Origin of the sequence: Halopelagius inordinatus (genome assembly GCF_900113245.1) — an archaeon.
In the GTDB taxonomy this organism is placed as follows: Archaea; Halobacteriota; Halobacteria; order Halobacteriales; family Haloferacaceae; genus Halopelagius; species Halopelagius inordinatus.
This window is the reverse complement of the sequence record NZ_FOOQ01000002.1, coordinates 880,459-935,227: the sequence shown is the minus strand read 5'-3', so window position 1 is coordinate 935,227 and position 54,769 is coordinate 880,459. Positions and strand designations below refer to the sequence as shown.

The 54,769-nt window shown below is 64.6% G+C and carries 59 protein-coding genes, 3 tRNA genes and 1 pseudogene (2 of these 63 running past the window's edge); 30 read left to right on the top strand and 33 right to left on the bottom strand.

Features of this window, described 5'->3' with window-relative positions; all coding sequences use genetic code 11:
- A protein-coding gene (locus BM167_RS12660; protein WP_092892993.1) for a winged helix-turn-helix transcriptional regulator crosses the window boundary here: on the bottom strand, positions 1 to 368 show its 5' portion. 226 nt of this gene lie to the left of the window's left edge; only the first 368 of its 594 coding nucleotides appear in the window; it begins with the start codon at positions 366 to 368; its stop codon lies off the left edge, out of view.
- A 243-nt stretch (positions 369 to 611) separates the two neighbouring features.
- On the opposite strand from BM167_RS12660, the gene BM167_RS12655 reads away from it, so the two are divergent.
- The 3 genes from BM167_RS12655 to BM167_RS12645 all read left to right on the top strand — a co-directional run bounded on the left by BM167_RS12655 (position 612) and on the right by BM167_RS12645 (position 2,690).
- Complete coding sequence (locus tag BM167_RS12655) at positions 612 to 1,895, top strand: PKD domain-containing protein (protein ID WP_092892991.1); 1,284 nt, start codon at positions 612 to 614, stop codon at positions 1,893 to 1,895.
- A 105-nt stretch (positions 1,896 to 2,000) separates the two neighbouring features.
- Entirely contained in the window at positions 2,001 to 2,198 is a 198-nt protein-coding gene (locus tag BM167_RS12650; RefSeq protein ID WP_092892989.1) for a CopZ family metallochaperone, read from the top strand.
- Between the two features lie 75 nt (positions 2,199 to 2,273).
- The gene (locus BM167_RS12645; protein WP_092892987.1) at positions 2,274 to 2,690 is read left to right on the top strand and encodes a hypothetical protein; all 417 of its coding nucleotides are present in this window, start codon (positions 2,274 to 2,276) and stop codon (positions 2,688 to 2,690) included.
- A gap of 226 nt (positions 2,691 to 2,916) precedes the next feature.
- Here BM167_RS12645 and BM167_RS12640 read toward each other — a convergent pair whose 3' ends face one another.
- The 4 genes from BM167_RS12640 to BM167_RS12625 all read right to left on the bottom strand — a co-directional run bounded on the left by BM167_RS12640 (position 2,917) and on the right by BM167_RS12625 (position 6,550).
- Positions 2,917 to 3,204: a DUF6360 family protein gene (locus BM167_RS12640; protein ID WP_092893101.1), complete on the bottom strand. Its 288-nt coding sequence runs from the start codon at positions 3,202 to 3,204 to the stop codon at positions 2,917 to 2,919.
- Positions 3,205 to 3,241: 37 nt separating this feature from the next.
- A complete protein-coding gene (locus BM167_RS12635) occupies positions 3,242 to 4,213 on the bottom strand; it encodes a phosphotransferase (protein ID WP_092892985.1) in 972 nt (323 codons plus the stop codon).
- Between the two features lie 161 nt (positions 4,214 to 4,374).
- Positions 4,375 to 6,147, bottom strand: coding sequence for a nitrite/sulfite reductase (locus tag BM167_RS12630; protein ID WP_092892983.1), 1,773 nt, complete (start codon positions 6,145 to 6,147; stop codon positions 4,375 to 4,377).
- Between the two features lie 91 nt (positions 6,148 to 6,238).
- Complete coding sequence (locus BM167_RS12625; RefSeq protein WP_092892981.1) at positions 6,239 to 6,550, bottom strand: DUF8134 family protein; 312 nt, start codon at positions 6,548 to 6,550, stop codon at positions 6,239 to 6,241.
- A gap of 313 nt (positions 6,551 to 6,863) precedes the next feature.
- Between BM167_RS12625 and BM167_RS18560 the strand changes: the two genes are divergently transcribed.
- The 4 genes from BM167_RS18560 (at position 6,864) to BM167_RS12610 (ending at position 8,763) form a co-directional block, all read left to right on the top strand.
- Entirely contained in the window at positions 6,864 to 7,031 is a 168-nt protein-coding gene (locus tag BM167_RS18560) for a hypothetical protein (RefSeq protein WP_177213354.1), read from the top strand.
- Positions 7,032 to 7,122: 91 nt separating this feature from the next.
- On the top strand, positions 7,123 to 7,815 hold the full coding sequence (locus tag BM167_RS12620) for a DUF7119 family protein (protein WP_092892979.1): 693 nt from the start codon (positions 7,123 to 7,125) through the stop codon (positions 7,813 to 7,815).
- A 212-nt stretch (positions 7,816 to 8,027) separates the two neighbouring features.
- A tRNA-Lys gene (locus tag BM167_RS12615) sits at positions 8,028 to 8,101 on the top strand.
- 383 nt (positions 8,102 to 8,484) lie between these two features.
- Positions 8,485 to 8,763: a hypothetical protein gene (locus BM167_RS12610; protein ID WP_092892977.1), complete on the top strand. Its 279-nt coding sequence runs from the start codon at positions 8,485 to 8,487 to the stop codon at positions 8,761 to 8,763.
- A 102-nt stretch (positions 8,764 to 8,865) separates the two neighbouring features.
- Here the strand turns inward: BM167_RS12610 and BM167_RS12605 are convergent, their stop codons facing one another.
- Both BM167_RS12605 and pepF read right to left on the bottom strand, forming a co-directional pair.
- Positions 8,866 to 9,441: a DoxX family protein gene (locus BM167_RS12605; RefSeq protein WP_092892975.1), complete on the bottom strand. Its 576-nt coding sequence runs from the start codon at positions 9,439 to 9,441 to the stop codon at positions 8,866 to 8,868.
- Between the two features lie 131 nt (positions 9,442 to 9,572).
- Positions 9,573 to 11,372 (bottom strand): oligoendopeptidase F, encoded by a 1,800-nt coding sequence (gene pepF, locus BM167_RS12600; RefSeq protein ID WP_092892973.1) that lies wholly within the window; start codon positions 11,370 to 11,372, stop codon positions 9,573 to 9,575.
- A 151-nt stretch (positions 11,373 to 11,523) separates the two neighbouring features.
- On the opposite strand from pepF, the gene BM167_RS18555 reads away from it, so the two are divergent.
- Positions 11,524 to 11,754: a hypothetical protein gene (locus tag BM167_RS18555; protein WP_177213353.1), complete on the top strand. Its 231-nt coding sequence runs from the start codon at positions 11,524 to 11,526 to the stop codon at positions 11,752 to 11,754.
- Positions 11,755 to 11,850: 96 nt separating this feature from the next.
- Here the strand turns inward: BM167_RS18555 and BM167_RS18550 are convergent, their stop codons facing one another.
- Positions 11,851 to 12,006 carry a DUF7563 family protein gene (locus BM167_RS18550; RefSeq protein ID WP_177213352.1) on the bottom strand — a complete coding sequence of 52 codons (156 nt, stop codon included), beginning with the start codon at positions 12,004 to 12,006 and terminating at the stop codon, positions 11,851 to 11,853.
- 112 nt (positions 12,007 to 12,118) lie between these two features.
- Here BM167_RS18550 and BM167_RS18960 point away from each other — a divergent pair.
- Positions 12,119 to 12,786, top strand: a pseudogene (locus tag BM167_RS18960) (RNA 2'-phosphotransferase).
- A 70-nt stretch (positions 12,787 to 12,856) separates the two neighbouring features.
- Positions 12,857 to 14,203, top strand: a complete 1,347-nt coding sequence (locus BM167_RS12585) for a M28 family peptidase (RefSeq protein ID WP_092892969.1) — start codon at positions 12,857 to 12,859, stop codon at positions 14,201 to 14,203.
- Here the strand turns inward: BM167_RS12585 and truA are convergent, their stop codons facing one another.
- From truA to BM167_RS12540, 8 genes are all read right to left on the bottom strand, one after another.
- Entirely contained in the window at positions 14,204 to 15,025 is an 822-nt protein-coding gene (gene truA, locus BM167_RS12580; protein WP_092892967.1) for a tRNA pseudouridine(38-40) synthase TruA, read from the bottom strand.
- Between the two features lie 8 nt (positions 15,026 to 15,033).
- A complete protein-coding gene (hisS, locus tag BM167_RS12575) occupies positions 15,034 to 16,329 on the bottom strand; it encodes a histidine--tRNA ligase (RefSeq protein ID WP_092892965.1) in 1,296 nt (431 codons plus the stop codon).
- A gap of 90 nt (positions 16,330 to 16,419) precedes the next feature.
- On the bottom strand, positions 16,420 to 17,721 hold the full coding sequence (locus BM167_RS12570; protein ID WP_245781347.1) for a DUF6498-containing protein: 1,302 nt from the start codon (positions 17,719 to 17,721) through the stop codon (positions 16,420 to 16,422).
- Positions 17,722 to 17,994: 273 nt separating this feature from the next.
- Positions 17,995 to 18,924: a DMT family transporter gene (locus tag BM167_RS12560; RefSeq protein ID WP_092892961.1), complete on the bottom strand. Its 930-nt coding sequence runs from the start codon at positions 18,922 to 18,924 to the stop codon at positions 17,995 to 17,997.
- Between the two features lie 55 nt (positions 18,925 to 18,979).
- The gene (locus BM167_RS12555) at positions 18,980 to 19,570 is read right to left on the bottom strand and encodes a DUF7411 family protein (RefSeq protein WP_092892959.1); all 591 of its coding nucleotides are present in this window, start codon (positions 19,568 to 19,570) and stop codon (positions 18,980 to 18,982) included.
- Between the two features lie 7 nt (positions 19,571 to 19,577).
- Entirely contained in the window at positions 19,578 to 19,937 is a 360-nt protein-coding gene (locus BM167_RS12550; protein ID WP_092892957.1) for a DNA-binding protein, read from the bottom strand.
- Between the two features lie 109 nt (positions 19,938 to 20,046).
- The gene (locus tag BM167_RS12545) at positions 20,047 to 20,502 is read right to left on the bottom strand and encodes a 30S ribosomal protein S19e (protein WP_092892955.1); all 456 of its coding nucleotides are present in this window, start codon (positions 20,500 to 20,502) and stop codon (positions 20,047 to 20,049) included.
- Between the two features lie 133 nt (positions 20,503 to 20,635).
- Complete coding sequence (locus BM167_RS12540; RefSeq protein ID WP_092892953.1) at positions 20,636 to 21,679, bottom strand: lysylphosphatidylglycerol synthase transmembrane domain-containing protein; 1,044 nt, start codon at positions 21,677 to 21,679, stop codon at positions 20,636 to 20,638.
- Positions 21,680 to 21,796: 117 nt separating this feature from the next.
- On the opposite strand from BM167_RS12540, the gene thiL reads away from it, so the two are divergent.
- A complete protein-coding gene (thiL, locus tag BM167_RS12535) occupies positions 21,797 to 22,678 on the top strand; it encodes a thiamine-phosphate kinase (RefSeq protein WP_092892951.1) in 882 nt (293 codons plus the stop codon).
- Positions 22,679 to 22,702: 24 nt separating this feature from the next.
- Here the strand turns inward: thiL and BM167_RS12530 are convergent, their stop codons facing one another.
- From BM167_RS12530 to BM167_RS12520, 3 genes are all read right to left on the bottom strand, one after another.
- The gene (locus tag BM167_RS12530; protein WP_092892949.1) at positions 22,703 to 23,842 is read right to left on the bottom strand and encodes a site-2 protease family protein; all 1,140 of its coding nucleotides are present in this window, start codon (positions 23,840 to 23,842) and stop codon (positions 22,703 to 22,705) included.
- Positions 23,843 to 24,016: 174 nt separating this feature from the next.
- Complete coding sequence (locus tag BM167_RS12525; RefSeq protein WP_092892947.1) at positions 24,017 to 24,280, bottom strand: DUF7123 family protein; 264 nt, start codon at positions 24,278 to 24,280, stop codon at positions 24,017 to 24,019.
- A 311-nt stretch (positions 24,281 to 24,591) separates the two neighbouring features.
- Positions 24,592 to 25,389: a molybdopterin synthase gene (locus BM167_RS12520; RefSeq protein WP_092892945.1), complete on the bottom strand. Its 798-nt coding sequence runs from the start codon at positions 25,387 to 25,389 to the stop codon at positions 24,592 to 24,594.
- 166 nt (positions 25,390 to 25,555) lie between these two features.
- Here BM167_RS12520 and pyrH point away from each other — a divergent pair, with 166 nt between their 5' ends.
- Positions 25,556 to 26,275, top strand: coding sequence for a UMP kinase (gene pyrH / locus BM167_RS12515; RefSeq protein ID WP_092892943.1), 720 nt, complete (start codon positions 25,556 to 25,558; stop codon positions 26,273 to 26,275).
- The gene (lysS, locus tag BM167_RS12510) at positions 26,276 to 27,985 is read left to right on the top strand and encodes a lysine--tRNA ligase (RefSeq protein WP_092892941.1); all 1,710 of its coding nucleotides are present in this window, start codon (positions 26,276 to 26,278) and stop codon (positions 27,983 to 27,985) included.
- Positions 27,986 to 28,013: 28 nt separating this feature from the next.
- Here the strand turns inward: lysS and BM167_RS12505 are convergent, their stop codons facing one another.
- A complete protein-coding gene (locus BM167_RS12505) occupies positions 28,014 to 28,556 on the bottom strand; it encodes an LURP-one-related family protein (RefSeq protein ID WP_092892939.1) in 543 nt (180 codons plus the stop codon).
- A gap of 123 nt (positions 28,557 to 28,679) precedes the next feature.
- Here BM167_RS12505 and BM167_RS12500 point away from each other — a divergent pair, with 123 nt between their 5' ends.
- Positions 28,680 to 30,497 (top strand): site-2 protease family protein, encoded by a 1,818-nt coding sequence (locus BM167_RS12500; RefSeq protein ID WP_092892937.1) that lies wholly within the window; start codon positions 28,680 to 28,682, stop codon positions 30,495 to 30,497.
- A 4-nt stretch (positions 30,498 to 30,501) separates the two neighbouring features.
- On the opposite strand, the gene BM167_RS12495 is transcribed toward BM167_RS12500, so the two are convergent.
- Positions 30,502 to 31,026: a PadR family transcriptional regulator gene (locus tag BM167_RS12495; protein WP_092892935.1), complete on the bottom strand. Its 525-nt coding sequence runs from the start codon at positions 31,024 to 31,026 to the stop codon at positions 30,502 to 30,504.
- A 136-nt stretch (positions 31,027 to 31,162) separates the two neighbouring features.
- Here BM167_RS12495 and BM167_RS12490 point away from each other — a divergent pair, with 136 nt between their 5' ends.
- Positions 31,163 to 32,698 (top strand): heme-binding protein, encoded by a 1,536-nt coding sequence (locus tag BM167_RS12490; RefSeq protein WP_092892933.1) that lies wholly within the window; start codon positions 31,163 to 31,165, stop codon positions 32,696 to 32,698.
- A 212-nt stretch (positions 32,699 to 32,910) separates the two neighbouring features.
- Here the strand turns inward: BM167_RS12490 and BM167_RS12485 are convergent, their stop codons facing one another.
- Complete coding sequence (locus BM167_RS12485; RefSeq protein ID WP_092892931.1) at positions 32,911 to 33,237, bottom strand: DUF7344 domain-containing protein; 327 nt, start codon at positions 33,235 to 33,237, stop codon at positions 32,911 to 32,913.
- A 226-nt stretch (positions 33,238 to 33,463) separates the two neighbouring features.
- Between BM167_RS12485 and BM167_RS12480 the strand changes: the two genes are divergently transcribed.
- Positions 33,464 to 34,981 (top strand): bacterio-opsin activator domain-containing protein, encoded by a 1,518-nt coding sequence (locus tag BM167_RS12480; RefSeq protein WP_092892929.1) that lies wholly within the window; start codon positions 33,464 to 33,466, stop codon positions 34,979 to 34,981.
- A gap of 18 nt (positions 34,982 to 34,999) precedes the next feature.
- On the opposite strand, the gene BM167_RS12475 is transcribed toward BM167_RS12480, so the two are convergent.
- The 4 genes from BM167_RS12475 to BM167_RS12465 all read right to left on the bottom strand — a co-directional run bounded on the left by BM167_RS12475 (position 35,000) and on the right by BM167_RS12465 (position 37,235).
- Positions 35,000 to 35,425: an SHOCT domain-containing protein gene (locus BM167_RS12475; RefSeq protein ID WP_092892927.1), complete on the bottom strand. Its 426-nt coding sequence runs from the start codon at positions 35,423 to 35,425 to the stop codon at positions 35,000 to 35,002.
- A gap of 97 nt (positions 35,426 to 35,522) precedes the next feature.
- A complete protein-coding gene (locus tag BM167_RS12470; protein ID WP_092892925.1) occupies positions 35,523 to 35,939 on the bottom strand; it encodes an SHOCT domain-containing protein in 417 nt (138 codons plus the stop codon).
- Between the two features lie 41 nt (positions 35,940 to 35,980).
- A complete protein-coding gene (locus tag BM167_RS18545; RefSeq protein ID WP_177213351.1) occupies positions 35,981 to 36,154 on the bottom strand; it encodes a hypothetical protein in 174 nt (57 codons plus the stop codon).
- 4 nt (positions 36,155 to 36,158) lie between these two features.
- Positions 36,159 to 37,235 carry an aldo/keto reductase gene (locus BM167_RS12465; protein ID WP_092892923.1) on the bottom strand — a complete coding sequence of 359 codons (1,077 nt, stop codon included), beginning with the start codon at positions 37,233 to 37,235 and terminating at the stop codon, positions 36,159 to 36,161.
- 256 nt (positions 37,236 to 37,491) lie between these two features.
- On the opposite strand from BM167_RS12465, the gene BM167_RS12460 reads away from it, so the two are divergent.
- Positions 37,492 to 39,693, top strand: a complete 2,202-nt coding sequence (locus tag BM167_RS12460; RefSeq protein WP_092892921.1) for a GH32 C-terminal domain-containing protein — start codon at positions 37,492 to 37,494, stop codon at positions 39,691 to 39,693.
- A gap of 17 nt (positions 39,694 to 39,710) precedes the next feature.
- On the opposite strand, the gene BM167_RS12455 is transcribed toward BM167_RS12460, so the two are convergent.
- Positions 39,711 to 41,015, bottom strand: a complete 1,305-nt coding sequence (locus tag BM167_RS12455) for a glycoside hydrolase family 68 protein (RefSeq protein WP_092892919.1) — start codon at positions 41,013 to 41,015, stop codon at positions 39,711 to 39,713.
- Between the two features lie 218 nt (positions 41,016 to 41,233).
- Here BM167_RS12455 and BM167_RS12450 point away from each other — a divergent pair, with 218 nt between their 5' ends.
- The 4 genes from BM167_RS12450 to BM167_RS12430 all read left to right on the top strand — a co-directional run bounded on the left by BM167_RS12450 (position 41,234) and on the right by BM167_RS12430 (position 44,116).
- Positions 41,234 to 42,139, top strand: coding sequence for an acyltransferase (locus BM167_RS12450; protein ID WP_092892917.1), 906 nt, complete (start codon positions 41,234 to 41,236; stop codon positions 42,137 to 42,139).
- 79 nt (positions 42,140 to 42,218) lie between these two features.
- A complete protein-coding gene (locus tag BM167_RS12445; protein ID WP_092892915.1) occupies positions 42,219 to 42,548 on the top strand; it encodes a DUF7577 domain-containing protein in 330 nt (109 codons plus the stop codon).
- Positions 42,549 to 42,612: 64 nt separating this feature from the next.
- Positions 42,613 to 43,341 (top strand): Nmad3 family putative nucleotide modification protein, encoded by a 729-nt coding sequence (locus BM167_RS12440; protein WP_092892913.1) that lies wholly within the window; start codon positions 42,613 to 42,615, stop codon positions 43,339 to 43,341.
- Between the two features lie 232 nt (positions 43,342 to 43,573).
- Positions 43,574 to 44,116, top strand: a complete 543-nt coding sequence (locus BM167_RS12430; protein ID WP_092892908.1) for a hypothetical protein — start codon at positions 43,574 to 43,576, stop codon at positions 44,114 to 44,116.
- Between the two features lie 36 nt (positions 44,117 to 44,152).
- Here BM167_RS12430 and BM167_RS12425 read toward each other — a convergent pair.
- Positions 44,153 to 44,223 (bottom strand) — tRNA-Gly (locus tag BM167_RS12425).
- Between the two features lie 401 nt (positions 44,224 to 44,624).
- On the opposite strand from BM167_RS12425, the gene BM167_RS12420 reads away from it, so the two are divergent.
- The 5 genes from BM167_RS12420 (at position 44,625) to BM167_RS12395 (ending at position 47,921) form a co-directional block, all read left to right on the top strand.
- A complete protein-coding gene (locus BM167_RS12420; RefSeq protein ID WP_092892906.1) occupies positions 44,625 to 44,858 on the top strand; it encodes a hypothetical protein in 234 nt (77 codons plus the stop codon).
- A gap of 252 nt (positions 44,859 to 45,110) precedes the next feature.
- A complete protein-coding gene (locus BM167_RS12415) occupies positions 45,111 to 45,974 on the top strand; it encodes a manganese catalase family protein (protein WP_092892904.1) in 864 nt (287 codons plus the stop codon).
- A 316-nt stretch (positions 45,975 to 46,290) separates the two neighbouring features.
- Positions 46,291 to 46,539, top strand: coding sequence for a hypothetical protein (locus tag BM167_RS12405; protein ID WP_143095503.1), 249 nt, complete (start codon positions 46,291 to 46,293; stop codon positions 46,537 to 46,539).
- 171 nt (positions 46,540 to 46,710) lie between these two features.
- Positions 46,711 to 46,911, top strand: a complete 201-nt coding sequence (locus BM167_RS12400; RefSeq protein ID WP_092892898.1) for a DUF1328 domain-containing protein — start codon at positions 46,711 to 46,713, stop codon at positions 46,909 to 46,911.
- Between the two features lie 176 nt (positions 46,912 to 47,087).
- A complete protein-coding gene (locus BM167_RS12395; RefSeq protein ID WP_092892896.1) occupies positions 47,088 to 47,921 on the top strand; it encodes an NAD+ synthase in 834 nt (277 codons plus the stop codon).
- 25 nt (positions 47,922 to 47,946) lie between these two features.
- On the opposite strand, the gene BM167_RS12390 is transcribed toward BM167_RS12395, so the two are convergent.
- Positions 47,947 to 48,651: an enoyl-CoA hydratase/isomerase family protein gene (locus BM167_RS12390; protein WP_092892894.1), complete on the bottom strand. Its 705-nt coding sequence runs from the start codon at positions 48,649 to 48,651 to the stop codon at positions 47,947 to 47,949.
- A gap of 60 nt (positions 48,652 to 48,711) precedes the next feature.
- Here BM167_RS12390 and BM167_RS12385 point away from each other — a divergent pair, with 60 nt between their 5' ends.
- The 4 genes from BM167_RS12385 (at position 48,712) to BM167_RS12370 (ending at position 52,113) form a co-directional block, all read left to right on the top strand.
- Positions 48,712 to 49,440, top strand: coding sequence for a DUF7114 family protein (locus BM167_RS12385; protein WP_092892892.1), 729 nt, complete (start codon positions 48,712 to 48,714; stop codon positions 49,438 to 49,440).
- Between the two features lie 76 nt (positions 49,441 to 49,516).
- Positions 49,517 to 49,588 (top strand) — tRNA-Thr (locus BM167_RS12380).
- Positions 49,589 to 50,055: 467 nt separating this feature from the next.
- Complete coding sequence (locus BM167_RS12375; RefSeq protein WP_092892890.1) at positions 50,056 to 50,667, top strand: hypothetical protein; 612 nt, start codon at positions 50,056 to 50,058, stop codon at positions 50,665 to 50,667.
- Positions 50,668 to 51,390: 723 nt separating this feature from the next.
- Positions 51,391 to 52,113, top strand: a complete 723-nt coding sequence (locus tag BM167_RS12370; RefSeq protein ID WP_143095502.1) for a hypothetical protein — start codon at positions 51,391 to 51,393, stop codon at positions 52,111 to 52,113.
- 139 nt (positions 52,114 to 52,252) lie between these two features.
- On the opposite strand, the gene BM167_RS18170 is transcribed toward BM167_RS12370, so the two are convergent.
- The 4 genes from BM167_RS18170 to BM167_RS12355 all read right to left on the bottom strand — a co-directional run.
- The gene (locus BM167_RS18170) at positions 52,253 to 52,804 is read right to left on the bottom strand and encodes a hypothetical protein (RefSeq protein WP_143095501.1); all 552 of its coding nucleotides are present in this window, start codon (positions 52,802 to 52,804) and stop codon (positions 52,253 to 52,255) included.
- Between the two features lie 303 nt (positions 52,805 to 53,107).
- Complete coding sequence (locus BM167_RS12365) at positions 53,108 to 54,115, bottom strand: tyrosine-type recombinase/integrase (protein WP_092892886.1); 1,008 nt, start codon at positions 54,113 to 54,115, stop codon at positions 53,108 to 53,110.
- 250 nt (positions 54,116 to 54,365) lie between these two features.
- Positions 54,366 to 54,743, bottom strand: a complete 378-nt coding sequence (locus BM167_RS12360; RefSeq protein ID WP_092892885.1) for a hypothetical protein — start codon at positions 54,741 to 54,743, stop codon at positions 54,366 to 54,368.
- On the bottom strand, positions 54,740 to 54,769 hold the 3' portion of the coding sequence (locus BM167_RS12355; RefSeq protein WP_092892883.1) for a hypothetical protein. It continues 603 nt past the right edge of the window; 30 of the gene's 633 nt are visible here — the last part of the coding sequence; the start codon falls outside the window, past its right edge; the stop codon is at positions 54,740 to 54,742. The genes BM167_RS12360 and BM167_RS12355 overlap by 4 nt, the downstream gene beginning before the upstream one ends.

Here is a 54,769-nt window from a genome sequence, read left to right as displayed (position 1 = left end):
TCCACGAGTTCGTCCAACCGCGCCCGGACGGCGTCGGGGCGGAACCGGGCGTGGAACACCACGTCCCCTTCGACGGTGGTGAAGACGTGTTCGACCGAATCCGCGCCGTGCACGGCGTCTTTCACCGACGACAGTTCTTCGGGTCTGAGTTCCAAGCGGACCAAAACCGGGACGCCGGCGCGGAGTTGCGACCGGTCCACGTCGACGGTGAACCCCCTGACGACGCCCGACTCTCGGAGGCGGTCGATTCGGTCAGAGACGGCGGGCGCAGAGAGGCCGACTCTCTCCGAGATGTCGCTGTACGATCGCCGCGCGTCTTCGGACAGGAGTTCGAGTATCCGCATGTCCGTCTCGTCGAGACTGCTCACGGGAACCCGTGGAGGCTTCGGAAACAATAACGTTTCGACCGTTGGGCTTTCGAATCTTAATCGTTCTCCCCCGAATAACGTTCGGTTGACTCTGTTTTGACGGACGTTAACTCGTTCGACGAATTACGCCCGAGACGGACGGTATTCTCGAACCGAAGTTACATCCGACCTACCAGTTTCCTCGTCGCCGCATAACGAAGGCGTCTCTCTCCAACTCGAATACGAGGTACGAGGCCCTACACTATGAAGTTTCAAACGTTCATCGCCGTCGTCGCAAGTGTCGGCGTCGTCGCCACTGCCGCCTTCGTGGGCGGAGTCGGTGCCGACGTCGGCGTCCCGACTACGGGCGACATCGTATCGTCCGCCGAGGACACGACGCCCGGCGAAACGTCCGACCAGACCGCCACGCCGACTGAAACGCCCGACCAGACAGAGACCGACGACGACTCGACGGACGCGGCGGCGTCCGAGTCGGAGACCGGTTCCGACGACGAAGCCCCGTCGGACTCCGAACCGACGGAGACTGACTCGACGACTACCGCCGAGACTGACTCCGAGGACGCCGAGCAGTCAGCCAACGAGACAGTCGAAAACGACACCGCGCCCGTCGCCGCGGCGAGTGCCGAGGAGATGGTCAACGAACGGACGCGCGTCGAACTCGACGCCACCGACTCTCGGAACCCGAACGGGGACGAACTGAACTACACGTGGACGCAAGTGTCCGGTCCCGACGCCGAACTGTCGGACACCAACACGTCCACCGCGTCGTTCGTCGCACCCGACGTCGCCGTCTGGACCGACGTGACGTTCCGCGTCACCGTCACCGACGAAACCGGTGCGAACGACACGGACACCGTCACCATCACCGTCCGTTCGACCGATTACCCGGAGGAGACCGACGACGCGTCCGGTCAGAATGAGTCGGACGCGGACGGCGACGCGGCCACCGCCGACGACGCCGACTCCACCGACGAGACGAACACGTCGGATTCGTCGGATTCGTCGGAGGCCGACGCATCTGCGAACCAGACGCGCGACGACATCGCCCGGGCCGTCTTCGACTCCGAGTTCGACGCTCTCGGCACCGAAGACGCCGTCTTCGTCGAAGAACTCTACCTTCGACAACCGTCCGGCGAGTGGGACGCCACCGAGGTTCGCTCTCGCGACGACATCGCACAGGACCGCTACAGCGAAACCTTCGGCGAACTCGGCTTCGACGCCCGCGTCGACGTCCAAGAGGCGTTCGACGCGCAGTTCGGAGACACGGGCGAGAACGCGGCGTACTCGCGCGACGAACTCACGCAGGCCGAGTGGGACCGCAACTTCTCGGTGGTCAGCGCCGATTCGGCCGGTCACATCACCGAGATGTACGACCGACAACCGTTCGCCGAAGACCAGGAACTCGAACACATCCGGACCCGCGACCAGTTCGCGTACTACCTCTACGACGAGACGGAACTCGCGAACCTCACCCGCGAGCAACGCCTCGTCGTCGAACGGAACTACCACGACCAGTTCGCCGAGTGACGCTCTCCGGTCGGCCGCGGTTTCGAGACCGACGGGCGACCCCGAGTCGAACTTTCGATTTTTAACGGAAAACGCGTTAAGTACACGGCACGTAGGTTCGGAGGCATGAGCCGAACCATCTCCGTCGAAGGGATGAGCTGTGAACACTGCGAACAGACCGTCGAAGAAGCGCTCTCGGGCGTCGGCGGCGTCGAGTCCGTCGACGTGGACCGAGACGCGGAGTCCGCCACCGTCGAAGGCGACGCCGACGAGGAGGAACTGGTCGCCGCAGTCGAGGACGCCGGATACGACGCCTCGGCGTAACTGTCGTCTCCCCTCGCGGTGCCCTCTACTCTCGCGGCCACCGAAGCTATGCTATCACGTCCCCTCTACGGGACCATGACCGACGCACCTCCCGACTCTCCGGACCCGGACATCGCGGAGGCGGAACGAGAAGCGCTCCACGACCTACAGTTGGGTCTCGAACACATCTACAAGGGGTACGGGTCGCTCCTGACGTTTCACCACCAGATAGGTCACGCGATGAACCGACTCGCGGACGCCGAGAGCGAACTGCGCGAGGCGGGCCACGAGGAGTGGGCTGACGCCCTCCGGGACGACCACCTCCCGGCGGGTGCCGTCGAAGACCAGTGGACGTACGAACTGGTCACCGCGTTCCGCGAGTCGTTTCTCTCCGACGTGGCGTCGTTCGAGTCGGAGGTTCGCGACGAGTTGGTAGACGGCTTGGACCACGTCACAGAACGGCAGCAACAGGCGCGGTGGCGAGAACGTGCGGGCGGGGACTCGGAGGACTGACCCCGCCCGGCGGCGGTTCGCGGAGGCGCGTCGGGCGCGCCTCTCGCACAGGAGAGACGAGTATATGTCTGCGTAGCGCAAACTCCGTGTGCTGCGTCCAAGAGGCACCCTCTCTCTCTCGTCGGGCGTCCCGAACGACGGACTCTGCCCCGACGAGGGGTCGTCCCCGCCGCTCTCGGTTTCTTCTCCGAATTCGGCTTTCGGACCGCTCGCTCGTCGCCGCCGCTTACTCGTCGCTTTGGGCCGCTTCGACGCGGTTCGCGTACTTGTCGAGTTCCGCGGAGAGTTTCCGCGCCTCGGCGGCGCTGAGCGTCACGCGGTCCGCGTGCGCCGGAAGGGTCTCTAACTGACTGTTGTCGAGTTCGAGTTCGAGTCTCACGTGGTCGGGGTTCTCCCGCGGCGCGGTCACGTTCAACACGGCGAACGCCTCCTCGGTGAAGTCGTGACCGGTCGCCTCGGCGTCCAGCATGTCGAACGTCGTGTACGCGTTGACCCGGAGGAGTCTGTTGGGCATGTTCGAGAGAAAGCGACCGACGTTCAAAGGCGTACCGTCACCCGTCTCGCCGGTCGTCGAGTGCGTCGCGCACGGACGCACACAGGTCGTAGGCGCGTCGGGCGACTGCCTCGACGCCGAGGGGGTTCGCGGGTTCGACGCCGCCGGCGTGAGCGTCGAGACGCGACCGTTGCACGTGTAGCGCTCGCAGGTACGACGCGGCGTTCACGAGGTGATACAGCGGTCGCCGCCGGTCGAACCCGTCCGGGAAGGGTCGGACAGACTCGTACGCGTCTCTAAACGCCGCGGGGGAGACGCCGTCCGTCGGCGTCGGGTCGATGCCGAACACGGGAACGACCGTCCGGAGATAGTCCCACTCGCCCGGTCCGACGAGTGCGTGCTCGAAGTCGATGACGCGCGTCACCGACCCCTCCGCGACGCCGACGTGGTCCGGGAGATAGTTCCCATGCAGGAGCGTCGTCTCTCTGACCGCGTCGAGTCGTTCGCCGTTCTCACGGACGACGGACAGAATCTCGCGGGCGACGTCGCCGTACCCGACGGTGTCGAGATACGACGCTCGGTCCTCCAGCACTCGACGGAGCGTCTCGCTCCACCCCTCGTCTCTCGTCTGCGTCATTCCCTCCGGCCCGGCGCGAACGCGGCCGGAGGCTCGGAAATCGCTCGCCGCCGACCGGTGGAGGGTGGCCAATCCGCGTCCCATCGCTCGAACCCGCGCCTCCGTGAGCGTGGGGTCTTCCGGCACGTCGTCGCACCACTCCGTGACCACGTAGTCGTCTCCCGACGCGAGGACGCGTGGGACGGAAACGGGCGTCTCCGAACCCACGTACCGGAGGACGGCCGCCTCCTTGGCCGGGTCGGCGGTCGGCCCTCTCGCGACTTTGCAGACGGCGCGCCGCCCGCCGAACGTCACCTCGTAGACCGCGTGGGGCGGAACGGCGTGGAGTTCTCTCTCGACGGTTGCGTCGTCGTGCGACCCGAGTGCGTCTCGGACGGCGTCTTCGGGAGCCATGACTCTGATCGTTCGACGGACGGGGACCGAACGTCCGCCGGAAATATTGGCTGATTTACAATAAAGCCGCCGTCTGAGCGCGATGGTGACGCGACGAAACGGAGACGGGACTGAACGGGTAGGAGAGAAAGAAGAGTCGCGTACGGACGGAGCGACGCGCCTCAGTCGTCGGACGGCATCGGCGTGTCGTCGGGGTACGCCGGGGCGGGACTCGAGTTCATATCGTCGTCCTCGGCGTACGGGTACCACGTCATCTTGGTGTTGTGCATCATCGGGTCCTCGTAGTCGGTCTCTTCGGGTTCGACGAGTTCGGCCAGTTCCTCCTCGTCTTTGCCGGAGACGAACTCGCGGAAGGACTCGCCGTCCTCGCTCACCTCGTCGAAGTTTTCGAGGAGGTTCTTGATGGCGCCCGGCACCTCGTCTACGGGGACGCGTTGGGTGACCCAGCGAGCGAACTGCGGTTCCTCGCCGAGGCCGCCGCCCAGACCGATATCGAGGGCTTCGACCGGGTCGCCGTTCTTTCGGGTCTTCATCCCGCGGAGGCTCACGTCCGCGATCTGGGGCTGTGCACAGGAGGCGGTGCAGCCCGAGAGGTGGATGTGGAACTCCTCGGTTCCCTCGGGAAGTTCGGCGTTCTCTTTCAGCCACCGCGCGTAGCGGACCTGGCGGTTCTTCGTCTCGACGATGGACAGAGAGCAGTACTCCGTCCCCGTGCAGGCGATAGAGCCGCGCATGAACGGCGAGGGGTTCGGCGAGTAGTGTTCGAGCAGGTCCTCGTCGAGAAACGCCTCTACCTTCTCGTCGGGCACGTCGGTGACGATGACGTTCTGACGCTGAGTGAGGCGAACCTCGCCGGAGCCGTACTCGTCCGCGAGGTCGGCGAGTTCGAGCACGTCGTCGGCGCCCATCCGTCCGACGAGGACGTTCAGGCCGACGAAGTTGTCGCCGTTCTTCTGGTCGTGGACGCCGATGAGGTCGTTCCGCCCGCCGTCGCCGGCGTTGTAGGTGTACTCCTCGCGGACGTCGCGCCCGGCGGCGTGGAGGTCGAAGTCGACGAACTCCTCTTGGAGGACGCGTCGAACTTTCTCGGGGCCCCACTCGTCGACGAGGAACTTGATGCGGGCGTTGTACCGGTCCTCGCGGTCGCCGTACTCGCGGAACAGAGCCGAGAGGCCGCCAGCCACTTCGGGGACGTTCTCCTCTGCGACCCAGACGTTGATGTTGCGGGCGAAGCGTTCCTCGTTACGGGCGAGTCCGCCGCCGACGCGAACGTTGAAGCCGACTTGCTCCTCGCCGTCTATCTCCTTGTACGCCGGTTCGAAAGCGAGGTCGTTGATGTCGCCCTGTCCGGACCCGTCGGGCGACCCGGTGACCGACACCTTCCACTTCCGCGGGAGGTTCGAGTGGTCGTCGTTGCCCTTGAACGTCTCGTTGAGTTCGTGGATGACGGGCCACGCGTCGATGACCTCCTCTGCGTCCTTTCCGGCGACGGGGTTGCCGACGATGTTCCGCCACGAGTCACCGCAGGCCTGTTGGGTGGACATCCCGTTGTCCTCGAGTTTCTCGAAGATGTCCGGAACGTCCTCGATTCGAATCCAGTGGAGTTGGATGGACTGTCGGGTCGTGAAGTCGGCGTAGGCGTCGCCGAAGATGGGGTTCGTGCCCGGTCCGGTCGCGTACTCCTCGGCTATCTCGCCGACGACGCGCAGTTGTCCCGGCGTGAGGACGCCGTTCGGCGTCCCGATGCGCATCATGAAGTACGACTCCTGTCCGTTCCGCTGGTGGTACAGCCCCCACCACTTGAACCGCTCGAACCAGGCGTCTTTCTCGTCTTCGGGGATAGACTCCCACCCTTCTTCTGCGAACTCGTACAGATGCTCGCGTATCTCGTTTCCGTATATCTCCGACTTCCAGCGTTCGACGTCCGTAGGCATTTGTCTGTATCCGCATTCGTGCCCACACTCATAGGCCGACGCGTGTCGTCAACCCTTCCCGGTGCTTCCAAATACGGGAAAATATTTCCTCTTAATCCGCTCCGGCGGGATTGAGTACCCCCTCGCGGTCGATATCGACGAATTCACCGCCGAGAATCCTGCCGATGGGCATCCACCCCGTCGTTCCCTTCTCCCCGCAGGCGATGCACTGACCGTAGACGCGCGTCTCGACTGTGCGGCCGTCCACGCCGACTTCGACGATGCCCTCGACGACGAAGTCAGGAAGCTCGCATCGACAGAAATCCGGGTCCACGAACCGCCACAGTTCGCTCACGCTCACCTTACGGTCGTCGTTCACGGATATCCAGGCTCCGTCGTCGAGGATGCGAAGGGCGACGGTCATACCTTCGCCTACGTGCCCGGGACACCCCACTCTGACGGCGCGAGCAAACCCCGTCTCGGTCGGCGACGCGGGAGTTCGCGACAGTCCCGCCGCAGTCGGGCGATTACCGCCGATACGGCGCGTCGCAGAAAGGGGCAACCGGTTCCGGTAGTCGGGAGTGTAGGTACAGATTACGTGGGAGGCGCCCTTTAACCGTAGCGGGAGCCAAACGTGGTTCGATGACCGACCGTCACGACACAGACGCGGGACGTCGCCAACACGCGTCGGCCGACGTCGCGCCAGAACTGTACGACCTCGACACGGAGGCCGAGCGGTGACTCGGACCCGAGTCGAGACGGACGGCGACGAGCGAGACGACGACTCGGCCGCCGAACGCGGAGACGAGGCGGCGGACGACGACTACGACCACCTGAAATCGCTCGACGACGGCGCGGGCTGTACCGAAATCTGGGAGCATCTCTCGGAGAATCGCGACGACTGACGCTCGTGACCGCTCTTGCCTTCGGCTCTGTGCGGCGTTCGCAACAGACGGGGAGGCTTTTAGTGACTGGTTCGCAACTCGAACGCAGACGATGACGGACGACAACCGGTCGCCGACCGACTCGGGAGAGGACCTCACGTTACCGGCCGACAGAGAGGAACCGGTCGGCGAACCGGTCGTCCGCGCGGACCCCGCAATCACGGGCCACAGAGCGCACGAAGCCGTCGGATTCGACCCCGACGACCCAGAGAGCATCTCGCTCGCCGCGGAGACGGTTCGGGCTTTCTCCGAGAACACCGTCGGCGCCGAAGACAACGTCTACATGCTCCGCGGCGCGGCGGCGTGTGCGGCACTCGTCCGCGGCGTCGGGTCGTACAAGGAGGCCGCAGAACGGGCGGGCGGCGACGTTTCCGTCTCGTTCATCCGCAAGTGGGCGCGGGTTCACGACCTGCCGCAGGGTATCCGTCGGCACGTCGCCCGCGGACACATCGCGCCGACGGCGGCCAAACACATCGCTCGCGTCCCGGGCCCCGACCGGTTCGACATCGCGTGGGCCGTCCTCGACGGCGACCTGACGGTCAGAGAGGTTCGACAGGTCGCGAGCGAAGTCAACGACGGCCGTCCGGTCGCGGAGGCGTTGGCCGACCGCGACGTCCGCCTCGGCCGACTCGAACTCTCTTTGCCCCCGGACGTCTACCGCGAACTCAGACGCCGCGCGTCGATACAGAATCGGACGCCCGGTGACCTCGTCGGGGACGTGTTAGAAGACTACTTCTTCGACTGACGCGCGGCCGCAGTCGCTTCGCCAGCGCCTGACTGCTGTTCCGGACGGCCTTCGGACTCGGTTTCGCTGCTTCCGATGGTGTCGAACCGGAGCAATCGCTCCACCGACGACGTTAGTCCGGTGTCCGCCCGCGGTCCCCGAGGACGCAGAGACGACGAGCGTTCGGGACGAGAGTAAACGCTTATGACTGCCCACCAGTAACGTCACGACGAGGGCCGGTAGCTCAGTTCGGCAGAGCGTCTGGCTTTTAACCAGACGGTCGGGGGTTCAAGTCCCTCCCGGCCCGTTGACAGACCCGCGAGCGACAGCGAGCGGTGTCGAGACAGAGAGGAAGACTGAACCCGACCGGTCGCGCGCAGCGAAGCGAGCACGTCCGGGCTTGGTTCAAGTCCCTCCCGGCCCGCTTTTTCGTCTCCGAGCGACAGCGAGGAGCGAAGTCGTTACTCGGGAAGAGTTGAAATAGACGAGACGAACTGAGTGAGTCTCGGCGTGGTTCAAGTCCCTCCCGGCCCGCTTTTTCGTCTCCGAGCAATATCGAGGAGCCGCGTTTTCGTTTCGGGGGAGAACGGTCAACCGCCCGCCGGACGTACCGCAGGTATGAGCACGCACCGCCGTCTCACCGAGAGCGAACCGGGTCGAACCGAAGACCGTCGGAGACGAGCGTAACCGATGCCGAGTTTCTTCGACCCGGGGCACGGGTTCGCGTCGTCACTCGACGAACTCGTCGTCATGCTCGTCGCGATCGCCCTGTTTACTACGGTCGGGGCGGTCGTGGAGTATCTCGGCGACTCCGATGGGTGGTCCGTCCTCGGGGCGTTCGCGGGGTACGTCGTCGCCGTCGTCTTTCTCGCGCCGCCGTCGTTCGCGGGCGAGTGGCACTACGCCGTCGTCGCCGCGGTTCCCGTCGCGGTGGTCGTCTACCTCTACAGGGGGCGACACGAACGGTGAGACGCCTCACCCGACGAACCGGCTCGAACCCCTCGGTGGGGCCGTTCGAGGAGAACACGCGACTCTCTCGTCGCGACCGAAAAGCGCGGCCTCGGTCTCCGGTCAGCCGAGTAGCCAGCGCAACGCGGGCGTGTTCTTCACGGCGTCTATCTCTTCGAGATACGCGTCGACGCCGAGGATGCGCCCCGCCCCGATAGCACCGAGGCCGAACAGCAGTGCGGCGTACACGATGTGGTCGTCGACCACCCATCCGTGGGCGAGGGGCAGACCCTGCATGAGGCCGCCCTCCAGGGCCGCAGCCCAGAAGAACAGCATCATCACGGCGCCCCAGAACGCGTTCCAGCGGACGAACGCGCCGAGGATGAGGCCGATGCCGGTGAGCGTCAGCCCCCACATCACCAGTTGATCTATCAGGGGGCTCCCGGCCATCGAACCCCACATACCCATGAAGGGGTTCCCCTCGGGGATGGCGTTCGCGAGGTATCCCGCGGCCGTCCAGTTGTTCTCGGGGTTCGCGTCGAGGTACGTCACGAGTTTGGTGAGGCCGCCCTGGAACAGCGTCCACCCCATCACGACCCGTAGCGCGACGATGGCGTAGCCGAGTGCGTGCTCCGAGTACTGGAAGTGCACGTCGCGACCGAACAGTTCCGCGTCCAACGTTCTTCTATTAGTGGACATGATGTATTCCTCTACCTGAGTGTTCTCACCTCTAACGTATGAACCGGTGCACTCGTTCTCAGATTTCAAAAATCGTGCCGTCGGGTGCGCGCCGCCGGACGCGGCTACGCCGAACGGTCCGCCTTCGCCGTCTATTCGAGGTCCAACAACTCGGCTATCTCGTCTAAGTAATCGCCGTACACAGAGAGGGCGGACTCGATGGGTTCGGGCGACGCCATATCGACGCCCGCCGTCTCCAACACCTCTATCGGGTACTTCGACCCGCCGAGAGCGAGTGCCTCGCGGTAGTCCGCCGCGGCGTCGTCGCCCTCGGAGAGGATGCGTTCGACGATGGCGACGGCCGCCGAGATTCCCGTCGAGTACTGATAGACGTAGTAGTTGTAGTAGAAGTGGGGGATGCGCATCCACTCGCGGGCGATTCTGTCGTCCGTCTCGGCGGGGGCGTAGAACTCCGCTTTCAGGTCGCCGTACATCTCGTCGAGTCGGTCCGGCGTGAGTGCACCGCCCTCCTCGCTTATCTCGTGCATCTGCAACTCGAAGTCGGCGAACATCGTCTGGCGGTAGAGCGTCGACCGGAACCGTTCGAGGTACTCGTCTAAGACGTGCGTGCGGAGTTCGTCGTCCTCGACGTTTTCGAGGAGGTAGTGCGTCAACAGCGTCTCGTTGACCGTGGAGGCGACTTCGGCGACGAAAATCTCGTAGTCCGCGTACTGCCACGGTTGCTCGTCTTTCGCCAACTCCGAGTGCATCGAGTGGCCGAGTTCGTGGGCCAAGGTGAACATCGAGGCGATGTCGTCTTGGTAGTTCATCATGATGAACGGCTGCGTGTCGTACGTTCCAGAGGAGAACGCGCCCGCGCGCTTGCCGCGGTTCTCGTAGACGTCCACCCACCGGGACTCCAACCCCTCTTCGAGTCGCGCTTGATACTCTTCGCCGAGTGGGGCGACGGCTTCGACGATGTACTCTTTTGCCTCCTCGTACGATATCTCCGGGCCTTCCTCGCCCGTCAGCGACATGTAGAGGTCCCACATCTGCAGGTCGTCGACGCCGAGAGCCTCCCGTTTCAGTTCGGCGTGTCGGTGGAGGTAATCGAGGTTGTCGCGGACGGTTTCGACGAGGTTGTCGTACACCTCGACGGGGACGTTCGGGCCGTCGAGAGCGGATTCGCGGGCGGTGTCGTAGTTCCGCGCTCTGGCGTACTTCACGTCCTTCTTGACGCTGTTTTTCAGCGCCGTCCCGACGGAGTTGCGCACGTCTTCCCACTCGTCGTAGAACCCCTCGTGCACCTCGCGCCGGAACTCGCGATTCGGGTGCTTTTGGAGTTTCGTGAAGTTGCCCTGCGTGATTTCGACATCCTCGCCCTCGGGGTTCTCGACGGTGGGGAACGTCATGTCCGCGTTCGCGAGCATGTTGTAGATGTCGCCCGACGCGCCCGCTACCTCGCCTAACTCCGCGAGTAGTTCCTCGACTTCGGCGGACCGGGTGTGAGATTTCGTCCGGAGTACGTCGTCGAAGAAGTGGCGGTAGTCGGCGAGTGCGGGTTCCGCCTCGACGAACGACTCGATATCCCCCTCGTCGAGTTCCTGCAGTTCGGGTTCGAGAAAACTCGACGCGGAGGAGGCCTGCGACGCCAGCGACTGCGCTTTCGTCGAGAGCGCTTGGTACTCTTGGTTCCGGGTGTCTTCTGCGCTCCGCAGACTCGCGTAACTCGCCACCTTGGCGACGTCGCGCATGATATCTTCCTGCAGTTCGAGTAGTTCGAGCAACGTCTCGGGACTCTCGGTGACGCGGCCCTCGTAGGCGGAGAGGTCGTCGAGTCGCCCCCGCACCTCCTCGAACGCCGCTTCCCACTCGTCGTCGCTGGCGTAGATGTCGGCGACGTCCCACTTGTACTCTCGCTCGATTTCGCTCCGCTCGGGAACCGAACTCATACGTGCTCACAACGCCGGTGTCGTGGTAAGCCTTGCCAATTCCGACTGCGTCGGGCGTTCGTCTCCGCGTCTCTCCGACGACACGTCCGGTAGTCTGAGTTACCACCGAGCCGCAACAGAACATTTGTCGCGGACGGACGAACGGGTCTCCATGTCTCGCAGTACCACCAGGCGTCGAGTCGTCACGGGTACCGCGTCGGCTCTCGCCGTCGCTCTCGCCGGATGTTCCGGACTCGGCGGCGGCGAAGACGAAGACGAAGACGAGGGGGAGGACGACGAGGGCGGCGGGGACGGCGAGAACGGCGAGAACGGCGAGAACGGCGAAGGCGGCGGGGACGGCGAGAACGGCGAGAGCGGTGGCGAAGAAGAAGACGACGACTGACCGACACGGCTCACGAGTTCGGCCTCCGAACGGAACGAACGGATCCGCTCTCGGCGGACGCACCGTCTCCTCGGAGCGTCGGACGCCGGGGAGTCGTCAGTGTCTCGTCGCGCGCGCTTCTCGGACTTCTCCGCCGTCTCTGACCTTGTCCTCGCAGTTCGGACACACGCGGGGTCTATCCATCTCGTCCGGCGCGAACACCCGGACGTACTCCACGGTGACGAACGAGCCACAGTTTTCGCATTCCGGCATCGTTTCGTCTCGTTCGTGTTCGTCGAGAATAATATTTAGGGCTGGAATGAAGTTGGTATAGAACGCTCGACCGTTCAGTAGGCTCTTTTGCGTCCGCGCCGTTCCCCCGACGATGGGTGCGATTCGGTCCTGCCGAGACCACGGTTTCTTCGACGGCGAGGACTGTCCGGTTTGCGGTGTCGGCGGCCGCGTCGTCCTCTCTTCGAACCGCCGAACCCGCCTCTCGAAGTTCGTAAGCGGCGCGCTCCGCCACTTTCCGGACGACGCCGGTATCGGTATCTCCGACTCCGGATGGGCCGAGTTCGCTGACCTCCTCGCGGCGTCGAACGGACGTACGACTGGGCCGACGACGAGGCACTCGCGGGCGTCGTGGCGACGGACCCGAAGGGGCGATTCGAACGCGCAGGCGGACGCGTCAGGGCCGCGTACGGACACTCTATCGACGTCGACCTCGATGCGGACGGTGAAGACGCCGACGGCCACCCCGATTCGTCGGAGTCGATTCCGGACGCTCTCTACCACGGAACCGCGCCGCGGAACGTAGACGCCATCCGCGAAGAGGGGCTAAAACCGATGGGGCGGCGGGAGGTACACCTCTCGACGTCCGTCGACGACGCCCGCGAAGTCGGGTCGCGCCACGCGACTGACCCGGTCGTCCTCCGCGTCGATGTCGGCGAACTCCGCCGCGCCGGACGCGAGGTGCGAAAGCGTGGGAACGCGGTGTATACGACGAAACGCGTCCCGCCGCGGTTCCTGACGGTACTCTCCGACGGCGGGTAGCCGTCCGCCGCGCCGCCGGGTGTCTCACCGCCTCCGCAACCCATATCGGTGAGACGGACGACGCCGCGGTATGGACCGACACGACTCGTCGGCGGAGACGGACGACGCGGCGGCGGCGGCCCTCGGCCGAGCGTGGACCGACGACTCCGCGTGGGAGTTTCTCACTCGCCTGACGAGCATCGGAAACCGGATGGGCGGGAGCGACGGCGAACGGCGCGCGGCCGAACTCGTCGCCGAGGCGTTCCGCGACGCCGGCGTCGGAGACGTGCGAGAGCGACCGTTCGAGATGCGGGCGTGGAATCGCGGGCGGTCGGCCCTCCGCCTGACCGCCCCGGACGAACGGCAGTTCGACGCCGTCGCCCTCCCGTACTCTCCGTCCGGCGAGGTGACTGGCGAACTCGAAGACGTGGGCCACGGAACGCCCGCGGAGGTGGACGAAGCGGACGTAGACGGCAAGATTGCCGTCGCCTCGACGACGACGCCCTCGGGCGGGCGGTTCGTCCACCGGATGGAGAAGTTCGGCTACGCCGTCGACGCCGGCGCGGAGGCGTTCGTCTTCGTCAACCACGTCCCCGGACAACTGCCGCCGACGGGGGCGTTGAAGTTCGGCGAGGAGGCAGTCGCCCCCGCCGTCGGCGTGAGCAAGGAGTCGGGCGCGTGGTTGACCGACTACGCGGCCCGCGACGGGACGGCGACTCTGACCGTCGAGGCGGAGACGGTGGCGGGCGAGAGTCGCAACGTCGTCGGCCGCCTGGGTCCCGACACGGACGAGGAACTGCTCTTGGTCGCCCACTACGACGCCCACGACATCGCCGAAGGAGCGTTGGACAACGGATGCGGCATCGCAACCGTCGTCGTCGCGGCCGAAATCCTCGCGGCGATGGACCTCCCACTCGGCGTTCGCGTCGCCGCCGTCGGATGCGAGGAGACGGGACTGACGGGCGCGGAACGCCTCGCGGCGGAACTCGACCACGACCGACTGAAGGCCGTCGTCAACGTCGACGGCGCGGGTCGGTTCCGCGACTTGGTGGCGATGACGCACGACTCCGACGCGACAGAACGCGTCGCTCGGCGGGTGGCGGACCGGACGCGACACCCGATTCGGGTCCGCCCGGAACCGCACCCGTTCAGCGACCAGTGGCCGTTCGTCCGCGCGGGCATCCCCGCCCTGCAACTCCACAGCGATAGCGGCGAACGCGGGCGCGGATGGGGGCACACCCACGCCGACACCCGCGACAAGGTGGACGACAGGAACGTCCGCGAACACGCGATGCTGGCGGCGATTCTGGTGCGGGAACTCGCGAGCGAATCCGAGGTGCCGCGACTCGACGAAGACGCCCTCGCGGCGGCGTTCCGCGCCGAGGAGTTCGAGACGGGGATGCGGGCGGCCGGACTCTGGCCCGACGAGTGGACGTGACTACCCCGGTTCGCCGCCGTCGGACACTCCGTCTCGGATGCGCCCGGCGACGCGCGCCCGCACGAGTCCGTCGATTCGACGGTCGGCGAACACCGCTGCTGTGCTCTCTGCGGCGTCGGCGTCCCGTTCGAACGTCAGGTCGGGGTAGTCGACGCCGACGAGGACGAGAGGTTCGGGCGGGGCCGACGGGACGCCGTCCGGCCCCTCGACGCTCTCGGCTCTGAGGAGGCGGTTCACGTCCGAGAGCGTGCGGTCACCGCCCGCGACGCCGCGGACGACGGAGACGAGGCGGCGGACGAGTTCGCGAGCGAACCCGCCGGCCGTCGCCCGGACGACGAGGAAGTCGCCGTCGCGTTCGACGGACACCGAGAGGTCTCTGACAGTCCCCCTCTCGTCGGGCGTGAGATTGTGGAAGTCGTGTTCGCCGGAGAGCGCCGTCGCCGCGGCGCGTGCGGCCCCGTCGTCCAGTTCGGGCGCGTAGAGGTCGTAGACGTACGTCCTGCGGGCGGCGTCGTGGGTGGCGTGGAAGTCGTCGGGCGCGTCCGCGGAGGCCCACGCCCGAACGCTCGCGGGGAGGTGGCTGTTCAGCGCACGCGGCGAACACCACTCGGGGCAGTCGAACGCAACCGTCTGCGCGAGTGCGGAGACGCCCGCGTCGGTCCGTCCGGCGGCGGCGTACCCCGACGGAACCTCGTCTCTGTCGTCGGTGACGCCGAGACCAGAGAGCGTCGCAAAGAGGGTGTTCTCGACGGTCGGAACGGAGGGCTGTCGCTGGAAGCCGTGGAACGGTCGGCCGTCGTAGGCGAGGCGGAACGCGCGCACGTCTTGGCTTACTCGTAGTCCTCGTACGTCGGCGCGTCGTCGTCGCCCGGGAACTCGTCTACGGGGACGGTGGTCTGATCGCCCGACTCCATCTCCTTTACCGTCACCTCGCCGTTCTCTAAGTCCTGTTCGCCGACGATGACGACGGTTTCGGCGTTGATGGAGTCGGCGTAGCCCATCTGCGCGCCGAAACTCCGGCCGGAGACGTCCGTCTCGACGACGTTGCCCGCGTCGCGGAGTTCGCGGACGATGTCGGCGGCGACGTCGCGGGTGTCGCCTATCTGGAGGACGTAGTAGTCCGTCGAGAGCGTCTCCTCGGGCCAGACGCCCGCGCGTTCACAGAGCAGTTGGAGGGTGGCGTCGCCGAGTGCGACGCCGACGGCGGGCGTCGACTGGCCGCCGAAAGAGTCTATCAGGTCGTCGTACCGGCCGCCGCCGAACGCCGCCCGCGAGACGTCGCCGGTGGAGTCGAAGCACTCGAAGACGACGCCCGTGTAGTAGTCGAGGCCGCGGGCCGTCGTCAGCGACACCTCGCAGAACTCGCCCGCGCCGAAGTCCTCCGCCGCCGAGAGAACCGCCCGGAGGTTCTCGACTGCGTCTTCCACGTCGTCGCCGCCGAACTCGGCGATGGCGTCCAAGTCACCGCTCGCTATCAGGTCGTCGAACTGCTCGGCGTCGTCGTACGAGAGGCCCGCGTCCGACAGCAAGCCGAGATACTCCTCGTCTTCGACTTTCGCGCGCTTGTCGACGGCGCGGATGGCGTCGCGGGTGTCCACCTCGCCCTCGAAGGCGTCCAACAGACCGCCGAGGATGTCGCGGTGAGAGACGCGGAACTCGAAGTCGTCGGCCGTCAGTCCGAGCGAGGTGAGTGCGTCGGCGGCGAACGCGAGGACTTCGGCGTCCGCCTCGGGGGCTTCGGAGCCGAAGATGTCCACGTTCGTCTGGTAGAACTCGCGGAACCGGCCCTGTTGGACCTGCTCGAAGCGCCAGAACGGGCGCGTCGAGAACCACTTGATGGGTTTCGACAGTTCCTGTTGCTTCGCGACGACCATCCGGGCGACCGTCGGCGTCAGTTCCGGCGTCAGAGACACCTCGCGGCCGCCTTTGTCCTCGAAGGCGTACAGTTCCTCGACTATCTCCTCGCCGCTCTTGTCGACGTACATCTGCGTCCGTTCGAGCGCTGGCGTCTCGATTTCGCGGAACCCGTAGCGCGCGGCGGCGTCCTCGACCCCGTCGAACACCTGCCGTCGGGCCGACATCTCCTCGGGATAGAAGTCTCGAAAGCCCTTGAGTCGGTCGTACATGTGCCGCGATTCGCGGGTGTCGCGCTTGAAACTGTTGAACGCGGACGCGCCGCCACGTCGTTCGCCCGTCGGTGCGGCGGGACCTCCGGGTCAGTCCGCCGACGCCCGCCCGGTAGAGCGTTCGAACTGCCACGCGACGCCGAGGGCGTCGGCGATGGCTTCGGGTTCTTCGACGTGGACGACCGACAGCGGCTTTCCGGCGTCTCTGCGTCGGACCTCCTCGGGGTCCGGGACGGTGAACTGCACCGTCGAGCCGTCGTCGCCGCGACGGTCGAACTCCACCGTGGCGGTGTCGAACGTCCGGTCGGCGAAGTCGGTTTCGACGGACACGTCGGCCACCTCTGTCCGTTCGATGCGTTCCTGCGGTTCGTCCAGCAGCGTGTCGTACGTGACGAGGACGCCGTCGTAACAGCGGTACTCCACCGTCCCGTACCGGAGGTAGCGCGTCGTCGCGTGGAGCGATCCGAACGCGAGGATGACGGCGAGGGGAAACACCGCGAGAGACGGCGCGAAGACGAGGAGGAACGCGCCGAGTGCGTAAAAGAGGAGGGCGGTACTGGTCAGCGTGTAGGCGGCACCGCGGTAGAGGGCGTCCGCGACGGCCACCGTCCGCGAGGGGCGGGCGCGGACGGTCGGTTCGCCGTCGGGTTCGGCGACCGGCGTGGCCGGTATCTCCGTCTCGCCGCTCCCGTACAGGCGGTAGAAGACGCCCCGTTTCTCCTCGTCGCGTTCGACCTGTATCGTCCGGAGGTCGTAGGCGAGTTTCCCGGCCACCATCAGCGCCAGAATCGCCTCGCTCTCGACGCCGGACGACCCGACGACGACCAGGAGCGTCCCGACGCCGAAGACGTACTTGAAGGGGGCCAACACCACCGAACGCGCCGAGTGGTCGCGGTAGCCGCCGTCGCGGAAGTAGTCCGCCGCCGTCTCCACCCCGCGTCCGAGGAACACGCCGACGCCGCCGAGGAGTATCTGCTCGGTGATTTCGGCGGTAAGAGTCGGTTCGGGGAGGGAAAACACGAGGACGGCGGCCCCGAGTTCCATCGGCGCGAGGAGGACGACGAGTACGACGAGAGTCGGGACGTTTCGGAGGTACACCGGCGGAAGCGGACCGGGGAGTTCGACCCCGCCGCGTTTGGCCTGCAACGGACCCAACAGTTGGTGCTCGTCGATGGCGTTGTTCGGGCGCTTCGCGGCGAACGGCACCTTCACCGCCGACCAGAACAGCACGGCCGCGAGTTCGAGAACGAACACGCCGAGGAGGGCGGTGGCCGACCACCCGAACGCGACGACGCCGACGGGGGCGACGGCGTTCGAGGCGACGACTGCGACCGGACCGAGATAGCTCCCGGCGCGGATGCGCGCAGTCGCCGCGCGAATCCCTCGGCTCACCGCCCCGAACCGGATGCCCGACGCGTGCGTACTACCGGCGGCAACGGGCCGATACCGACGAACATCGCACCCGCCTGCGACGCGCCGGCGGAGCGGAGTCTCGCGAGGCCCCGCCCGTCGAGGACGTTCGCGGCCAAAACGCGGCGGGGGCGGGTTCGGCTCGACTGCCGGTGGAGGACTGTCTCGGCCATACGCCGTCCAGTTCGCAGTCTCCAAAGTATCTTCCCGTTCCCCGCCTGCGGTCTGGCGTTTCCGGTCGCGGCGACGGCGGAGTCAGAACGGAAGTGCGGCTACCACGTCGCCGACGGTACGGAAGTCGCCGCCGACGGCGATGAGCGAGACGCCCGCGACGGCGAGAAACGCCGCGACGAGTCGGATGCCGAAGTTGCGTTCGCGGAGGACGACGCCGCCGAGAATCACTGCGACGATGGCTTGGGTGTTGACGATGGGCGAGGCGATGCTCGCGGGGACGAGTGCGAACGCCGTCGAGGTGACGTGTTCGCCGAGGGCGACGACGGCACCGGCGGCGGCGAACTTCGGAAGCGCCCCGCGAACGCTCGTCCACCGCCTGAGGGCGAAGGGGAGAACGGCCAGTCCCGCGCCGGCGAAGAGGACGGGAACCCAGACGGCGGTCGGGATGGCGAGTTCTTGAAGCGCGACTCGCTTTCCCACGTCGCTGGCGGCGTAACACGCGGCGCTGACGAGTGCGAGTTGCGCGGGACGGGAGTGGACGGCCCGCCGGAGGGGGTCCGTGAGGGCTCCGCCCCGGTAGTTGGCGACGTAGACGGCGACTGTCGCCACGAGGACGCCCGCAATCTGGAGGGGGCCGAGAAACTGGCTCAGAAGGACCACTTCGATGGGGAGGACGAAGACGGGCGCGAGTTTGTTGATGGGCGCGACGTACGAGACGTCACCTTCGGCGAGAGCGTCCAAGAACAGGACGAACGCGACGCCGACGAGGACGGCGGTTCCGGCGACGACGGCGATGCCGTAGAAGCCAAGTTCGCCGAGCGTCGGGACCGAACCGGGACTCGTCTGCGTCGCGGCGACGGGGAGATACCAGAGGATGGCAAAGGCGTTGACGACGACGGTGACGACGGGGCCGGGGTACCCCCCGAAATACTGCTTCAGAAGGAAGATGTACACGCCCCAGACGACGGCGGCGACGAGAGAGTAGACGATACCGGGTTCGAGAACGACCATTACGAAGCCGGTATCTGTCTCGGCGTAAGAGTCGTTCGGCTTTCGATTCGAAGGCTCACTTCAGCCCGCGAACGTACGTCTGTTCGTGGTCCGGAAAGACCGCAGAGACGGTTTCGCGGCCGTGTCGCTCGGCGAGAAGCGCGCGGAGTTCCCCCTCGTAATCCCCCTTCGAGATGTGTTCTGATGGACCCGACTCCACGTCGAGTGTCTCCTCGACGAGTCGGTCGACGGCGTGTCGGCCGAACCCGACGAGAGGCGAGAGGTAGTCCACGTCGTGTCTGTCTTCGAGGCTCTGCGCTTGCGCGCGGGAGACGGTCGGAACCCGGTCGTCGCGGCGCGTCCCGTCGGCGACGGCGTCCACGTCGAGTTCCGCCACTCGTTCGAGAGCGTGTTCGTGAACCCGTTGGATGCCGTTTCTCGGGTAGCCGTCCTCGGCCATCGCGTCCGCCGCCGCCTCGGCGACGCCGCGGTCCAACTCGACGGTGTCGAAGTCGTAGTCGAGGCGGCCCGCGGCGTCGCGGGCGTGTCTCCAGTCGTCCGTGACGCCGAACCGGCCGGTGACGAGCGTCACGTCGTAGAAGGATTCGAGGAGCAAGGCGGCGAGCGTCGAGTCCTTCCCACCGCTGTAGAGGAGCGCTAAATCCACGTTCGCGTCAGCGCCGGCGGATGTTGAAGCTCTTCGAGTCCGGCTGAAGCTCCTTCAGGAGGCTCTTCATCTGGTCCTCGTCGATGCGGTTCTGGATGCGACCGCTCTGTGCGAGTGCGGCCACCTGCTTTTTGACCTTCTCTGCGAACTCCGGTTTCGACATCTCGACGGCGTTGAGACGCTGGCGCGCGCCGTCGGTCAGATGCTGTTTGAGGATGGCGTCCTGTTGGGCCTCGGCGCGTTCGCGCGCCGCTTCCTGTGCGGCCTCGTCCTGCCCGCCCTGCTGTCCCGCCTGGTCTTGGAGTTCCTGCATCTTCTGCTCGCGCAGCTTCTCCAGCCGTTCGTCTTCGTTGGGATTCCCGCTCATATCGTACAGTTCCGTCGCGTATCTGAAAACGATTACGGACGGGTGTCACGCGCGGCGCGACGCCGTCGCTGGAAGAACGTATCGTCGAAAGCGGAGTTCGGCTACCGAATCAGGCGTAGCGTTCGAGTTCCGGGCGGTCGAGCGACTCGAAGACCTCTGCGGCGGCGTTGTCGAGGAAGCTGCGTCCGTCGTCCGTGATGACGCGGCCGCGACCTTTGGCCGTCCGGACCAGACCCTCCTCTTCGAGCTGCTGGAGAGCCGTTCGGATGACCTTCTTGCTGCCCGTGTCCGAGTGCTTGCCGGAGACGCGGTAGCGGGTCGACCCCTTCTTTCGGCCGCCGTACTCGGTGGAGAGTCGGTCGATGCCGACCGGACCGTCGGTCGCGACCTTCCGGAGGAGCGATGCGGCGCGGACGTACCAGAAGTCGTCCTGCTGCGGCGGGAGTTCCCGCGTCTGCCCCGTCTTGACGAAGGCCATCCACTCGGGCTCCTCGATGCGCTCTTCGAGTCGTTCGGCGACGTCCTCGAGGAGGGCGTCCGCCGGAACGTCATAGATGGTTACCATGGGTATCCGTTCCGGATGGCGTCGTTTAAAGCCATCGTATTCGGGCGGTACGCGACCGATTAGGTGGGTCGTGCGGCACGGCCGGAGCGAGTCTGAACCGGACGGCACGGACGGGGAGGCGGTACTCCACCGCCTACCGCGGCGTCCCCTTGCTGTGAGCGCTGACCCACGCCATCACGGTGCCGCCGATGAGAATGGGAATCCAGTACACCGCGCCGCGGAAGACGACGACGGCGGCGACGGCGACGGAGTTCGTGACCTGCGGAAGTGGGGCCGCGAGCAACAGGATGACGAGGACGCTCTCGATGCCACCGGCGCCGCCGGGAAGCGGCGTCACGCCCGCTATCGCGCCGATGGGAACGACGAACAGGGCGATAGACAGCGGGATGCTGACGCCGATGGCCCGAAACGAGAGCCACAGACCGAGCATCTGGAAGAACCACCCGAACGCGGACATACCGAGCGCCAACGCGAGACCCCGCGGGTTCGCCGCGATGCGCTCTATCGCGCGGAAGAAGCCCTCGATGCGCTTTTCGATTCCGTCTCTCGTCGGCGCGGAGACGCGCGGGACGCGCTCTGCGACCCACTGAATCCGCGGCGTCAGGCTGCTGACGGCCCGCGCCTCCAGTCGATACCGGCGCTGCCACGCGAGATAGCCGACCGACGGGACGGTCACCGCGAGCACAGCGACGGCCACCACCGCCAACGCGATGTCTTGGTTCGTTCCGAGGGTCACCTCCGTCGCGTAGTAGATAGCGCCCATGAGAGCGATCGTGATAGACGGGACGAAGTTGAGCGTGTCGACGCTGGCGATGGCCGCGAGACTCGTCTCGTACTCCGCGTCGGCGGTGCGGGTGATGAGGTACGCGGTGACCGGTTCGCCGCCCGCCTGTCCGAACGGGGTGATGTTGTTCGAGAACATCGCGCCCGTGAAGACGAAGAACGACTTCGCAAAGGAGAGGTCGACGCCGAGGACGCCCAACACCGTCCGGAGGGCGACGCTCCACGCTGCCAACCACCCGATGGTGGCGGCGACGACGAGGGCGATGTAACGCGGGTCCGCGCGTTCGAGGGTACCGACGAGTTCGTCGACGCCCGCGAAGTAGAACAGTACCGCGAACACCGCGAACGCGCCGAGAAATCCCAGTACGGTGGCGCGGAGGTTCTCGCGGGCCATGTGCCGACGGTCGGCCGTCCGCGGCATCAACCCATCGAAAGCCGCCGCCCGAGGCGGTTCGGTAGCGGCGTCCGCGAAACGGGGTGGTTTTTTCGCCGTCGGGAGGGACGTGTGCGTATGGACGAACGAACGGCGCTTCGGGCCCTCGCCGCCGACCTCCCCGGCGCGGGCGACGACGCCGCCGTCGTCGGCGCGCAGGTGGTGACGACGGACATGCTCCACGAGTCCACCGACTTCCCGTCGGGGACGACGCGGAACACCGCGGGGTGGCGGTCCGTCGGAGCGTCGCTCTCGGACGTCGCGGCCATGGGTGCGGCGGCGACGGCGGCAGTCGCGGCCTACGGCGCGCCCTCTCTCGACGAGGACGAACTCAGAGCGTTCGTCCGCGGGGCCAGAGACGTCTGCGAGTCCGTCGGCGCCGAGTACGTCGGCGGCGACTTGGACACCCACGACGAGTTCACCGTCGCCACGACGGCCCTCGGAGACGCTTCGGACCCGGTTCTCCGTTCGGGCGCGTCCCCGGGCGAGGTGGTCTGCGTCACCGGCGCTCTCGGTCGGAGCGCCGCCGGTCTCAGAGCGTTCGAGGCGGGCGACGCGGAGCGCGGAAACGAGCTCTTTCGGTTCCCGCCGCGGGTCGAGTCGGGGGTCGCACTCGCCCCGTACGCGACGGCGATGATGGATTCGAGCGACGGACTCGCGCGGTCGCTCCACCAACTCGCGGAGGCGTCCGACTGCGGGTTTGCCTTCGAGTGGGACCGCCTCCCCGTTCACGACGCCGTCTCTGAGTACGCCGCCGACGGCGGCGACTGCAGAGAGATGGCGGCGTACTTCGGCGAGGATTTCGAACTCGTGTTCACCGTCTCGGAGACGGACCTCTCGTCGGTCCGGGCGGCGGTTCCCGCCCCGGTCACCGTCGTCGGCGAGGTGACGGCCGATGGCGTCGTCGCGGGCGACGGCCCCGTCCCCGACGAGGGCTACACGCACGCCTCGGAGGGGTGAGACGGACCGGAGCGCACGCCCGCTTCAGATGGTCATGACTTCGATGGGGACCAACAGGAAACAGAGCGCCCCGAGCGCGAACGTGACGACGCCGAGTACCATCCGGGTCGGTCCTATCGGCGACTCGTCGACGGGGTCCGCGGGCCCCTTAAACGCGATGACCGTCGAGAGCAGTCCCCAGAACGCCCACAGACCGACCGACTCGTTGATGCTGTAGTCGAGGACGTAGTGGAGGTACCCCGCGAGGCCGAACAGGGCGAGGGGGACGACCGCCGCGACGCGTTCTTGCGCCTCGCCGACCATCGCGCGGACGATGTGACCGCCGTCTAACTGCCCGACCGGGAGGAGGTTCAACACGGTGAAGAACATCCCGACCCACCCGCCGATGATGACCGGGTGGACGGTGACCGACGGGTCGGCGTACTCGGTCGGTCGGCCCAGAAGCGTCGCGATGATGTCCAAAAGCGGCGGGTTGTTGAAGACGATGACCTCACCGCTGCCTTGGACCGCCCACTGGGGGATGGTCATCGGCGGAAGCGAGAGACCGACTGCGGTGACGACGACAGTCGCGACCAGACCGGCGAGGGGTCCGGCGACGCCGATGTCGAAGAGCGCCTTCCTGTCGGGCATCTGCCCGCGCATCTGGATTATCGCTCCGAGCGTTCCGAACGGGAAGACGAATGGGATGAGGTACGGAAGCGAGATATCGACGCCGTGGTATCTCCCGACGAGGTAGTGTCCGAGTTCGTGCGTCGCCAACACGCCGAGGATGGCGGCGGTGAACGGCCACGCGCGGAGGACGACGAGGGGATTCGCGACGATGTCCGAAAACGGGATGTAGTACCACGTCAGCGCCCCGACGAACATCGTCGAGACGATAGTCGCAAACAGGAGGCCCACGTTCTTCCACGGGACGCCGTCGATGCCGTCGGAGACGGGACGGGCGACGACGACGTCCTCGTTTCCCGACGCCGTCGAGGTGACCTCGACTTCGTAGCCCGCGCGTCTGAACGCGGGCCACACCTCTCGGACGAGCATCCGTTCCGGGACGAGTGACTCGCCGTAGTAGAAGACTCGGTCACCGTCGCGTCGCGTCTCGTAGAGGTGAAAGACCGACTGGAGGGCCTCGACCGGCGGGGCCTCCGCCGAATCGACGGATTCCATCGATAGTTCTGTATGTCGCACGTGCGTATAAATCCCGTGACGGGGGTCTACAGACCGGCCGAGGCCGACGGGCGGGGGACGCCCCGTCGGACGCGCCGGACGGTCCTGAGTAAACAGCGGGGAGGTTCGCGGGGACCGTTCGGTCGAAAGTCGCTCAGCGACGAACGCGTCCGCTCACGCGTGGTTCGGCTCGATGCGCCACGTGGTCGCACTCGTGTACGACCACTTCTCGACGGTGATCTCCGTCGCGGACTCGCGGAGTTTCACCATCAGCGCGCCGATTTCCTTGGGCGAGAGACCGACTTCGTCTGCGATGAACTTCGATTTGAAGTACAGCTCTCCGTCCTGCGCCTTATCGACGAGATACTCTTTGAGACGGTCTTCTTTCGAGATGTTCTCGCTCGCGGACTCGGTGGAGGGGTTTGCGGTTGCGCTCATCTGTGTGACCTCACATACCTCTATGCTTCCGAGATAGTATATAAAGAAAGGAACGTTAGTGGGAATTCGACCGCTTTCATCGATAAACAGCGAAAAATGGCCTTTTCACAACGCTTCAGAGATGGCTTAGATGTTTCATAAACGATTTTGAAAGTTCTATTCGTTTCTAAACTAGAGAAATATAGTTGGCAAAAACGGGACCATATTGCCGATTTCTAACCGCTAAATCGGCCCTTGTTGCTGGTTTTGTATCCGTTCGGCCCGCGGATTCGTCCGTCCGTCAGACGCTCGGCGGACGTTGACGGGCGCTGTCACGTCCGGTCGTGGACCCAGAAATCCTCCTCGACCGTGGTCTCTCGTTTGAACAGTGGGACCTCCGCTTTCAACCGGTCGATTCCGTCTTCGACGGCGCGAAACGCCTCTCCGCGGTGGCCCGCGAGGACGACGACGAAGACGATGTCTTCCCCGTCTTCGACGACGCCGGTCCGGTGGTACATGAGAACCTCCTCGACGCCGTCGCGGGACTCGATTTCGGACTCGATTGTCGCCATTCGCTCCTCTGCGACGCCGTCGTACTTCTCGAACTCCAGTTGGACGGTTCGAGAGTCGTCCTCGGCGTCTCTGGCCCGGACACGTCCGGTGAACGTGGCGATTGCGCCCGCGTACTCGGCCCGCGGCGACGTTTTCGCCCGGCGGACGAGTCGTTCGAGGGTGACGTGCGGGTCGCCCGCCTCCGCGAGTTCGACGACGGAATCGATGTCCACCGCCTCCGCGTCGTCGGCTTCGAGGATGCGGTCGCTCGCCGTCTCCCGTCCGTCGAAGACGACTGTCGGCACGTCCGCGTCGGGGAACCCGGACAAGAGCGCGTAGTCGTACTCCGCGGCCAACTCGTCGAGTACGTCGTCGAGGCTCTTTCGGTCGCCCGCCGCGACCCACGACCCGTCTGCGCCGAGTCCGTACGTCGCGTCCGCAGACGGGACGGTATCGACGCTTGGTTCGGTGGCCTTCGAAGAGAGCGATTCGACCGTCGCGACGCGTCCGTCGAGTCGAGGTGCGACCCGTTCGCACAGCGCCGTCGCGCCCGGGCCGACGACTCCGAGTAGGTGCATATCCGAAACGGCGGTCTGCGACGGGCTTTAGTGTTGCTCTGCGGCGTCTTTCGGCCCCGTCGAATCACCCTGCGGCGACCGGGTCGTTCGATACCGCCACCGAGTCGGCGCGACTCCGTCACGGACTTGATAACCCTTAAGACCGGTTCGCGGCAACGACGGGGCAATGAGAGTCGTCATTTCTATCGGCGGGAGCGTACTCGCGCCCGAACTCGACGCCCGACGCGTCGAGGGTCACGCGTCCGTCGTCGAGAATCTCGCCCGCGAAGGGTGCGAAATCGGTGCCGTCGTCGGAGGTGGCGGCGTCGCGCGCGATTACATCCACGCGGCGAGAGATCTCGGGGCCAACGAGGTACAGCTCGACCAGATCGGTATCGACGTGACGCGAATCAACGCCCGCTTGCTCATCGCCGCGCTCGGTCCACAGGTGGACCCGAAGGTCGCACACGACTACGAGGAAGCCGGCGACGCCATCCGCCGAGGGGACATCTCCGTCATGGGCGGCATCATGCCCGGCCAGACGACGGACGCCGTCGCGGCGGCCCTCGCGGAGTACGTCGACGCCGACCTCCTCGTCTACGGGACAAGCGTCAACGGCGTCTACGACGCGGACCCGGGGACGGACGACGGCGCAGAGAAGTACGGCGAACTCTCGGCGTCGGAACTCGTCGACGTCATCGCGCCGATGAGTCGCGACGCGGGCGCGTCCGCGCCGGTCGACCTCCTCGCGGCGAAACTCATCGAACGCTCGCGGATGCGCACCATCGTCCTCGACGGAACCGACCCCCAACGCATCGAACGCGCCGTCCTCACGGGCGAACACGACGGGACCGACATCGTCCCCACCGGCGTCGACGACGAACCGAGTTACTGGGCACAGAAGTAGATGACAGACCAGAACTCTTCGGACGAGGACCCACGAGAGAGCGACCGGACCGCGTCCGGCGACTCCGACGACCTGCCGTCGGTCGACGCGGAAGCCGAGGCCGACGACACCGCCCACCGCGCCTTCTGGGCCGACGAGATAGCCGACCGGATAGAGGCCCGCGACCCGACGGACCCCATCGTCATCAAAGGCGGCGTCTCGCCGTCGGGCGTCCCGCATCTCGGCCACTTCAACGAGATAATGCGCGGCTACTTCGTCGCCGAGAGTCTCCGCGAACGCGGCCACGAGGTCAGACAGGTGTTCACCTCCGACGACAAAGACGCACTCCGGAAACTCCCGCGGAAACTCGCGGACGACGAGTGGAACATCGTCGGCCTCGGCGACGTGAACGCGGGCGCACTCGGCGAGAACCTCGGAAAGCCCTACACGGACATCCCCGACCCCTTCGGCGAGGCGGACTCCTACGGCGCGCACTTCACGAACCTCCTCGAAGAGAGCGCCGACCTCATCGGCGTCCCCATCGAGATGGTGTCGAACACGGAACTGTACGCCGAGGGAGCGTTCGACTCCGTCGTCCGCCACGTCCTCGAACACGCGGACGAGGCGCGCGCGGTCCTCGGCGAGTATCAGGACACGGTAGACGAAGACTACGTCCCGTTCATGGCGCAGTGCGAGGAGTGCGGCATGCTGACGCAGACGATAACCGACGTGGACCTCGACGCAGAAACCGTCGAGTACGTCTGCGAGGGCATCGACGCCGGCGGCCGCCACATCGAGGGATGCGGCCACGAGGGCACCGCCACCTTCCGCGAGGGGAAACTGCCGTGGCGGTTCGAGTGGCCCGGTCAGTGGCAGGTGCTCGGCGTCGACTTCGAACCGTTCGGCAAGGACCACGCCGAGGGGTCGTGGCCCTCCGGCGACGACGTCGCGCGCAACGTCCTCGGCATCGAACCGCCGGTGCCGATGGTGTACGAGTGGTTCACGCTCAACGGCGACCCCCTCTCGTCTTCGGAGGGCAACATCGTCACCGTCGACGAGATTCTCGAACTCCTCGAACCCGAGGTGCTCCGCTATTTCTTCGTCCGTAACCCGAAGAAGGCCAAGGACTTCGATATCTCTCGGCTCGACCAACTCGTCGACGAGTTCGACCGCTTCGAGCGACTCTACTTCGGCGAGGAGACCGACGAGAACCTCGACGACCTCGCAGACCGGGCGTACCCGTTCGTCGTAGACGAGGTGCGGAAGGAACGCGTCCGACTGCCCTATACGTTCGCGGCCGTCCTCGGGATGACGGACGACAGGGACCTCCGCATCCGGATGGCGACGAACGAGGGCTACTTCGACGACGACACACCCGAGTGGGCGATAGAGGAGGCACTCGGGCGCGTCGAACGCGCACACGCGTGGGCGACGCGCCTCGACAACCAGTACAACTACCGCCTACAGGCCGAGATGCCGGACGTGGCGTTCGACGCAGACGTGGAGGCGGCCTTAGACGACTTGGCGGCGTTCGTCGAGGACGGCCACGACGGCGAGGAGATTCAAGGCGAGATATACGAGGCGGCGAAGCGACACGACGTGGACGTGGGGGAGTTCTTCGAGGCGGGCTACCTCCTGTTTTTCGACCAACCGCAGGGGCCGCGCCTCGGCGAGTTCCTCGGCGAACTCGACCGTGACCTCGTGGTGACGCGACTGCGGCGAGAGGCCTGACCGCGTTCGACTCGGCGCCCGACGCCCGTCAGTTCTCCTCTATCGCGTCGATGACGACGGCGCCGACGACGACGAGTCGCGGGTCCACCGAAGTCGTGTCCGCGAGGTCGATCTGATATTTGTCTCTGAAAGAGAACGACTCGTGAATCGACCCGAACGACTCGCCGGCGGGGCTCTCTATGTTGTACTCGAACGGGAGGAACGTCGTCACGTTCCGGCGGATGACGGCCTTCAGGACGCTGTCTTCGCGGATGTACGCCACCGTCTGCCCGTCGGGACCGAGGAGTTCGTACTCGTGTTTCAGAAAGGAGACGGCGCTTCGCTTCACCGACCCGACGCGTTCGCCCGTCTCGGAGTCGACGATGTCGTAGGCCGCGGCGATGTCGAGGACGCTGTCTGCCTTCACGCGGAACCGTTCCGTGCCGGTGTCCGCGTCGGTAAAACGGAAGTCCTCCTTCAGGCGCAGTTTCTTCTTCTTCGATTCGAGGATGGGCTCGTCGTCCTCGTAGACGCGGTACTTCGTGGTGATGCCGAACTTCTGTCTGACTTCGTAGTGGGTGCTTTCGAACATCTACTGTCGGATACTGCTTTCGCCGGTCATATACTCCTTTGGCCGGAGGCCCCCCGAACGCGGTGGAGCGTCGCCGATCCGTAATCCGAACGTCTTTCAGCGCTGCGTCCCTCACTTCCGCTGATGAACACCCTACTTTGGGTTCTCGTCGGTCTGCTGGCGTACTCGTTCGCCGCTTTCTTCCTCCGACGACGCGGTCTCTTGCCCTCCTCGGTGAAGGTACAGGGCCCGTTCACCACGATACACACGAAACGCGGGCGCGACCTCATAGATTGGATCGCGACGCCGAAGCGATTCTGGCGAGCGTGGAGCAATCTCGGCGTCGGTGCCGCCCTCGTCATCATGTTCGGGATGTTCTTTTTCCTCCTCGTACAGGGCGTCTTCATCCTCCGGAACCCGCCCGCGCCCTCCGCGGTCAACCAACCGCAGAACTTCCTCGTCATCCCGGGCGTCAACGACTTCCTCCCCCTTTCGGTCGCCCCCGAAATCGTCTTCGGCCTCCTCGTCGGACTCGTCGTCCACGAGGGCGGACACGGCATCCTCTGTCGCGTCGAAGGCATCGACATCGAGTCGATGGGCGTGTTCCTCTTTACGGTCCTCCCTCTCGGCGCGTTCGTCGAACCCGACGAGGAGAGCCAACGGGACACCGACAGAGGCGGCCGAACCCGGATGTTCGCCGCGGGCGTGATGAACAACTTCGCCGTCACCGCAATCGCGTTCGCCTTGCTCTTCGGTCCGATCATCGCCTCCATCGGCGTCGCGCCCGGCGTGGCCGTCGCGGGGTCCTACGACGGGTCGCCCGCCGCCGCCGGTGGCATCGGCCAAAGCGACCGCATCACCGCGATAGAGGGAACGCCCGTGACGAACGAGAGCACGCTCGACCGAGCGCTCTTCGCCACCGACGCGCGGTCGGTGCAGGTGGAACTCGACGGGGGTGAAAGCGCCGCAAAGCGCGAAGCGCGGACCGTGACGGTCGAACGCTCTCTCGTCGTCGCCGGAACCGTCGCGGGCAATCCCGCGAACCTCTCCGTGAGCGGAGAGGACGACCCTATAGAGGTACAGGCGGTCAACGGCACGCCCGTCTACTCCCAACGCGGCTTCTCGGAGGCGGTCGGCGAGGACCGGTTCGCCGAGTTGACCACCTCTCGCGGGACGGTGACGATTCCGGTCGGCGCGTACGTGACCTCTATCTCCTCGAACGGCCCCGTCGCCGACGCGGGCGTGCCCGACGACTCGTTCGTCGTCACCGCCGTGGACGGAACGCGCGTCACCTCTTCGACGGAACTCGGGAACGTCTTAGACGACATCGCTCCGGGCGAGACGGTGCCGGTCGAACTCTACCACGACGGTTCGCTCGACACTTACGACGTGACGCTGGGCGAGAACCCGCGCGACGGCGGCGGCTTCCTCGGCGTGAACCTGTTCGGGACGAGCGGACTCCTGTTGACCGACTTCGGCGTCCAGTCGTACCCCGCCGGGACCTACGTCGCACTCCTCGGCGGCGACGGCGGCCCCGACGCCGCGTCACTCTCCGGTGCCGTCGCGGACTCGCCGCTGAGCGCGGTGTACGTCTCGCTCATCCTGCCGCTTGCCTCTCTCGTTCTCGGCATCCCGAACTTTCCCGGCTTCACGCAGAGCGTCTTCAACTTCTACACCGTCGGCGGCGGGCCGTTCGGCTTCCTCGGAACCGGAGTGTTCCTCCTCGCCAACGTCTGCTTTTGGGCGGCGTGGATAAATCTCCAACTCGGGCTGTTCAATTGCATCCCCGGGTACCCGCTCGACGGGGGCCGAATCCTGCGGACGAGCGTCGAAGCCGTCGTCTCTCGCCTCCCGGTGGACGAACCGTACCCCCTCGTCAGAACCATCACCACGAGCGTCGGCGTGACGATGTTGCTGTCGCTTCTCGTTCTCATCTTCGGGCCGACGGTTCTCGGCGGGTGAGCGGTTACCCGTCGTCTTCGTCCACGCCTTCGCGTTCGTAGAACTCCTCGGGCGTCGCGTCGATTCGCTCGAACTCGCCGAAGTCGCGTTCGTGGTGCCGAATCAGTTGTTCTATCACCCACGAACTGAACGTCTCGTCGTACCGCCACCCGTCGCCGGGAGCGTCGAGTTCGAACCGGTCGTCGGTGGCGAACCCGACGTAGACGTGGTAGAAGCCGAGGATGACCTCCGCGAAGTCGCGGGCTTTCCCGCCCGTCTCGCGGCGTTTCTCCGCGAGTTCCTCTCTCCCGGCGTCCGTGAGTTCGAAGTATTTGCGGTCCGACTCCGCCTCGCGTTCGACCCGCCGGGCCCAGCCTTCCTCCTCGAACTTGTAGAGGATGGGGTAGACAGTACCGTACGACGGTTCCCAGTGGCCGCCGCTTATCTCCGTTATCTCTTTGAGTATCTCGTAGCCGTACCTCGGTTTCTCCTCGAGCAGTTCGAGTACGACGTACGAAATGAGGCCTTTCGGGGGGCCGCTTTTCCGCATCGGAGGTTGTTTCCGACTATCCGGGTGAAAGGGTTTCGGTCGGGAGAGTGCCGTAGACGGACCCTGGACGGAGTCGATTCTCGAACCGCGACGGCGACTCGCAACTCCCATACGGGAGGACTCCGAACTAGAGCGTATGCCAGAGGCCCCACCGACCGACGAGGGCTGGTTCGTCCTGCACGACTTCCGAACCGTAGACTGGGACGCGTGGCGCGACGCGCCCGCCCACGAACGGGAACGCGCGATAGAGGAGGGCGTCGCGCACCTCCGAACGCACGAGGCGGTCGAAGACGCAGAAGAGGGCGCATCCGCCGTCTTCTCCGTCCTCGGTCACAAGGCGGACCTGCTCGTCGTCCACCTCCGACCGACGTTAGACGACCTCTCGCGGGCCGAACGCCAGTTCGAGCAGACGGCTCTCGCGGCGTTCACGGAGCAACCCACGTCGTACGTCTCGGTCACCGAAGTGTCGGGGTACGTCTCCCAAGACTACTTCGAGGGGAACGAAGACGAGATAGACGCCGGCCTGCGCAACTACATCGAGGGGAAACTGAAGCCCGATATCCCCGACGACCAGTACGTCGCGTTCTACCCGATGTCGAAGCGCCGCGGCGAGACGTACAACTGGTACGACCTCTCCTTCGAGGACCGGTCGGAGATGATGTCCGACCACGGCGACACCGGCCGCGACTACGCCGGGAAGATAAAGCAGGTCATCGCCTCCTCCGTCGGGTTCGACGACTTCGAGTGGGGCGTCACCCTGTTCGCCGAGGACCCGGTGGAGATGAAAAACATCGTCTACGAGATGCGGTTCGACGACGTCTCCTCGAAGTACGGCGAGTTCGGCCAGTTCTACGTCGGCCGCCGCTTCCCGCCCGCGGACCTGGGCGCGTACTTGGACGGTGAGTCGGTGCCGACGGCCGACCACGACTCCCCGCACGGCGAACACGGCGGCGCGCACGGCGAAGCGCACGGCCACGCCCACGGCGACTCCGCGCACCACGGCGACGGTGGCGGCGGCCAACACGGCCACGGCGGCGGAAGCGCGCACGGCGACGCCCCCCACGGCGAGGACGGCGGCGACGACGAGTCCGACGACATCCGCGGCGAACTCGAAGACCTGAACATCTACGCCGGAACGCCCCACGGCGAGGACGTCTACGCGACGGTCCTCTACTCCGAAGCGGAGACGGACGACCTGTTCGAGGAGGTAGAGGGCCTCCGCGGCAACTTCGAGCACTACGGCACGCACGTCAAGACGGCCGTCTACGAGGCGAACGAACGCGACAGAAGCGCCGTCGTGAGCATCTGGGACACGCCGTCGGCCGCAGAGACGGCCGCCGGATTCCTCTCGGAACTCCCCGGTATCGTCTCACGGGCGGGCGAGGAGTCCGGATTCGGGACGATGGGAATGTTCTACACGGTCAAATCCGACTACCGCGAGGAGTTCGTCGAGAAGTTCGACACCGTCGGCGGCCTGTTGGCGGAGATGGACGGCCACCAAGACACCGACCTGATGGTGAACGTCGAGGACGAAGACGACATGTTCATCGCCAGTCAGTGGGACGCCCGCGACGACGCCATGGCGTTCTTCCGGTCCGACGAGTTCCGCGACACCGTCCAGTGGGGCCGCGACGTGTTGGCCGACAGACCCCGCCACGTCTTCCTCGCCTGAGGCGACGGAGCGAGAGCGCACGCTCTATTTTTGTTTCGACCGACGCCGTTGCGACTGCGCGTCAGACGCGTCTCCGACGAGCGGTTTCGAATGGAAACGAAGGGGTTCGGCGTCGTCGCCTCGAACGCCCCAGAGGCGGTCCCCGGGTGGCCGAACCGCTCTCGGCGTCGGCAGAGCGCGTTACTACGCCGTCCGGACGAAGACGCGGCGAATCAGGACGTGAACCCGCCGGGGAACCACTCGATTCGGGTCGCGTCCGTGTCGTAGTCGACGACGCCGAAAGCGGCCATCTTCGGGAGGTGAAAGTGGTGGAGGCTGAGCGCCACTCGCTGTACGCTCTCGTCGTCGAGGCTGTCGCCGTTCTCCCGTTCGGCGACTGCCGCCGCCACGTCGTCGAGTTCGACCGGCACAGTCCGGTCCGCGAGGACGTCGAGCGCCGTCTTGCATCTCTCCTCTCTGAACAGCCTTCGGGACTCGTTTTCGGTCAGATACTCCGATTCCGCGCCCGTCCCCGTGCTTTCGTGTGGCAGTCGTGTCATGTGTGTCCGACCAGCGACGGTGGCTGGATGTCTCGACGATGGCACCAACCGCGCCTAAGAGTTCAGTCTTAGTGAGTAGGTACTGTTGGGGGCTCCTATCAGTCGGAACGCTCGATCTACCGGGACGAATCCGCGTTTTCGAGGCGAATCAGGGGTTGTGCGTCTGGTTTCGCCCCGTACCTCCGTCGGCGGAGGGTAGATAACCCTCGCCCGCGAGGAACCGGTGATGGACGATGGATCGTTGACCGAGTGCCTTCGAGAGACGCTCGCCCTCTTCGAGGAGTCGGGGGCCCCGCAGACGACGACCGAGGTGTCGGACCGCCTCGACGTGGGCCGGCGGAGCACCTACGAGCGGTTGGAACGACTCGTCGAACGCGACCGACTCCAAACGAAGGCGGTCGGCGCGAGCGCGCGCGTCTGGTGGCGACCCTCGCCGACCGCCGAGCAGTCGGCCCGCGCCTGCGACGGCCGCGAGGACACGTCCTCCGGCGAACCCGTCGACGCCGCGGAACGGCAACGCGCCGAAGAAACGATGGAGAGGCAGGAGCAACGGCTCGCGGCGCTGAACAGTCTCAATCAGGTCGTCAGGGAAATAACGGACGCGGTCATCGACCAGTCCACGCGCGAGGAGATAGAGCGGACCGTCTGTGAACGCCTCGCCGACACCGAGTCGTACCTCTTCGCGTGGACCGGCGACGTCGACTCCGCCAGCCGGACGGTGAGGCTGCGGACGGAAGCCGGCGTCGAGGGATATCTCGACGGCGTCACGATATCGGTCGACCCGGCCGACGACCGAAGCGGGGGACCGACCGGGAGGGCGTTCAACACGGGCGAGGTCCAGACGACGCGCGAAACCGACAGCGACCCCCGCCACGACCCGTGGCGCGACCACGTCCGACGGTACGGCTTTCGCTCGTCCGCGGCGGTGCCGATCATCCACGAGGGCACCGTCTACGCGGTACTGAACGTCTACGCCGACCGACCGAACGCTTTCGAGGGAGAGGAGGGCGAACTCATCGGGCAACTCGGCGAAGTCGTCGGCCACGCCATCGCGGCTATCGAACGCAAGCGGGCGCTGATGTGCGACGAAGTCGTCGAACTGGAGTTTCACGTGCCGGACGTCCTCGGCCCGTTCGGAATCGAGGGGCGGGCGAGCGGACTGATCAGGTACGAACACACGGTCCCGAGAGGAGACGGGGAGTTCGTCCTGTTCGGGCGCACGACGCCGGACGGCGCGGAAACCGTGCGGACGATGGCCGCCGAGGTTCCGTTCTACGACGGCGTCACCTTCCGCGACTGCGGCGACGAGACGGCGTTCGAACTCCGCGTCTCCGAACCGCCGGTCCTGTCGGCCGTCGCCTCGTTAGGTGGGTCGGTCGAACGAGCGGTCATCGAAGACGGGGACTACCACCTCACGGTGCATCTGTCCCCGAGCGCCGACGTCCGGCGACTCCTCGACGCCATGGTCGAGACGCACCCCGCGATGACGCTCCTTCGACGACGGCAACTGACTAAACGCGACCGACGCGTCGATTCCGGCGACGCGCTCACGTCGTCTCTCACCGACCGCCAGCGTGCGGCGCTCGAAATCGCGTACCGCGCGGGGTTCTTCGAGTGGCCACGAGACGCCTCCGGCGAGGACGTCGCGGGCTCGATGGGCGTCGCCGCGCCGACGTTCCACCAGCACCTCCGGGCCGCCGAGAAGAAGGTGTTCGAGTCGCTGTTCTCGCCCGCCCGCCGATAGCGGACGAGTTCCGGGCGCTCACTCGGTCTCTCGCTCTCGAATCCGCATCCGCTCTCGGTCCGCCGTCGGTTCGTCGTACGACTCCGTCTCGACCAACCGTTCGAGGCGGCGTTCGAACTCGTCGTGGTCTATCTCGCCCGCGGCGTACCGACTGCGCAGGCGTTCGATGGCCCGTTCTTCGTCTTCCGCCTCGTACTCGCGTTCGGCCGAACGCTCGGCGTCGCTACCGTCTCCGAAAATCCTCCGAACGACGCCGTCTATCGCGTACCCCGTCGCCGTCAACACCGGAACGAGCACGAGAAACGCCAACACGGGGTTCCCGCCGGAGACGAGAACCAGCGTCGTCATCCAGAGGGCGACGACGAAGCCCAACAGAGCGGGGTTGTCTTTCAGCGTCTCGGCCTGTCTGGAGAACCACTCTCCTGCGTCGTGGAGGGCAGTCATGCCGGGAGTATTTGTCAACCGAGAGAATATAACTTCGGTTCGCGTTCGGTCGTCCGCGTCGCTCGGTTCGACCGGCGGGACACCCGCTGTCCGTCGGTCACTCGGTCTCTCGGTCTCGGACCCGCGTCCGCTCTCGGTCCGCCGCCAGTTCGTCGTGCGACTCCGTCTCCAGCAGTCGTTCGACGCGGCGTTCGAACTCCGCTTCGTCGATGTGTCCGGCGGCGTACCGCTCTCTGAGGCGCGCGAGCGCGTCGTCCGCCTCGTCTTTCTCCCCGGTTGCTTCGTCCGACTCGCCTCGCTCGCGTCCCCACTCGACTACGTCCGTCGCGTAGGAGAACGCGAGCGCGAGAATCGCACCGACGAGAAAGAAGCCGACGAACGCCGACAGCGGCGACCCGCCGTTGACGAGGGCGAATCCGCCCGTTGCGACGGCCAAAGCGAGGGCGAACTGCCAAGGGTGGCGGTGGACGAACGCGGCGAACCCCTCGTCTCTGAGCGTGTCGAGCGACGACATGCGCCTACGTGAGTCGCCCTCGGTGAAAAGAGCCGCGTCGGTCAGCGACGCGACCGGAGGTAGCCGACGAGGCCGAAGACGCCCGTGAGTGCGGTCAGGAGGTCCCACGGCGACGCGTCGGTCTCTCGCCCGCGGGCGTCCCGGCGAACCCACGCCACCGACACGGCGTGGACGAACGCGGTCACGGCGAGAAACGCTTTCGTCGTTCGGTTCACGGCGTTAGTCCGCTGAACCGCGCGGCCCCGAACTCGGCTGTTTGTCGATGCCCGCGGCCGCGATGTCGTCGCCGCCGACCGACGAGCGGAGTTCGTCCATCCCGTCGTCGCGGTCGATTCCGAAGTTGTCCTCGTAGAGGTCGGCGACGCGGTCCATCTCCTCGTCGCTCAGTTTCGGTACGTCGGAGGCGGCGGCCCACTCGGTGATGTCCTCGCGCGTGTGGAACGTCGGCGTGACGCTCGCGACGGCGTCGTGGCTCAGGAGGTACGCGATGGCGGCCTGTCCCATCGTTCGCTCGCCGTCTCGCTCCAAGAAGCGGAGCGTCTCTAGCTTCTCCCACCCCGTCTCGTACCACGCGTCGGGGCGGAAGCCGCGGTGGTCGTCCAAGTCGTGGCCCGTCTCGGGCGTCACCTGTTCGTTGAGCAATCCCGACGAGTGCGGCACGCGCGGGACGAGACTCGTCGAGGAACCGGTCTCTTCGATGGTATCGAGGAAGTGGTTTCCGACCTCCTGTTCGAAGAGGTTCCAGACGAGCTGTACCGAATCGAACTCCTCGGTGATGGCCATGTCGCCCTCGGCCAGCCAGCCGATGGAGGGGCCGAGCGCCCATCCGACGGCGTCTACGACTCCCTCCTCTTTGAGTTCGTCGAGGGCTTCGAGCACGTCTTCGTCGACTTCGTCGACGTTTGCGTTGTGGAGTTGGAGCAGTTCGACGTGGTCGGTGCCGAGTCGGTCGAGGCTCTTTTCGGTCGCAGAGCGGACCCACTCGCCCGTCATCTCCTTGGGGAGTTCGCCGTGTCCGGCCTGCGGGTTGTTGTAGAAGTCGTAGCCCACCTTCGTCGCCAGCGTCACCTCGTCGCGGTACTCCGCGAGTGCCTCGCCGACGACTTCCTCGCTGTGGCCGTGTCCGTACACGTCGCCGGTGTCGAAGTAGGTGATGCCCTGCTCTATCGCGTGGTGGATCAGGTCGATGGAGTCCTCCTTCGACCTGTCTCCCCACCAGTCGGTGCCGACGACCCACGCGCCGAACCCGACTTCGCTGACCTCCACGTCCGAATCGCCCAGCGTCCGGTAGTTCATATCCCGTGGTTGGGGTTCGGGTCACTTTAGCCCACCTTTTCGCGCCTCGGGTGCGCGTGACACACCACTCTCGCCTCGGTGACGCCGAACGGACCGCTACGTAGCGCGTTCGTCGCTACCGAAGCCGAACCTACACCGAAACGCCCCGGTCGCTATCGGCGGTGACCTCTCCACTGACAGACGAGCGACCCGACCCGAGACCGAAAAGAGATATCGAACCACGAGTTAATACTCCTCCACTCGAAGGACAGCGACGATGGACGAACTGCCGGTCCGCGTCGCGTTCCTGCACGCGGACGAACTTACCGACGAACAACGCGCCGCCCGCGAGTGGTGTGAGCGGACGGTCGAATCCGTCGAGAGCGTCGCCCTCGCCGAGGTGTCGTCCGGCGACCGGTCGCTCTCTCGGTTCGACGCCGCGTGGTGGCACCGAGACGACCCGCTCGATTCGGTTCGAGAGGACGCCGCCGCCTGCGCCGACGCCGTGAGAGCGTTTCTCGACTCCGGGAACGGCCTCTGTCTCACGCTTCGCGCTCTCTCTGCGGTCGTCCCGTTCGGCGTCGATTCCGTCGCGCCGGACGCCGTCGGCGTCGAGACGCCCGCGGAACCGAGCGGACTGATAAAGAAGCGCACGTTCGACGACCACCCCCTGTTCGAGGGGTTTCCCCTCCGCGAACTCCACACCCAACCCGCGGAGGCGACGCGGCCGTTCGCCCGGTACGAGCAGTCGCTTCCCGCCTCCGGCGACGTACTCGCCGCCACGATTCGCGGCGAGGAGTTCCACGTCGCCCAGAAAGCGGCGTTCGCGTGGCGCGTCGGCGAGGGAGACGTTGACGAACGGAGTTCGTCGGCCCGCCAGACGCGGTCTGGCGACGTGTACGGAATCGGCTCGGAAGTCACCTTCCTCTCGACGACGGATTTCGAGGCGGCGGACGCCCAACGGAGGCTCCTCCGCAACGCTCTCGCACTCCTCGGCGGCGACGCGCGCCGTCGCCCGAGGTTCACCGACAGACCCGACGACGCGGAGGGGTTCGACGCGGTGCGCGCGGAACTCGCAGACGACCACCGTCGGCCGCGCTACCACCTCGCGCCGCCGGCGGGATGGCTGAACGACCCGAACGGCATCCTCCAGTACGAGGGGACGTACCACGTCTTCTACCAGTACAACCCCGGCGGGCCGTTCCACGGAACCATCCACTGGGGCCACGCGACGAGCGACGACTTGGTTCACTGGGAGGACCGTCCCGTCGCCCTCGCGCCGGACCCGGACGGCCCGGACCGAGACGGCGTCTGGTCCGGATGCGCCGTCCTCGACGACGACGGGACGCCGACGCTCGTCTACACCGGCGGCCGCGGGCGCGACCAACTCCCCTGTCTCGCGACGACGGACGACCCGACGCTGGACACGTGGGAGAAACACGGCGACAACCCCCTCTTGTCGGCTCCCGACGGGGATATCGACCTGCTCGAAACCGACGACTGGCGCGCGGAGTTCCGCGACCACAACGTCTGGCGCGAGGGTGACACGTGGTACCACCTCATCGGCGCGGGCGTCGCGGACACCGGCGGGGCGGCCCTCCTCTACAGGGGACCGAACCTCAGAGAGTGGGAGTACGTCGGCCCCTTGCTGGTCGGCGACTGGGAGGGCCACGGCGTCGTCTGGGAGTGCCCCGAACTGCTCGACTTCGGCGACAGACAGGTGTTGCACGTCTCGAACTACAGCCACGTCGAGTACTTCGTCGGCACCGCGTCGCTGGACGACCCGTCGTTCGACGTCGAGCACCGCGGGCGACTCGACTACGGAGACTACTACGCGCCGCAGTCGACGCGAACGGACGACGGGCGCGTCCTCGCGTGGGGGTGGACGCCCGAAGCCCGCGACGTCGAGGCGCAGTGGCACGCCGGGTGGTCGGGGATGCTGACCGTCCCCCGCGAACTCTCCGTCGAAGGCGGGCGACTCCGTCAGCGACCCGCGCGAGAACTGACCGCGCTTCGCGGCCGCCGCGCCGCCGAGGGTGACGTCTCTCTCGCCGCCGCCGAGTCTCGAACGCTCGACGTGTCGGGGAACGCGTACGAACTCGCGTTCGACGCGCGGGTCGGTTCCGAGGCAACGCTCGAACTCGGCCTGTTCGAGTCGCCCGCGAGAAACGAGCGAACCGTCGTCCGCTACGACGGCGACGAACTCGCCGTCGACCGGTCGAAGAGCGCCCTCGACGGGGTACCCGACACCGAGGAACAGCGAATGCCCGTCGGCGGCGACTCGCTGTCGCTTCGAGCGTTCGTGGACGGCTCTGTCCTCGAACTGTTCGCGAACGAACGGCGCTGTCTCACGAGTCGCGCCTACCCGACGCGGGCGGACGCGGACGGCGTCTCCCTCTCCGCGCGCGGCGGGCCGGTCCGAATCACCGGACTCGACGCGTGGGAACTCGACGCGGCGTTCGAGGCGCGGGAACGCTGAGCGACCGGCGTTCGGATTCAGTACTCGCCGGGCCTCTCGCGTTCGTCTCCGGCCCGTCTCCACCACGGCTCCGGCAGTTTCTCGCGCGGGAGCGGTAGGTGGCCGTGGTCGAGTGCGCCGACGACGCGCGTCTCCGCCCCGTCGAGTTCGAGTCGAACGGTGGGGGCGAGCGTTCCGCCGAAGCGACGGCGCTGTTCGGACTCGGGGAGGAGAGCCACGTCGTCCATCGTCGGACGGTCGTACTCGTGGTAGTTGAAAAACGAGGTGGCGAGCAGTTCGTCGCCGTGGTCGTACGCCAGCCACGAGTACGCTTGGAACGGCGCGCCCCGCGGGTTCGTGAGGACCATCCCGTGCCCGTTCAGCGGTTCGTAGTCGCCGCGCAACCCGTCGGCGACGAACCCGTACAGGGCGTCGTACCCCTCCAACCCGGGCGCGAACGTGTGGACGTGACTGGAGACGAACAGGTAGTACGTCCCGTCGCGAACGACGAGATGCGGGCGTTCGAGTTCCTGATTCACGCAGACGGCATCCAACAGGGGCGGGCGCAACTCGAACGCCGTGGGGTCGCCCGTCGGCGAGTGGGCGATACCGACGCTCCCGTTGAACTCCTGTTCGCCCGCGTCGCCCCCGCAGGCGTCGGACCCCTCGGAAACGGGCGTGTTGGCCTCGAACAGCAGGTACGTCTCCCCGGACGCGGGGTCTTCGAAGAACCACGGGTCGCGGAACGTGTACGTCATCCCGCGGTACTGGTCTTCGGTCTCGTACCATTCGCCGTCGGGTTCGAGGAGAATCGAGTGCTCCCACGGGCCGTCGATGGTCGGGCCGTCGTCGCCGACGGTCAGTCGGCCGCCCTCCGCGAGAGCGATTCGCTGCGAGTACGAGAGCGCTCTCTCTCGCGCCCGCCCGGCCGCGGTGTAGTAGCAGTAGACGTCCCCGTCGTCGTACACAGTCGACCCGGCCCACTGCCGAGAGCCGAACGCCTCGTCGTCGAACACCGGTCCGCCCGTCTCCCACCGTTTCCCGTCCTCGGAGTAGAAGTATCGGAGCGTCGCCACGTCGTGGCGCTTCCCCGGGAGCAGTTCCGCGGACGCCGTCAACGCCACGATGACTCGGTAGCCGCCGACGTCGGCGATAGTCCCGTCTCGCTCTCTGAGGAACCAGGTGTCCCAGATGTGCAGTCCGTCGTCGACTCGCTTCTCGGCCGGGTAGATGACCGGCGCGACGTTCGAATCGTCGCGACGCAGGCCCGAGGCGTGGTCGCGCGTCCACGCCGACCGGTCCCCCGCGTCTGAGGGGGCGGTCTGTCGGTCGTCACCGTTCATGGGGGTATCTCTCGGACGGCGCTGAAGTGAGCATCGGTGTTCGATGGCACACCTGTCCGAGGACGGTTCGCTCGCGCCGCCTCGCGAACCGGCCGTCGAACGCGGCGTGTTCGCGGATACGCGGGGTCGTCTGTGCCGTCTCGGGGAGTTCGCGTTCGGTTCACCACCGTCTGCGCACAACCGAACCGATTTGTCTTCGGGAGGCGAACCAAGATGCAATGACGAAAGTCCACGTCTCTCTCCCCGAGGAGGCGGAGCGGAACGTCCAGTCGTTTATCGACGAGGTGGACGAACGACTCTCCTCCGAGGAGGACACCTGCGAGGTCGTCAGAGACGTTCTCGTCGACCTCTACGGCGACCGCGAGGCGTACGAACGGTGGCAGGCGGGCGAGGATATCTCCGCGGCCGAACGCGTCCGACTGCAGGGGTACGACCCGTGCAACGCGACGCTGGAGTCGGAGTACTACGCGGAGAAGGACGAATCGACGTTCACGCGCTCGAAACACCTGCAGTGGCTCTGGCGGCAGTTCGACGCGACGCCGATGGCCGACAACATCCACTTTGCGCTCCGATTCAGGCAGATGCTCGCGAACCACCTCTTCGAGGAGTGCGGGGACAACTGCCGCTTTTTCAAAGGTATCACGTTCACCTACGGCCACAACATCACCATCGGCGACAACACCGTCGTCCACGACGACGTCCACTTGGACGACAGGGGGAAACTGACTATCGGCGACCGGGTGTCCATCTCCGACAACGCCCACGTCTACAGCCACGACCACGACATCGTCGACCAGACGAGAGTCGAGAACTTTCACACCGTCGTCGAGGACGACGCCCGAATCACCTACGACTCGATGGTCCGCGCGGGCTGCCGAATCGGCGAGAACGCCGTCGTCGGCGCGCGCGCGGCGGTGCAAGGCGACGTGCCCGCCCACCACATCGTCGTCGGCATCCCCGCAAAGAGCGTGAAGGTAAAGCCGGGGTGGGAGTCCGTCGCGGACCCGATTCAAGACAGACTCACGAACCGACAGGAAGAACGGAAGATCCCGTACGACCTCCCCGACGACCTCGAGACGTTCGACGAGTTCGGCCGCGACCTCTCCAAACCGGACTCCTCTTGAACGGGGTCCGAGTTCGAATCGAGGCAAAATCAGCCGATTCGTCCGAAGGATAAAGTGCCCTGGTACCGTCTAGCACAGTATGGACGCGTGGGGATGGATAGTCGTCTACGCCATCGGCCTCACGGTGCTCCAGTTGGTGGTGTACCGGTACCTCCTCGGCGACGACGAGGGTGTCCAGTACGAGACGCCGTTCGGCGCCGACGGGGACGACGCGTCGAACGGGGAGTCTCACGTCCGGACCGCACCCGGGGGACGCGACGCGGTGGGCGTCCCGCGACTGCAGGCGACCGAGTTGCGGGACGACGCGCCCGACGGACCGACCGCGCGCCTCTGTCCCCGGTGCGGAGTGGAGAACGAACCCGACCGGACGTTCGACCGGTGCTGGAACTGCGCGGGTCGACTCACGTAATCGCGCGTGCGTCTCCGCGTTCGAACCGTCGGTATCGGCCGCCACGTAGTCTGTACTCTCGACCATGCCCCGCGCGATAGCCATCAACGTCGCTGCCAACACGAACCTCCCGGGCGTCCGCGGGCCGGTGTATCCCGACGGAACGTTCGTCTACGTCCCGATACCGGAACGAAAACCCACCCTGCCCGTTGCCACGGTGCCGACGTACGCGGACCTCGACCCGCCGGTCGAACTCCCGTCCGACGCGATGGACCGACCGGTCCACCTCGACCCGGAGTTCGCGACGTATCCGTACTGCGAGTCGTACACGTACGGCGACGACCACGCGGTGAAGGCCGGTCCGCTCTCGACGCTCGACCCCGGCGACTGGCTCCTGTTTTACGCGACGCTCGACTTCCACGGCGAGTACGACGAGGCCGAACCGTATCTCTCGCCCGACTGGGGGGTCTACCTCATCGGCGCGTTCGAGGTGGCGTTCGCGGTGACGGGCGAGGAGTACGAGACGCTCTCGACCGTCGATCGCGAGCGATTCGCCAACAACGCCCACGTCAAGCGCGACCCGTTCGACGCGAAGGTTCTCGTCGCCGGAACGCCGAACTCCCGCCTCTTCGACCGGGTCGTTCCGCTCAGTTCCCCGGCGGCAGGTGCGGACGCGAACGAACTCGTCACCCGACTCTCGAACGACTCGGGCCGCGGTCCGTGGTGGCGTCGCCGCCTCTGGTTCGACGACGACGCCACCGCGACGCTTCTGGACCTCCTCGACTCCCGAGCGTTCGACGACTTCTTCGGGTGACCGACCCGGAACCGACGGACGGGTGGGCGCGAGGTTACCACCTCGGCGCGCGACTGGCGCGCGTGCGGCATCCCCCGCCACCCGGACGAACTGCAGTTCGGTGGCGTCGGGCGCGTCCCGTCTACTCCGGCGTCCGCGTCGGCGACCGAATCGGAGACGTCGCCGCCGACAGTCTCTGTTCTCTGTAACTCTCGACGGCAAACCTTTTGCCCCCTGCTACGGAGTCGCGTCCATGAACCGACGCGACGGCCGTAGCTCTCGGACGCTCTCTCGACGCCGTCTGCTCTCGATTTCCGCCGTCGGCGCGGCGGGCCTCGCGGGGTGCGGAGGAACGAACGCCCGAAACGACGACGACGGGGGCGAAGACGGGGGTGGCGAAGAATCGGAGACTGACTCCGAACGCGACTCGACGTCGGCCCGGACCGACGAGGAAACGAGTCTGGGCTACGTCAGGGTGGTGAATCTGCACGACCAGGCGCACACGATGCACGTCCTCGTGGAACGCCGCGGCGAGGTGGCGTTTTGGTCGTCGTATCGACTCGGCACCGACTCGGACGGAACGACGAGACGGGTCGACGGGCCGTGGACCGAGAACGCGGAGAGTTACACGGTCCATTTCCGAATCGACGAACGCGAGGAGTGGCGCACGTTCGCCACGGAGAAGACGGACTTCCCGTGTTACGGCCTCGAAGGACGAATCGGTGCCGACGGCCAACTCGGCGTTTGGGTCGAAGACACCCCCGGCGCCTGCGAGACGACCACGGCGGAGGACTGAGACGCGACTGCCTGTCTCGCTTCGTTCGTCGCAGAATGCGCCGACCGGGAATTGAACCCGGGCTATTAGCTTGGGAAGCTAATGTCCTACCACTGGACCATCGGCGCTCCGTGCGGGTCACGCTTCGTCTGCACTCGGAGAGTGGAGACGACGATTCGAAACCACGGCTCCGCGCTTTATATCGGTTGCGAAACTCACACCCCTTCGCTCTCGACTCGGGTGAGAGGGGAACCGACCACGGGCCGTGACGCGGTACCCGGACGAACCGACGGCAGTGGCCACTAACGATATGCGTTCTCGCCGACAATCACGACTGCGGACAGAGGCACTCCCAAACGCACTATCTCTCTCGCGGTTCGACTTCTCGCTTCGGGACGTACACTCCGAACGCCGTCGGATATCGCCCCGCACCGACCACCGGCACGAACGACGGAGAAGCGTTCTCTCCGCTGTACAGACGGGATTACTGATACTGAAGCCTAAGTGCGAGCCGCGTGAGACGACGCCCATGAGCGAGTCCGATACGGGACCGGTCACGGTACCGCGTCAGGTCCACTGCGAACTCACGACGATGCGCCAGATGGGTACCCACGACATGCTCTCGGAGGACGTACTCGACGGGTTGGAGACGTACAACTTCGACGCCGCGAGGCAGTGGGTTCTCGAACACCCAGACGAGTACGTCCGTTCCCTAGAGCAGGGGATGCGAGACGAGACTCTCGTCGGCGCGTCGTCCGAATAGGGGCCCGATTCAGGGTACTTCCGTCGGGACGGTGGGCGAACGGTCGAATCCGCTCTCGACCGGTCTCTATCTCTCGCCGAAACGGAACCGGAAAAAATGACAATCAGTTAGTCAACTTCGGTGATTATACCAGCATACATACAAAAGTATCTGAGCGTAGTAGTCCGGTTAATTTTCCGATAGAGGCACTCTCAGCCAGATGCCGTATCAGATATATACGATATCGGTTTGTTGCTTCCGGTGGTGTCATAGATGTTCTACCACGAGGGAAGTAAGCTCCAGTACAAAGTCGAAGTCGAAGACCCGGACCCGATATTCGCGAAGATGCTACAGCAGGCCATCGGCGGCGTCGAGGGCGAACTCCGCGTTGCGCTGCAGTATATGGCGCAGGCGGCGGGTCTGCCGCAGACTGAGGAGTTCATGCCGTACAAACGGGCGCTCATGAACACCGCAACCGAGGAGTTCGGCCACATCGAGATGCTCTCGACTGCGGTGCACAAGAACCTCCAGGGAGCGCCGGTCGAACTGAAAGAGGAGATGAAACACGGCGACGACTACACGACCCTCGCCGGACTCCAACCTCGGCAGTTCCTCTCTGGCGGTCTGAATCCGCTGTTCGTCGACGCCAACGGTGTGCCGTTCAACGGGAACTACGTCGTCGCCTCCGGCAACCTCGCGGCCGACATGTGTTCGAACATCGCCGCCGAATCGACGGGGCGACAACTCGCCTGCCGCCTCTACGAGATGACCGACGACCCCGGGATGAAGGACATGCTCTCGTATCTCATCGCCCGCGACACGATGCACCAAAACCAGTGGATACAGATCCTGAAGGACCTCGGCGACTCCGAGGAGGTGTTCGACGTGTTCCCGATTCCGGACAGTTTCCCGGACGACGAGGAGAACCAGGAGTTCAACTACTCGTTCATGGCGACGGACGTAGAAGGGCAGTCGGACCCAGAAGCGCCCTGGACGTCGGGCGCGGCGCCGGACGGGGAAGGGACGTTCTCGTTCATCAACCAACAGGACGTCGAAGGGTACGACCCGGGGATACAGGTCTCGAAGCCCGAGACGCACAACAACCCGTCGCCACAGGGCGAAGACGCTGACGAGTAACTGACCGAGTCGCCCACCTCTCTCGTTCGACTCGCGTTCCTCTACGTCAACCGCGATTCACTCTCGAAGCGACTCGTAGAGGAGTTCCTCCGGACGTACTCCGTCGGAGTGCGAGACGAGTCCGCGGCCGCCGTGCGACGCCGCCTCGGTTCTCTCTCAGTCGTCTTCGATTTCCCCGTCCAAACCGGCGGTATTTCGGCCTGAGGACCGAAGTACGTAGGTGGAGAAGAGATACCGTCGCGGCGCGTAGAACGGGTCGAGTAGGCGGTTCGAGACAGGCAGAACCGCGTCCGACTCGGACGAGACAGTGACCGATATGACCGAAAACCTCCTCAGCATGGTCCGAAACGCAGACAGCACGACCGACCAACTCGACGCGTTAGCGGCCGCAGTCGAGCGACAGACAGAACAGCTACGGTACCTCGAAACGGCGCTCAAGGCGGTCGGACGGGCGACGGGCGTCGGCATCTGCGGCCGGTGCTCGAAGTGCTCGGACGGGGTGATGCTGTCGCACGACGGCGCCCTCAAGTGTAGTTCGTGTAACACGACGTGCTACCTCGGATAGCCCGCTCGGAAGTATTCACACAGTCAGGGCATCCAACCGTTTTCCAAAGTGGTTTGGCAGGGGTGTCTTTGCGGTAACGGGAGTATCTGTACGTGCCCGAGTCCAACGGAAACGGGAACGGCGACGACACAGGCCCGTACACCGGAGATATTGGGCAGGAGAGTAACACCAATGCTTCAGCAAACGTTCGCTCAGGTACTATCGCCCGTACAGTTCAGCGGTGACTTCCTCTACTACGCGCTAGTGTTTTTCGTACTGGCACTGGTCGCGTACGCAGTCGGTGCACAGGGAATCGCCGGACTGTCGATGGACATCGCGAAGATTCTCGTCGTGGTGTTCCTCGTGTTAGCCGTCGTCGCACTGCTCCTTTAGCCCGCGCGACGGCCCCCTCGATTTTCGACGCGCGACTCGCTTCCGGTAGCGACATCTCGACCGTTCTGACGCTCCCAGTTCTCACATACTCGAAGATACCCGACCTAATTTGACGCTCGTCCACCGAACGCCGACAACACGTGCCTATTAGTTCTCCGAGACGGTATCTGCAGTCGATGAGCGAAGAAACGACGGTCCTCGGCCGGTCGGCGCCACTCGACCTCCGGCTTTCTGATTCGGAACTCGAAACGACCCGCGACCACGTTCTCCAGTTCGTTCGCGACGTCGTCTCCGACGCCGGTGCCGACGGCGCGGTCCTCGGCCTCTCCGGCGGCATCGACAGCACCACGACGGCGTTTCTCGCCGCGGAGGCACTCGGCGAAGAGAACCTCCACGGTATCGTGATGCCGAGCGAAGTCAACGCAGAAGAGAACATGAGCGACGCCGAACGCGTCGCCCAGATGCTCGGTATCGAGTACGACGTCATCGAAATCCAGCCCATCGCAGAGGAGTTCTTCGACGTGTTCCCCGAGGCCGCAGACGACAAACAGGCCGCCGGGAACGTCTACGTGCGGACCCGCGCCGTGTTGGGTTACTTCGTCGCAAACTACGAGAACAAGATCGTCCTCGGGACGGGCAACCGTTCGGAGGCGCTTCTCGGATACTTCACGAAGTACGGCGACCAAGCGGTCGACTGCAACCCCATCGGGAATCTCTACAAACAGCAGGTCCGGCAACTCGCGGCGTCTCTCGGCGTCCCGGACGACCTGGTGTCGAAGACGCCCTCCGCGGAGATGTGGGCGGGACAGACCGACGAAGAGGAGATGGGCGTCGACTACGACACCATCGATGCCGTCCTCGCACTCCACGTGGACGGCCCTCTCTCGAAGGCGGCCACCGTCCGGCATCTCGGCGTCGACGAGGCGACGGTCGACCGCGTCGTCGAACTGTACGAACGGAGCGAACACAAGCGCCACATGCCGCCCGCGCCCGAGTCGCTTCGACCCTGAGTCGCTCTCTTTTCGGTCTCGGCTCTCACTCGCGTTCGGCGGCGATGTCGTCGGCGTAACGGCCGTGCAGACGCCCGAACGCCTCCGCCTCCGCCCGTTCGCGCACCTCGTCTCCGGCGTCGTCGCGGAGGCGTTCTTTGACGACACAGAGCGCGTCGGGGCGGTTCTGGGCTATCTCGGTCGTCACCGACCGCGGGTCGTCGGTGACGCGCGACACCAATCCCATCCGCCGCGCCTCCGCCGCGCCGACGACTCGTCCGGAGAGCGCAAAATCCATCGCCTCGCCCTCGCCGACGATACGCGGGAGGCGGGCCGTCCCGCCCCACGCGCCGAACAGGCCGAACTGCACGCCCGGTTCGGCGAACGTCGCGGCGGGCGTGGCGACCCGAACGTCGCACGCGAGAGCGAGTTCGACGCCGCCGCCGCGCGCCGCCCCGTCGATTCCCGCGACGACGACGGCGTCCGCCTCGGCGATGGCGGCGGCGGCGCGTTGGCCGCGGCGGGCGAACGCCTCGGGGTCCGACAGTCCGGCGACGGCGTCTAAGTCCGCGCCCGCACAGAAGGCGTCCTCGCCCGCGCCGCGGAGGTAGACCACGGGCGTCTCCGACGCGTCTGTCTCCGTTACGGCCGCCTCCAACGCGTCGAGGTCAGTCGGTTCGAGCGCGTTTCTCTGGGCGGGTCGGTCGATAGTCACCGTCCGAACGCGTCCGTCCGCCGTCGTCCGAATCATGCACCGTTCTCCGGTGGGTTTTCCAAAGGTCTTTGCCCTTCCCGCCGTAACATTCGGCCGATGGACGACGCCGTGCGGGCCCGCGATGCCGCGCGCGAAGTGCTCGACGATATCGAACCCGAACGCCTCAAAGAGGTGTTGTTCGACCGCCTCTCGGACACCTCGATGACGCCCGCGGTGCTGACACTGTTGAGCGCACGCGCAGTCGACTCGAACGTGGACGCAGACGCCGAACGGGGACCGACCGCTCACCGGACCGCGTCCGGTGACAGCGACGAACTCGCCGAACAGGCCGCCGGCGTACAACTCATCTACGAAGGCCTCCGACTCACTCGTTCGCTCGCTCACGACGTTCCGTGGACGACGGACGACGACAGCGACATCACCGCCGACCTGGACGTTCTCGCGGCGGACGTACTCGTCGCTCGGGGGTTCTACCTCCTCGCCCGAACCGACGCGGCCACCCGCGCCGTCGAAGTCGTTCGGGCGTTCGGACGCGACCAGACGCACCGCCGCCGCGAGGGCGCAGACACCGCGGCACTCGACCGCAACTTGGAGGCCGACATCTTCGCGTTGGCCGTCATCGCCGGAACCACCTCCGCCGGCGGGGAGGCACCGCCTGCTCTGTTGGAGTACGCGACCGACCTCGGCCGAGAGTGCGACGTCGATGGCGGCCTCGTCCCCGCCGCGACGGCGTTCTCGGAGGCGACCACCGACCGAATCGCGTCGCTTTCGGCCACGGACTCGGGGTCCGACGACCGCGTTCCCTCGTCGGCGACGGACCGATAGCCCGCCCGTGAAACTCCGTGTCGTACCGCCTCAGAATCGAAACGCCTAAAGAGAGTTCGGCATTATCAGAAGACGCGCCTGGGTAGCTTAGCGGTAAAGCGCGTCCTTGGTAAGGACGAGAGCCCGGGTTCAAATCCCGGCCTAGGCTTGCGCCTGCGGCGCTGACTGTAATTCGTAGACTGCGCCCTTCTACCATAACTTTTCCGCCGATTAGAGCGTAGCAATTCTACCCGTTTTGCGGATTATTTTGCTGCTTCTTACTCTATATCAAGGACACCCGCGTGCGCAACTACCCTCCTGCGTACCGTGGTTTTTCTAAATGCGAGTTTCAGCGAGAAGGCTCGCCACCCAAGGGGTTAAAACATCAATCCCCACAGGCGAAGGCGAACAACGTTAGTCGGTCAGCAAATTTTTCTCAATTTTAAGCTAACCTCTGGACCAATTCTCTTTCTTCGTCAGTTCTCCCCCGCAGACACTCTCTAAGAAAGAACTATACTGCTTGAGCACACATATTCTATTGTAGAGCTTTCTCGTATCGTCAGTTGACTACCAACCAGTTTAGCGAATAGTTCTGAAAGGTAGTTCTCTGACGCACTTCGGGCTCAACGAATTACTATGACAGCTACAGCAGATAGCCACGCCTATGCCGAATTAGTGAAGCCGGACACGAACAACGCGACGTATATTGGCTGGTCAGACTGGGATGGAGATGGTGACTGGCTTACTGACCACTACCCCCTGAACAAGAGAGACTACTACGAGTATCTGGACCGAAACAATCAGGGGTTGGTCAATGGTCACCGAATGAACTACGAATACCTAACATATCGAATGAACAGGGACCTCGCAGCAACTCTCTCGGACAAACTGGAGATGATGCCATCTCAGAGACGGAGAGCCATTGAGTCGTTCACGCGCCTCGACCTCCAACACATGGGGTTCCCTGCTGAGGTTGTTGCATTCTGCGTCTGTGCGTACACGGTCCATACAGATGGGAAAGGACGAAAGTGCCATCCTGCGTCCAAGCCCAACGACTCTCTCTTTACCGAGATACGGGAACAATCGGGTATCTCTGAGAGACAATTCGCCAAGGTGTATGGGAAGGTGGAGCATCGGATTCGCGCCGGAAAGTTGGAATCTACGAATTTCGACCGTTACCAGACGGACGACGCACTTCAGTTCAACTGGCGTTCGACTGACGCCGGTGCAGATAGTGGTTGGTTGTAGACGACCTCGTGGGAGAGGGGGTATATAAACCGTTTACCATTACTGTAAGTAGAACAGGTCGGAAAACAGGTACTGATACTCGGACTGTTATGAGTTCCGGTGCTGACAACAGGCTATGGATTGGCGAGAGCGGTTTTCCTCAAGAAGGCCGCGGCCACCGTCCCGAGCCGCAGGCGAGGTGGTGGCCGGTGAGATGTATTCTTAACTCTTCACCAGTTCGACTGTGAATACCGCTCTCCCAGAGGTTGACAACGTGTGGTGTCCGGTTACTGCGAGCCGTCGTCTCTGGCGTTGGTCCGTCCCCCTACAGTTGTACGCCGAGATAGGTCAGACAGATTCACCGCTCTATCACATTTATCATAGGCTGCTGCGGCCCTTCTTGATGTTCACCGAAATAGTACTCCGATTCTATAACCGGATATATTTCAACCCGTAGTACAGGCAGTACTACAGTCGGTACTACCTCCCACGCATTTGGCAAAGGGAGTTGGTGACCGGTCACTCCTTCGGCTTAAAACATCAATCCTATCGAAGAATGGCAGATAAACGTTAGTCGCTCAGACAACTCCCCCGATTTTGTCTACATGTCGCTCAAATTGATAAAGATGAATCTACGACGCATAGAGAAGATGCTGGAACGTGCGGAGAAGAAACTCTCTCAGAAATACTCCATATCTTGACTGTAAGGTAGATTAACAACACCTTCTCACGAAACAGTCATTCATGATACTTCAAGCGGGATTGTCAGGTTTTCCGGTAATGGAGGTTACTCCGATAGTAAGTGGACTGGTCGGAGCTGTTGGCGGGCACGAGTGGCGACGTTATAGAGAACAGCAACGAAAAGCAGAAACCGAGGTTGAGGACTGGTTCGACGACTGCCAAAACTTGGCCAGCCGAGGGAACCAAACAGTCTACCGTGCCGGGTTGAGGTCTGAAATCGGATACGACGCGATATTGGGCGACTTGAGCGATTTCTCTGACCAGTTGTACGTGAAAGCTCGAAATTATCCCGAGGGCGTCCCTGATGAAGCCGCGAATCATGTTGGAACTCTCTCTGAGCTATATTCAAAGGCAAGTAGTGTAGCAGAGGTCAACAGCCAGAAGCAGGGTATAGAAATTCTGACCGAGCTTTTTGAAATGGCTCAGCGAGAATCCTATCCGGAAATGGATTTCACGGAGTTGATGAATAACGCCGGAGATATGTCTGATGGTTTCGGACATCTATTAGCTGCACTAAACGATAACGGAGTAACAACTGAGGAATTTGCAGAAACGGTTGAAGATATATTTGAAGAGTGGGACAGCGAAGATTTTGCGTTTTTTATGACATATGCAGATATTGGCGAAATAGTACAACTGGTGATGAGATTGTTTCTTCAGATGGTCAGCCAGCTATCTGATATGACCTATGAGTATCTTGAGGAACAGAAACAGGAACTCATCTAAGCTCGAAGAACCAGAGAGCATGGAAGGACAAGTGGTGTGCCTCAGTACTCGAACGTGCTGTTGTCAGTCGCCTTCTGGATAGTTACCTGCTTACCGCAATCCTTCTCATGCAAATGACTGCGAGAGATAACGCTCTGTGTCACTCATACTCTAGTTCCTTCTCTACCTCTTTTTCAAGCTTCGTTACCTTCTTTTCGACGTGTGATGGGTATTGATTAGTATTCTCTTCCTCATCTTCCGTACTGTGCTGTTCCTCTTCTTCATCTTCCTCGTCACCAGTATCGGTGAATTCATCAAGATTCCTGTTTTTACTAATTTCCCGGTACTCGTCAAGACTATGGTTTTCTTGAACAACTGTTCTCTCGGTAATTAACTGTTCTCGGTATCGATTATAGCGCCCCTCGTAATATCCTGCTTCTCGAATGCTTCCCAAATGACTATTATATACTGAAACTGGAACTTCTACCGTTTCTTGTTCTGTTTCCTCTGTTTCCTCTTCAATCGAAACTGCCTGAATTAGAAGTGATAGGACAGTAAGGAGTACTGCAATGGCTCCGATGAGCTGTATTGAAAGGAACCCCGGAAGCGAATCCGGTAAAAAAGCTAATCCGACACCCATACCAGCACCAAGACCGCCAAATACAACACTCAAAAGGTCCCAGAGTCCGAATTGAAAACGTTCCTCCCCCATAATTACTCCTCACGCTGCTTGCGCCGCCAAGCTCTGTATCGAATAAATAGTGCAAGAGACAGCATATAAAAAATGACTGTATATATTCCGGAACCAGATATTGTCCCGCTATCTGAAGTAGAAAGGGCTTGTACGAAAAGATATCCAGAAAATATCGCTCCTAAAAGACCTATTCCCACGAGCAACAGTTGGTCAAATTTAGGAGTGTCGAACGATGCTCCAAACATCTCTACTCCGTACAATACTTCTAATACATATTAATCCCCTTCCTTGGGTGCCAAAAGGACATGGGAAATCGCTAAATCAAATATCCCTAATGTAGTCCCGACGCCTCTCTGCCTTCTCAGCAGAAGTTCCCTTGTCGTAGTGTTTGTCAAGCACCTTCCCGCTCATGTTCACACGTTCTCCGGTCACGTCTTTTGGTTGTCCTGCGTTTCGAGCAGTAGTCACATACCCACGCCGTAGAGCATGCGGGCTGACGCTACCCGGACACTTGCATGAAGCGTTCCACGACATTGCCTCGCAAGTCTCAGGGTCGCGGTCAAACGGACACTCGCCGCCGTTGTAGTAGCAGGGACGAGTCGCGGTGTAGACGTAGCGTTGAATCGTCGTCTCAACCACACGCCCGCTCTTGGACGCGAGAAGCGGTTTCCGTCCCTCTTCGTCTGTCACATCCTCTCTGTTCCTCTCCACGTAGTCACGGAGGACCTCTGCCGTCTCGGACGTAATCAGTACGTCTCGCTCGCTCTTCTCTTTGTTCTTCAGCGGCGTTCCGGATGTAGGCCGGTGACGGAGTTCGAGGGCAGGTCGTCCGTCGTCAAAGTCTCCGAGGTCGAGTGCTCGAAGCCCACTCATACGCATACCTGTCTTCCAGAGGATTAGCAGAGTGACGTGACGGTTGCTCGCGTACTCGAACTTCCCGAGGAAATCCAGCACGTCCGATGCCTCTTCCCGGGTCAGAAGGTCGTCACAAATCTCGTCATCCTCGCTCACGGAAGGAATCCGTACCATGTCGGCCATGCCCCGAGGGACGGCTTGGATGTGTTCGCAGAACTCGATGAACTGCTTGAGCGTCATCATGTCCTGCCGGGCCGTGATGACCTTCACGTTCGACAGGCGGTGTTCCTTGTACCGCTGGATAATCTCGCTGTCGAGGTCGGTGAGGTCCGTGACACCCTGCTCGTCCAGCCAGTCGCAGAACTGCCGAGTGGTGGTACGGTAATTCTTGATTGTCTTCTTGGTAACGCCGGGCTTCTTGTCGTTGAGGTAGCGATTCTTCGCGTCGTGCGGCGGAGTCGGTTTCAGGCTCATTGTCTGTCGGGTACAGCCAGCTAAACCGACAGGCGGTACAGCCGGTTCCGGAGGGCGCGGGGCCGCGTGCCCCAAATCGCCCGACGGAGAGAGCCCGGGTTCAAATCCCGGCCTAGGCTTACAGGGCATCTGCCCGTCTTCTTCGCAATTCCGACACTCGAAAGCGACTCGTTTTCACCGAACGACGGGACGTATCACTAATCGTTCTGGTAGAGAACGAACGACGACACCCCGCGTCACGTAATCCTCGTCAGCCGAATCCGGACTCCGAGTCCGACTCCGGACACCAATGATACACCAGTAGTTTTCTGGGCTGGAGTCGCCCGAACCGGGTCTCGCGGGCGAACCGCCGGACGGCGAGTGCGGCGACCAAAAGCGCGATACTCCACGCGACGGCGACGGTAAGCGCCTCGCCCCTCGACGGCGGAACCGCGAGAATCCCGAGGACGAACAGTTCGAGTGCGACCAACAGGCCGCCCGCGGCGCTTCCGTACGCGACCGGAACGAGGTACGCTCTCCACCGCGAGGCCGTCTCCGTCGCCTCCCGCCCGCCGACAGCGTGCGCCGCGAGTGTGGCGAGGACCCCCACCACCGCGCCACCGACCAAGCCGTTGAGACTCGTCGTCATCGCGCTTCCAGTTCGACCGAGACGTC

Bases quoted from the DNA above. Each gene is read 5' to 3' on its own strand.
- BM167_RS12655 (WP_092892991.1), top strand. From the start codon at position 612: ATGAAGTTTCAAACGTTCATCGCCGTCGTCGCAAGTGTCGGCGTCGTC.
- BM167_RS12650 (WP_092892989.1), top strand. From the start codon at position 2,001: ATGAGCCGAACCATCTCCGTCGAAGGGATGAGCTGTGAACACTGCGAA.
- BM167_RS12645 (WP_092892987.1), top strand. From the start codon at position 2,274: ATGACCGACGCACCTCCCGACTCTCCGGACCCGGACATCGCGGAGGCG.
- BM167_RS12640 (WP_092893101.1), bottom strand. From the start codon at position 3,204: ATGCCCAACAGACTCCTCCGGGTCAACGCGTACACGACGTTCGACATG.
- BM167_RS12635 (WP_092892985.1), bottom strand. From the start codon at position 4,213: ATGGCTCCCGAAGACGCCGTCCGAGACGCACTCGGGTCGCACGACGAC.
- BM167_RS12630 (WP_092892983.1), bottom strand. From the start codon at position 6,147: ATGCCTACGGACGTCGAACGCTGGAAGTCGGAGATATACGGAAACGAG.
- BM167_RS12625 (WP_092892981.1), bottom strand. From the start codon at position 6,550: ATGACCGTCGCCCTTCGCATCCTCGACGACGGAGCCTGGATATCCGTG.
- BM167_RS12620 (WP_092892979.1), top strand. From the start codon at position 7,123: ATGACGGACGACAACCGGTCGCCGACCGACTCGGGAGAGGACCTCACG.
- BM167_RS12610 (WP_092892977.1), top strand. From the start codon at position 8,485: ATGCCGAGTTTCTTCGACCCGGGGCACGGGTTCGCGTCGTCACTCGAC.
- BM167_RS12605 (WP_092892975.1), bottom strand. From the start codon at position 9,441: ATGTCCACTAATAGAAGAACGTTGGACGCGGAACTGTTCGGTCGCGAC.
- pepF (WP_092892973.1), bottom strand. From the start codon at position 11,372: ATGAGTTCGGTTCCCGAGCGGAGCGAAATCGAGCGAGAGTACAAGTGG.
- BM167_RS18555 (WP_177213353.1), top strand. From the start codon at position 11,524: ATGTCTCGCAGTACCACCAGGCGTCGAGTCGTCACGGGTACCGCGTCG.
- BM167_RS18550 (WP_177213352.1), bottom strand. From the start codon at position 12,006: ATGCCGGAATGCGAAAACTGTGGCTCGTTCGTCACCGTGGAGTACGTC.
- BM167_RS12585 (WP_092892969.1), top strand. From the start codon at position 12,857: ATGGACCGACACGACTCGTCGGCGGAGACGGACGACGCGGCGGCGGCG.
- hisS (WP_092892965.1), bottom strand. From the start codon at position 16,329: ATGTACGACCGACTCAAGGGCTTTCGAGACTTCTATCCCGAGGAGATG.
- BM167_RS12560 (WP_092892961.1), bottom strand. From the start codon at position 18,924: ATGGTCGTTCTCGAACCCGGTATCGTCTACTCTCTCGTCGCCGCCGTC.
- BM167_RS12550 (WP_092892957.1), bottom strand. From the start codon at position 19,937: ATGAGCGGGAATCCCAACGAAGACGAACGGCTGGAGAAGCTGCGCGAG.
- BM167_RS12545 (WP_092892955.1), bottom strand. From the start codon at position 20,502: ATGGTAACCATCTATGACGTTCCGGCGGACGCCCTCCTCGAGGACGTC.
- BM167_RS12540 (WP_092892953.1), bottom strand. From the start codon at position 21,679: ATGGCCCGCGAGAACCTCCGCGCCACCGTACTGGGATTTCTCGGCGCG.
- thiL (WP_092892951.1), top strand. From the start codon at position 21,797: ATGGACGAACGAACGGCGCTTCGGGCCCTCGCCGCCGACCTCCCCGGC.
- BM167_RS12530 (WP_092892949.1), bottom strand. From the start codon at position 23,842: ATGGAATCCGTCGATTCGGCGGAGGCCCCGCCGGTCGAGGCCCTCCAG.
- BM167_RS12525 (WP_092892947.1), bottom strand. From the start codon at position 24,280: ATGAGCGCAACCGCAAACCCCTCCACCGAGTCCGCGAGCGAGAACATC.
- BM167_RS12520 (WP_092892945.1), bottom strand. From the start codon at position 25,389: ATGCACCTACTCGGAGTCGTCGGCCCGGGCGCGACGGCGCTGTGCGAA.
- pyrH (WP_092892943.1), top strand. From the start codon at position 25,556: ATGAGAGTCGTCATTTCTATCGGCGGGAGCGTACTCGCGCCCGAACTC.
- lysS (WP_092892941.1), top strand. From the start codon at position 26,276: ATGACAGACCAGAACTCTTCGGACGAGGACCCACGAGAGAGCGACCGG.
- BM167_RS12505 (WP_092892939.1), bottom strand. From the start codon at position 28,556: ATGTTCGAAAGCACCCACTACGAAGTCAGACAGAAGTTCGGCATCACC.
- BM167_RS12500 (WP_092892937.1), top strand. From the start codon at position 28,680: ATGAACACCCTACTTTGGGTTCTCGTCGGTCTGCTGGCGTACTCGTTC.
- BM167_RS12495 (WP_092892935.1), bottom strand. From the start codon at position 31,026: ATGCGGAAAAGCGGCCCCCCGAAAGGCCTCATTTCGTACGTCGTACTC.
- BM167_RS12490 (WP_092892933.1), top strand. From the start codon at position 31,163: ATGCCAGAGGCCCCACCGACCGACGAGGGCTGGTTCGTCCTGCACGAC.
- BM167_RS12485 (WP_092892931.1), bottom strand. From the start codon at position 33,237: ATGACACGACTGCCACACGAAAGCACGGGGACGGGCGCGGAATCGGAG.
- BM167_RS12480 (WP_092892929.1), top strand. From the start codon at position 33,464: ATGGACGATGGATCGTTGACCGAGTGCCTTCGAGAGACGCTCGCCCTC.
- BM167_RS12475 (WP_092892927.1), bottom strand. From the start codon at position 35,425: ATGACTGCCCTCCACGACGCAGGAGAGTGGTTCTCCAGACAGGCCGAG.
- BM167_RS12470 (WP_092892925.1), bottom strand. From the start codon at position 35,939: ATGTCGTCGCTCGACACGCTCAGAGACGAGGGGTTCGCCGCGTTCGTC.
- BM167_RS12465 (WP_092892923.1), bottom strand. From the start codon at position 37,235: ATGAACTACCGGACGCTGGGCGATTCGGACGTGGAGGTCAGCGAAGTC.
- BM167_RS12460 (WP_092892921.1), top strand. From the start codon at position 37,492: ATGGACGAACTGCCGGTCCGCGTCGCGTTCCTGCACGCGGACGAACTT.
- BM167_RS12455 (WP_092892919.1), bottom strand. From the start codon at position 41,015: ATGAACGGTGACGACCGACAGACCGCCCCCTCAGACGCGGGGGACCGG.
- BM167_RS12450 (WP_092892917.1), top strand. From the start codon at position 41,234: ATGACGAAAGTCCACGTCTCTCTCCCCGAGGAGGCGGAGCGGAACGTC.
- BM167_RS12445 (WP_092892915.1), top strand. From the start codon at position 42,219: ATGGACGCGTGGGGATGGATAGTCGTCTACGCCATCGGCCTCACGGTG.
- BM167_RS12440 (WP_092892913.1), top strand. From the start codon at position 42,613: ATGCCCCGCGCGATAGCCATCAACGTCGCTGCCAACACGAACCTCCCG.
- BM167_RS12430 (WP_092892908.1), top strand. From the start codon at position 43,574: ATGAACCGACGCGACGGCCGTAGCTCTCGGACGCTCTCTCGACGCCGT.
- BM167_RS12420 (WP_092892906.1), top strand. From the start codon at position 44,625: ATGAGCGAGTCCGATACGGGACCGGTCACGGTACCGCGTCAGGTCCAC.
- BM167_RS12415 (WP_092892904.1), top strand. From the start codon at position 45,111: ATGTTCTACCACGAGGGAAGTAAGCTCCAGTACAAAGTCGAAGTCGAA.
- BM167_RS12405 (WP_143095503.1), top strand. From the start codon at position 46,291: ATGACCGAAAACCTCCTCAGCATGGTCCGAAACGCAGACAGCACGACC.
- BM167_RS12400 (WP_092892898.1), top strand. From the start codon at position 46,711: ATGCTTCAGCAAACGTTCGCTCAGGTACTATCGCCCGTACAGTTCAGC.
- BM167_RS12395 (WP_092892896.1), top strand. From the start codon at position 47,088: ATGAGCGAAGAAACGACGGTCCTCGGCCGGTCGGCGCCACTCGACCTC.
- BM167_RS12390 (WP_092892894.1), bottom strand. From the start codon at position 48,651: ATGATTCGGACGACGGCGGACGGACGCGTTCGGACGGTGACTATCGAC.
- BM167_RS12385 (WP_092892892.1), top strand. From the start codon at position 48,712: ATGGACGACGCCGTGCGGGCCCGCGATGCCGCGCGCGAAGTGCTCGAC.
- BM167_RS12375 (WP_092892890.1), top strand. From the start codon at position 50,056: ATGACAGCTACAGCAGATAGCCACGCCTATGCCGAATTAGTGAAGCCG.
- BM167_RS12370 (WP_143095502.1), top strand. From the start codon at position 51,391: ATGATACTTCAAGCGGGATTGTCAGGTTTTCCGGTAATGGAGGTTACT.
- BM167_RS18170 (WP_143095501.1), bottom strand. From the start codon at position 52,804: ATGGGGGAGGAACGTTTTCAATTCGGACTCTGGGACCTTTTGAGTGTT.
- BM167_RS12365 (WP_092892886.1), bottom strand. From the start codon at position 54,115: ATGAGCCTGAAACCGACTCCGCCGCACGACGCGAAGAATCGCTACCTC.
- BM167_RS12360 (WP_092892885.1), bottom strand. From the start codon at position 54,743: ATGACGACGAGTCTCAACGGCTTGGTCGGTGGCGCGGTGGTGGGGGTC.